Annotated in this window: 43 protein-coding genes, 1 other RNA gene and 1 pseudogene (1 of these 45 running past the window's edge); 29 read left to right on the top strand and 16 right to left on the bottom strand. The window is 32.7% G+C overall.

The window, feature by feature from the left end; translation table 11 throughout:
• Window positions 1–54, bottom strand: partial view of a tRNA (adenosine(37)-N6)-threonylcarbamoyltransferase complex transferase subunit TsaD gene (gene tsaD / locus B0A65_RS06660; RefSeq protein ID WP_074658471.1) — the 5' portion only. The gene continues 969 nt to the left of window position 1, outside the view; only the first 54 of its 1,023 coding nucleotides appear in the window; its start codon is at window positions 52–54; its stop codon lies beyond the left edge, outside the window.
• A gap of 206 nt (window positions 55–260) precedes the next feature.
• Here tsaD and B0A65_RS06655 point away from each other — a divergent pair, with 206 nt between their 5' ends.
• The 5 genes from B0A65_RS06655 to B0A65_RS06630 all read left to right on the top strand — a co-directional run bounded on the left by B0A65_RS06655 (window position 261) and on the right by B0A65_RS06630 (window position 8,508).
• On the top strand, window positions 261–4,748 hold the full coding sequence (locus B0A65_RS06655) for a translocation/assembly module TamB domain-containing protein (protein ID WP_242670248.1): 4,488 nt from the start codon (window positions 261–263) through the stop codon (window positions 4,746–4,748).
• A gap of 305 nt (window positions 4,749–5,053) precedes the next feature.
• Complete coding sequence (gene pfkA / locus B0A65_RS06645) at window positions 5,054–6,040, top strand: 6-phosphofructokinase (RefSeq protein ID WP_074658467.1); 987 nt, start codon at window positions 5,054–5,056, stop codon at window positions 6,038–6,040.
• A 96-nt stretch (window positions 6,041–6,136) separates the two neighbouring features.
• A complete protein-coding gene (gap, locus tag B0A65_RS06640) occupies window positions 6,137–7,141 on the top strand; it encodes a type I glyceraldehyde-3-phosphate dehydrogenase (RefSeq protein ID WP_026984486.1) in 1,005 nt (334 codons plus the stop codon).
• Window positions 7,142–7,271: 130 nt separating this feature from the next.
• Window positions 7,272–8,123 (top strand): N-acetylglucosamine kinase, encoded by an 852-nt coding sequence (locus B0A65_RS06635; protein ID WP_074658464.1) that lies wholly within the window; start codon window positions 7,272–7,274, stop codon window positions 8,121–8,123.
• Window positions 8,124–8,133: 10 nt separating this feature from the next.
• The gene (locus B0A65_RS06630; RefSeq protein ID WP_074659219.1) at window positions 8,134–8,508 is read left to right on the top strand and encodes a methylglyoxal synthase; all 375 of its coding nucleotides are present in this window, start codon (window positions 8,134–8,136) and stop codon (window positions 8,506–8,508) included.
• On the opposite strand, the pseudogene B0A65_RS23490 reads toward B0A65_RS06630, so the two are convergent.
• The 3 genes and pseudogenes from B0A65_RS23490 to B0A65_RS06615 all read right to left on the bottom strand — a co-directional run.
• A pseudogene (locus B0A65_RS23490) lies at window positions 8,489–8,590 on the bottom strand (Rid family hydrolase); the annotation flags it as partial. The gene B0A65_RS06630 and the pseudogene B0A65_RS23490 overlap by 20 nt on opposite strands.
• 77 nt (window positions 8,591–8,667) lie before the next feature.
• Window positions 8,668–9,258: a hypothetical protein gene (locus B0A65_RS06620; RefSeq protein WP_074658462.1), complete on the bottom strand. Its 591-nt coding sequence runs from the start codon at window positions 9,256–9,258 to the stop codon at window positions 8,668–8,670.
• A 10-nt stretch (window positions 9,259–9,268) separates the two neighbouring features.
• A complete protein-coding gene (locus tag B0A65_RS06615; protein ID WP_074658460.1) occupies window positions 9,269–10,885 on the bottom strand; it encodes a hypothetical protein in 1,617 nt (538 codons plus the stop codon).
• Window positions 10,886–11,484: 599 nt separating this feature from the next.
• Here B0A65_RS06615 and B0A65_RS06610 point away from each other — a divergent pair.
• Complete coding sequence (locus tag B0A65_RS06610) at window positions 11,485–11,724, top strand: helix-turn-helix domain-containing protein (protein ID WP_074658457.1); 240 nt, start codon at window positions 11,485–11,487, stop codon at window positions 11,722–11,724.
• Between the two features lie 250 nt (window positions 11,725–11,974).
• Here B0A65_RS06610 and B0A65_RS06605 read toward each other — a convergent pair whose 3' ends face one another.
• The gene (locus tag B0A65_RS06605; protein ID WP_074659218.1) at window positions 11,975–12,355 is read right to left on the bottom strand and encodes a RidA family protein; all 381 of its coding nucleotides are present in this window, start codon (window positions 12,353–12,355) and stop codon (window positions 11,975–11,977) included.
• A 25-nt stretch (window positions 12,356–12,380) separates the two neighbouring features.
• Window positions 12,381–15,077, bottom strand: coding sequence for a putative LPS assembly protein LptD (locus B0A65_RS06600; protein WP_074659217.1), 2,697 nt, complete (start codon window positions 15,075–15,077; stop codon window positions 12,381–12,383).
• Between the two features lie 82 nt (window positions 15,078–15,159).
• On the opposite strand from B0A65_RS06600, the gene B0A65_RS06595 reads away from it, so the two are divergent.
• From B0A65_RS06595 to B0A65_RS06565, 8 genes are all read left to right on the top strand, one after another.
• Window positions 15,160–16,281, top strand: a complete 1,122-nt coding sequence (locus B0A65_RS06595; RefSeq protein WP_074659216.1) for an N-acetylmuramoyl-L-alanine amidase family protein — start codon at window positions 15,160–15,162, stop codon at window positions 16,279–16,281.
• A gap of 50 nt (window positions 16,282–16,331) precedes the next feature.
• Complete coding sequence (locus B0A65_RS06590) at window positions 16,332–17,297, top strand: MlaD family protein (protein WP_074658455.1); 966 nt, start codon at window positions 16,332–16,334, stop codon at window positions 17,295–17,297.
• Between the two features lie 5 nt (window positions 17,298–17,302).
• Complete coding sequence (locus B0A65_RS06585) at window positions 17,303–18,640, top strand: (Fe-S)-binding protein (protein ID WP_074658453.1); 1,338 nt, start codon at window positions 17,303–17,305, stop codon at window positions 18,638–18,640.
• 129 nt (window positions 18,641–18,769) lie between these two features.
• A complete protein-coding gene (locus B0A65_RS06580; protein ID WP_056194314.1) occupies window positions 18,770–19,561 on the top strand; it encodes a (Fe-S)-binding protein in 792 nt (263 codons plus the stop codon).
• 95 nt (window positions 19,562–19,656) lie between these two features.
• Window positions 19,657–20,139, top strand: coding sequence for an ABC transporter ATPase (locus tag B0A65_RS06575; RefSeq protein ID WP_074658451.1), 483 nt, complete (start codon window positions 19,657–19,659; stop codon window positions 20,137–20,139).
• A gap of 230 nt (window positions 20,140–20,369) precedes the next feature.
• Window positions 20,370–20,498: a hypothetical protein gene (locus tag B0A65_RS23610; protein WP_262490019.1), complete on the top strand. Its 129-nt coding sequence runs from the start codon at window positions 20,370–20,372 to the stop codon at window positions 20,496–20,498.
• A gap of 192 nt (window positions 20,499–20,690) precedes the next feature.
• Window positions 20,691–21,827 (top strand): N-acetyl-alpha-D-glucosaminyl L-malate synthase BshA, encoded by a 1,137-nt coding sequence (bshA, locus tag B0A65_RS06570; RefSeq protein WP_074658449.1) that lies wholly within the window; start codon window positions 20,691–20,693, stop codon window positions 21,825–21,827.
• A gap of 26 nt (window positions 21,828–21,853) precedes the next feature.
• Complete coding sequence (locus B0A65_RS06565) at window positions 21,854–22,276, top strand: protease complex subunit PrcB family protein (protein WP_074658447.1); 423 nt, start codon at window positions 21,854–21,856, stop codon at window positions 22,274–22,276.
• Window positions 22,277–22,384: 108 nt separating this feature from the next.
• On the opposite strand, the gene B0A65_RS06560 is transcribed toward B0A65_RS06565, so the two are convergent.
• Both B0A65_RS06560 and B0A65_RS06555 read right to left on the bottom strand, forming a co-directional pair.
• Window positions 22,385–22,882 carry a hypothetical protein gene (locus B0A65_RS06560; protein ID WP_074658445.1) on the bottom strand — a complete coding sequence of 166 codons (498 nt, stop codon included), beginning with the start codon at window positions 22,880–22,882 and terminating at the stop codon, window positions 22,385–22,387.
• 162 nt (window positions 22,883–23,044) lie between these two features.
• A complete protein-coding gene (locus B0A65_RS06555) occupies window positions 23,045–23,872 on the bottom strand; it encodes a UDP-2,3-diacylglucosamine diphosphatase (RefSeq protein WP_074658443.1) in 828 nt (275 codons plus the stop codon).
• Between the two features lie 188 nt (window positions 23,873–24,060).
• On the opposite strand from B0A65_RS06555, the gene aroC reads away from it, so the two are divergent.
• The 3 genes from aroC to B0A65_RS06540 all read left to right on the top strand — a co-directional run bounded on the left by aroC (window position 24,061) and on the right by B0A65_RS06540 (window position 28,780).
• A complete protein-coding gene (aroC, locus tag B0A65_RS06550) occupies window positions 24,061–25,119 on the top strand; it encodes a chorismate synthase (RefSeq protein WP_074658441.1) in 1,059 nt (352 codons plus the stop codon).
• A gap of 53 nt (window positions 25,120–25,172) precedes the next feature.
• Window positions 25,173–26,456, top strand: coding sequence for a dicarboxylate/amino acid:cation symporter (locus B0A65_RS06545; RefSeq protein WP_074658439.1), 1,284 nt, complete (start codon window positions 25,173–25,175; stop codon window positions 26,454–26,456).
• A gap of 137 nt (window positions 26,457–26,593) precedes the next feature.
• The gene (locus B0A65_RS06540; RefSeq protein ID WP_074658437.1) at window positions 26,594–28,780 is read left to right on the top strand and encodes a response regulator; all 2,187 of its coding nucleotides are present in this window, start codon (window positions 26,594–26,596) and stop codon (window positions 28,778–28,780) included.
• On the opposite strand, the gene B0A65_RS06535 is transcribed toward B0A65_RS06540, so the two are convergent.
• Window positions 28,777–30,027, bottom strand: a complete 1,251-nt coding sequence (locus B0A65_RS06535; protein WP_074658435.1) for a DEAD/DEAH box helicase — start codon at window positions 30,025–30,027, stop codon at window positions 28,777–28,779. The two genes, B0A65_RS06540 and B0A65_RS06535, sit on opposite strands and share 4 nt — an antisense overlap.
• A gap of 135 nt (window positions 30,028–30,162) precedes the next feature.
• Window positions 30,163–31,200, bottom strand: coding sequence for a formimidoylglutamase (locus B0A65_RS06530; RefSeq protein WP_074658433.1), 1,038 nt, complete (start codon window positions 31,198–31,200; stop codon window positions 30,163–30,165).
• 98 nt (window positions 31,201–31,298) lie between these two features.
• Here B0A65_RS06530 and B0A65_RS06525 point away from each other — a divergent pair, with 98 nt between their 5' ends.
• The gene (locus tag B0A65_RS06525) at window positions 31,299–32,177 is read left to right on the top strand and encodes a hypothetical protein (protein ID WP_074658431.1); all 879 of its coding nucleotides are present in this window, start codon (window positions 31,299–31,301) and stop codon (window positions 32,175–32,177) included.
• Between the two features lie 86 nt (window positions 32,178–32,263).
• Here the strand turns inward: B0A65_RS06525 and hutI are convergent, their stop codons facing one another.
• Window positions 32,264–33,502 (bottom strand): imidazolonepropionase, encoded by a 1,239-nt coding sequence (gene hutI / locus B0A65_RS06520; protein ID WP_074658430.1) that lies wholly within the window; start codon window positions 33,500–33,502, stop codon window positions 32,264–32,266.
• A gap of 118 nt (window positions 33,503–33,620) precedes the next feature.
• Window positions 33,621–34,673: a glutaminyl-peptide cyclotransferase gene (locus B0A65_RS06515; protein WP_074658428.1), complete on the bottom strand. Its 1,053-nt coding sequence runs from the start codon at window positions 34,671–34,673 to the stop codon at window positions 33,621–33,623.
• A gap of 88 nt (window positions 34,674–34,761) precedes the next feature.
• Between B0A65_RS06515 and ffs the strand changes: the two genes are divergently transcribed.
• Window positions 34,762–34,859, top strand: an RNA gene (gene ffs / locus B0A65_RS06510) — signal recognition particle sRNA small type.
• Window positions 34,860–35,058: 199 nt separating this feature from the next.
• A complete protein-coding gene (locus B0A65_RS06505) occupies window positions 35,059–35,862 on the top strand; it encodes an SDR family oxidoreductase (RefSeq protein WP_074658426.1) in 804 nt (267 codons plus the stop codon).
• 26 nt (window positions 35,863–35,888) lie between these two features.
• Here the strand turns inward: B0A65_RS06505 and B0A65_RS23110 are convergent, their stop codons facing one another.
• The gene (locus B0A65_RS23110; RefSeq protein ID WP_123890287.1) at window positions 35,889–37,205 is read right to left on the bottom strand and encodes a GAF domain-containing sensor histidine kinase; all 1,317 of its coding nucleotides are present in this window, start codon (window positions 37,203–37,205) and stop codon (window positions 35,889–35,891) included.
• A 243-nt stretch (window positions 37,206–37,448) separates the two neighbouring features.
• Between B0A65_RS23110 and fsa the strand changes: the two genes are divergently transcribed.
• Together fsa and B0A65_RS06490 are read left to right on the top strand one after the other, a co-directional pair.
• Window positions 37,449–38,105, top strand: coding sequence for a fructose-6-phosphate aldolase (fsa, locus tag B0A65_RS06495; RefSeq protein WP_026984462.1), 657 nt, complete (start codon window positions 37,449–37,451; stop codon window positions 38,103–38,105).
• A gap of 88 nt (window positions 38,106–38,193) precedes the next feature.
• Complete coding sequence (locus tag B0A65_RS06490; protein ID WP_074659215.1) at window positions 38,194–38,688, top strand: hypothetical protein; 495 nt, start codon at window positions 38,194–38,196, stop codon at window positions 38,686–38,688.
• An 88-nt stretch (window positions 38,689–38,776) separates the two neighbouring features.
• Here B0A65_RS06490 and B0A65_RS06485 read toward each other — a convergent pair whose 3' ends face one another.
• The 3 genes from B0A65_RS06485 to B0A65_RS06475 all read right to left on the bottom strand — a co-directional run bounded on the left by B0A65_RS06485 (window position 38,777) and on the right by B0A65_RS06475 (window position 42,168).
• Window positions 38,777–40,246, bottom strand: coding sequence for an MFS transporter (locus B0A65_RS06485; protein WP_074658422.1), 1,470 nt, complete (start codon window positions 40,244–40,246; stop codon window positions 38,777–38,779).
• A gap of 178 nt (window positions 40,247–40,424) precedes the next feature.
• Window positions 40,425–41,126, bottom strand: coding sequence for a LytR/AlgR family response regulator transcription factor (locus tag B0A65_RS06480; RefSeq protein ID WP_074658420.1), 702 nt, complete (start codon window positions 41,124–41,126; stop codon window positions 40,425–40,427).
• Entirely contained in the window at window positions 41,116–42,168 is a 1,053-nt protein-coding gene (locus B0A65_RS06475; protein ID WP_074658418.1) for a sensor histidine kinase, read from the bottom strand. The genes B0A65_RS06480 and B0A65_RS06475 overlap by 11 nt, the downstream gene beginning before the upstream one ends.
• Window positions 42,169–42,439: 271 nt before the next feature.
• Here B0A65_RS06475 and B0A65_RS06470 point away from each other — a divergent pair, with 271 nt between their 5' ends.
• From B0A65_RS06470 to B0A65_RS06440, 7 genes are all read left to right on the top strand, one after another.
• A complete protein-coding gene (locus tag B0A65_RS06470; protein ID WP_074658416.1) occupies window positions 42,440–45,628 on the top strand; it encodes a SusC/RagA family TonB-linked outer membrane protein in 3,189 nt (1,062 codons plus the stop codon).
• A gap of 11 nt (window positions 45,629–45,639) precedes the next feature.
• Window positions 45,640–47,163 (top strand): SusD/RagB family nutrient-binding outer membrane lipoprotein, encoded by a 1,524-nt coding sequence (locus B0A65_RS06465; protein ID WP_074658414.1) that lies wholly within the window; start codon window positions 45,640–45,642, stop codon window positions 47,161–47,163.
• Window positions 47,164–47,251: 88 nt separating this feature from the next.
• Window positions 47,252–48,277: a glycosyl hydrolase family 18 protein gene (locus B0A65_RS06460; RefSeq protein ID WP_074658412.1), complete on the top strand. Its 1,026-nt coding sequence runs from the start codon at window positions 47,252–47,254 to the stop codon at window positions 48,275–48,277.
• A 353-nt stretch (window positions 48,278–48,630) separates the two neighbouring features.
• Window positions 48,631–51,666, top strand: coding sequence for a SusC/RagA family TonB-linked outer membrane protein (locus tag B0A65_RS06455; protein ID WP_074658410.1), 3,036 nt, complete (start codon window positions 48,631–48,633; stop codon window positions 51,664–51,666).
• 10 nt (window positions 51,667–51,676) lie between these two features.
• Window positions 51,677–53,257 carry a RagB/SusD family nutrient uptake outer membrane protein gene (locus B0A65_RS06450; protein ID WP_074658408.1) on the top strand — a complete coding sequence of 527 codons (1,581 nt, stop codon included), beginning with the start codon at window positions 51,677–51,679 and terminating at the stop codon, window positions 53,255–53,257.
• Window positions 53,258–53,367: 110 nt separating this feature from the next.
• Complete coding sequence (gene nagB, locus B0A65_RS06445) at window positions 53,368–55,305, top strand: glucosamine-6-phosphate deaminase (RefSeq protein ID WP_074658406.1); 1,938 nt, start codon at window positions 53,368–53,370, stop codon at window positions 55,303–55,305.
• Window positions 55,306–55,456: 151 nt separating this feature from the next.
• The gene (locus B0A65_RS06440) at window positions 55,457–57,523 is read left to right on the top strand and encodes a beta-N-acetylhexosaminidase (RefSeq protein WP_074658404.1); all 2,067 of its coding nucleotides are present in this window, start codon (window positions 55,457–55,459) and stop codon (window positions 57,521–57,523) included.
• Window positions 57,524–57,671 lie beyond the last annotated feature (148 nt).

Below are 57,671 nucleotides of genomic sequence, written 5' to 3'. Positions count from 1 at the left end.
AGTATCATCGCAGGAACTTTCGATGGCAAGAATAAAAACCTCTGAATTTTGCATATAAAGGCACGAATTTTGGATTATATTTGACAAATCAAATTTTTAATTTTCTTTGATTATAAGGAGAAGCCAAAATTAAAGAATTTTTATCAAAAACAGTCGTTCTTTGTCTGTTCAAAGTAAATTTAAAAGAAAACTAAAATTAAAAAGCTATCAAAAAAGTAAAGAAAATAATATCACGAACCCTAATTGGGTTAATCTTACTTTTGTTAGCACTTGCTATAACGCTGTCTTTACCTGTAGTCCAGACTAAAATTGCGCAATATGTAACCAATTCCCTGAACGAAGATTTTAAAACAGATATTCATGTTGACAAAGTTGCAATAAATATTTTTGGCGGCGTAAAACTTAAGAAAGTTTTGATTTATGACCATCATAAGAAAGTTTTAATCTACTCAGATATTATTTCGACAGATATTTTAAGCATCAAAAGATTATTAGACGGTGATTTGATTTTTGGTGATTTGCGTTTAACAGGTTTGATTTTTAATCTGAAAACGTATAAAAATGAAAATGAAAACAATATTAATAAGTTTATAAAACTTTTTGATTCTGATAAGCCATCAAAAACAAATAAGCATTTTTTGCTGACGGCTAAAAATGCTTATATCTCAAAAGGAATTTTTTCTGTAGTTGACGAAAATAAAAAGACGCCCAAATTTTTGTCGTTCACAAAACTTAATGCTTACATCAGTGATTTTAAATTATATGGTCCTGATGTCAATACTACTATTCATCGTTTTTCATTTTTGGATCATCGCGGCCTTTACGTTTCAAATTTTGCCGGAAAATTTAGTTATACCAAAAAGCAAATAAAAGTTGAAAATTTAGCTATAAAAACCAAAAGATCATCTATTTATGGTGAGGCAATCTTGAATTATAAAGTAGAAGATTTTTTAAATTTTACGGATAAAGTAAAGTTTAATGTTAGAATTGATTCGTCTTCAATTGCAACGAATGATATTCGTTATTTTTATGATGGATTAGGTAAAAACCAACATTTTAAACTTAAGACAAAATTAAACGGACCTCTTAATAATCTTAATTTAAAAGGCTTGAGACTTACAGATACTAATGGTTCGAGGATTATTGGTACAATCAACTTTAAGAATCTTTTAGGTTCTAAAGAACAAAAGTTTTCCATGGATGGTAAGTTTGACAAATTGGTTTCAAGTTATGATAATATGGTGGCTTTGCTTCCTGTTGTTTTGGGTAAAAAACTCCCTAAAGAGCTAAAAAGAATAGGTAAATTTACTATTGTAGGAAAGGCAAAGGTTTCAACAGTTGCATTAGAAGCCAACTTTAAAATGGTTACGGATATCGGTGGTGGTAAAGTTGATCTTCATTTAAATAACATGGATTTTATCGATAAGGCATCTTATTCAGGAAATATTGTTCTGGAGAATTTTGATGTTGGTGCTTTATTAAATCGAAAAGATATTGGAAGAACAACCTTAAATTTAGATGTTGATGGTGTAGGTTTTACGGAGAAATACCTTAATACCATTATAAAAGGTGATATTACCAAGTTAGATTACAATAAATACACTTATAATAACATTGTAGTAAATGGTAATTTTAAATTGCCATATTATAAAGGTCAAATTTCTATAAATGATCCTAATCTGTCGTTAACATTTGATGGTTTGGTAGATTTAAGTAAACGTGAAAGCAGATATGATTTTCATATTAATGTCGAGAATGCCGATTTGCGTAAACTTAAATTTATAAATGATACTGTTTCCCATTTTAGCGGAGATGCAGTTGTTCAGGTTTCCGGGAATTCAATTGAAAATCTTCAGGGTAATATTTATATAAAAGATGCTATTTATCAAAATCCAAAAGCAACTTACGAGTTTGATGAATTAACAATCAATTCAAGTTTTGATGCAGACAGATTACGAACAATAACTATTAACTCAACTGATATTGTTGATGGTAAAATTGTTGGAAAATTTCAATTTGCCCAATTAGATAAATTAGTAATGAATTCCGTTGGAAGTCTTTATACAAATTACAAACCATATAAAGTTAAAAAAGGTCAGTTTTTACGTTTCAATTTTCACGTTTATGACAAAGTTGTCGAAATGTTGTATCCTGAAATTAATGTTGATTCCTCAACAGTTGTACGAGGTAAGATTGACGCCGATTTAAATGAATTTAAGTTTAGATTTAAATCACAAAAAATTACGGCCGCAAAAAATACATTTGATAATATCAGGGTTAATATCGATAATAAAAATCCACTTTATAATGCGTTTATAGAGTTGGATAGTATTAAGACGCCTTATTATAAAATACGTGATTTTAATCTGATAAATGTAACTTCAAAAGATACTTTGTTTGTTCGTTCGGAATTTAAAGGTGGCGAAAAAGGCGAAGATTATTTTAATCTTGACTTGTTTCATACTATAGATAAAAATAAAAACAATGTAGTTGGAATTAAAAAATCTGAAATGAAATTTAAAGACTATTTATGGTATTTAAATGAACAGGATGGATCAGATAATCAGATTCTTTTTGATAAAAATTTTAAAAACTTTACTATTGATAACATAGTCCTCTCGCATGAAGATCAAAAAATAGATTTAAATGGCGTTTTAAAAGGTAAAGATTATAAAGATCTAGTTCTGAATTTTGAAGATGTCGATATTAATAAAATTACACCTTTAAATTCAAAATTTGTTTTTAATGGAAATTTAAACGGAAATGTCAATTTTAAACAAAATAAAGATGTTTATCAACCCACGGCTTCCATCGTTATTGATCATCTTAATTTAAATAATACAGAATTAGGAACTTTAGATTTTGATATTTCCGGCGATGAGAATCTGAGAAAATTCACTATAAACTCGTCGATACACAATGGTTTTACAGAATCGTTTAATGCCAGCGGAAATTTCGCAATTGAAAATAAAGAAACAATACTGGATTTAAAGCTTAAATTAGAAGGATTTAATTTAGCAACTCTAGGAAAGGTTGGTAAGGATGTTTTATCGAATGTTCGTGGATCTGTTTCTGGAAATGCAGCTGTGGTTGGAAATATTAAGAAACCAGAAATCAACGGAAGATTGTATGTTGAAAAAGCAGGAATGACTATTCCTTATCTTAATACAGATTATGAATTAAGTGACAGAACTGTAATTGATCTTACCGATGAAAAGTTTTTGTTTAGAAATAATCAATTGACAGATACAAAATACGGTACGAAAGGATTATTAAACGGAACTATAGAACACCATAATTTTGCCGATTGGAAATTAGATTTAACCATTACTTCAAAACGATTGCTAGCACTTGATACTAAAGATAGTGATGATGCGGCTTATTTTGGAACGGCATTTATTAATGGAACTGCAAGTATAAAAGGACCAACGGAAAGTTTATTTATAAAAGTTGCTGCCAAATCAGAGAAGGGTACAGAGGTCAAAATTCCGATCAATAATGTTCAAAGTGTAGGGGAGAGCAGTTGGATACATTTTGTAACTCCAAAAGAAAAGTACAACTTAGCGAATGGTATTGTTGAGAAAACCAAAAACTATGGCGGCCTGGAATTAGAGTTTGATTTTGATATTACACCAGATGCTGAAGTGGAAGTTATTCTGGATCGAAATTCCGGTCATGGAATGAAAGGAAAAGGATACGGATCATTATTGTTCAAAATTAATACACTTGGTAAATTTAATATGTGGGGAGATTTCCAGGCATATGAAGGAACTTATAATTTTAAATACGGAGGTTTAATTGATAAAAAGTTTGCGGTTAAAAAAGGAGGGTCGATTATTTGGGAAGGAAACCCAATGAAAGCCCAATTGAATTTAGAGGCTGTTTACAGAACATCAGCAAATCCTGCGGTGCTTTTGGAGAATTCTTCTTTCAATAAAAAAGTACCTGTAGAAGTTGTTATTGGTCTGAGAGGTGATTTAGCGAGTCCTGAACCTAATTTTGATATTCAGTTTCCGTCTGTAAGTAGTGTTTTGAAATCAGAGATACAATACAAGTTAGATGATAAGGATGTTCGCCAGACTCAGGCTTTGTATTTGCTGTCAACAGGTTCGTTTATGAGTCCGGATGGATTTAATCAAAGCGATTTGTCAGGAACATTTGCAGAAACGGCTGCAAGTTTATTAGGTGGAATTATAAAGTCTGACAATGATAAGTTTAATATTGACCTGAATTTTATATCTGCAGATAAACGAATTGGTCAGGAAGCAGATGGCCAGTTTGTGGCCAATATATCATCTCAGATTAATGAGAAAATTTCAATTAACGGAAAAGTCGGTGTTCCGGTTGGAGGAGTAAACGAATCGGCAATTGTAGGAGATATTGAAATACTATACAGGGTAAATGAAGATGGATCTATGAACCTTCGTTTGTTCAATAAAGAAAATGATATTAATTATATAGGACAAGGAATTGGTTACACGCAAGGTGTCGGTATTTCATATGAAGTCGATTTTGATACTTTTAGCGAATTGGTAAATAAACTGTTTAAAAGCCATAAGCTCGAAAGAACATTAAAAGGTTCTTCAGATGATCTGCAGGATTCTAATTTGAATCCCGATTATATTAATTTCTCTACTAAAAAAGACGCTGATAAAAACAAAAAGAAAACAGATAAAAAAGAGGAAGAGAAGCCACCACCGTCTCAAAATAACAATCAGGGACTAATTCCGGATAATGACGATTTTTAAGATTTTGTTAAAAAAGGACAATAAAAAACCATTCGCAGCAACGAATGGTTTTTTTATGCTAATTTTAGACGTTCCAATTTTTTTGCTAAATATTGAAACACACAATTTTATAACACTTCATTTATGTATTGTTAATTTTAAGGATTTAATTAAAATAGGGGTCTTTTATTATTTTAAATGAATTTTTTTATATCAAAAAACTTATTAACGAAAACGTTTGAATTTAACACATTTTATTAATTTATTACAATCATAACCTGAAAAGTGGTGAATGTTTGCTAATTTTACACTTTAATACTTAAATAATGCCAAAAACAATAAAAAAAGTTGGTGTTCTGACATCAGGAGGAGATTCACCTGGAATGAATGCCGCAATACGATCAGTTGTTCGAACATGTGCTTATCATAATATAGAATGCATAGGAATTTATAGAGGGTATCAAGGAATGATCGAAGGAGATTTCAAAGAAATGGGCCCTCGAAGTGTAAACAATATTGTAAACAAAGGCGGAACGATCTTAAAATCGGCTCGTTCTCTTGAGTTTAGAACTCCTGAAGGTAGAAAAAAAGCGCACGAAAATCTTGTAAAAGCTGGAGTTGATGCTTTAGTTGTTATTGGAGGAGACGGAAGTTTTACCGGAGGTTTGATTTTTAATTCAGAGTATGGTTTTCCTGTAATGGGAATTCCGGGTACAATTGATAATGATATTTTTGGTACGACTCATACTTTAGGTTATGATACTGCCTTAAATACCGTAGTAGATTGTATCGATAAAATTAGAGATACTGCAAGTTCACATAATCGTCTGTTTTTTGTAGAGGTTATGGGTAGAGATGCTGGGCATATTGCTCTTAATGCTGGTATTGGAGCTGGTGCCGAAGAAATCCTTATTCCTGAAGAAGATTTAGGTTTAGACAGATTACTAGATTCTCTTCAAAAAAGTAAAGCTTCAGGAAAATCATCAAGTATAGTGGTCATTGCTGAAGGTGATAAAATTGGTAAAAACGTATTCGAATTAAAAGATTATGTTGAAGCTAATTTGCCTGAGTATGACGTAAGAGTTTCTGTATTAGGACATATGCAACGTGGTGGGTCACCATCTTGTTTTGACCGTGTGCTGGCAAGCCGTTTAGGTGTAAAAGCAGTCGAATCCTTAATCGAAGGAAAATCAAATTATATGGTTGGACTTCGTGAGGATAAAGTAGCTTTAACTCCATTAGAACAGGCAATTAAAGGTAAATCTGAAATTGATAGAGAATTATTAAGAGTGTCTGACATCATGTCGACATAAAAATAAATAAAAAAGTTTAAAAAGGAAAGAAGTTTATTGTGAGGAAATTAGACTTTAAATTAGTGTAACAAAAACAAAAGCAAAAAATTTAGTAAAATGTCAAAAGTAAAATTAGGAATAAACGGATTTGGACGTATCGGAAGAATCGTTTTTAGAGAAACTTTCAATAGAGATAATGTAGAAGTAGTTGCAATCAACGATTTGTTAGATGTTGATCACTTAGCTTACTTACTAAAATATGATTCAGTTCACGGTCGTTTCAACGGAACTGTAGAAGTAAAAGAAGGAAAACTTTATGTAAACGGAAGAAATATCCGTATTACTGCTGAAAGAAATCCAGCTGACTTAAAATGGAATGAAGTTGATGTTGATGTAGTTGCTGAATGTACTGGTATTTTTACCACTATCGAAACTGCAAATGAGCACATTAAAGGTGGTGCTAAAAAAGTAATTATTTCTGCTCCTTCTGCAGATGCTCCAATGTTTGTAATGGGAGTAAACCACGAGACAGCAAAAGCGACTGATTTAGTAGTTTCTAATGCTTCTTGTACTACAAACTGTTTAGCTCCTTTAGCTAAAGTAATTCACGATAACTTTGGAATTGTAGAAGCTTTAATGACAACAGTTCACGCTACAACTTCAACTCAAATGACAGCTGATGGTCCTTCTAGAAAAGACTGGAGAGGTGGACGTGCTGCAAGCATAAACATCATCCCGTCATCTACAGGTGCTGCAAAAGCAGTTGGAAAAGTAATCCCTGAATTGAATGGAAAATTAACAGGTATGGCTTTCCGTGTTCCTACTGCTGACGTTTCTACAGTAGATTTAACTGTAAAAGTAGCTAAAGAAACTTCTTATGAAGAAATTATGGCTGTTTTGAAAAATGCTTCTGAAACTACAATGAAAGGTATTTTAGGATATACAGAAGATGCAGTTGTTTCTCAGGATTTCATTTCTGATAAAAGAACTTCTATCATTGATGCTACTGCAGGAATTGGATTAAATTCAACTTTCTTCAAATTAGTATCTTGGTATGATAATGAGTACGGATACTCTAGTAAATTGATTGATTTATCTGTACATATTGCAGGTTTAAAATAATAATATATAATTTTGCAAAATCCCGTTATTTCATAGTAACGGGATTTTCTTATTTTGTTATGTCTTTAATTAATGTAAAAAATACACTTTTTATTTATTGAAGAAAAACTAAATCCAAAAACAAAAAAAAATGAAATTAATAGTTGATAGTGGATCTACGAAAGCCGATTGGATTGCAATTGATGATAACGGAAAAGTATTATTCACGACACAAACTTTGGGATTAAACCCTGAAATTCTTGACGGTCCGGAAATTATTGAAAGACTAAATGATCGTTTTGATATTTTGCAAAATAAAAAAAATGCTTCACATTTGTTCTTTTACGGAGCTGGTTGTGGAACTGACAGAATGAAGCTGGCTTTGTCTCAAATCTTTCAGGAATATTTTTCTAATGCAATTGTGGAGGTTCACGAAGATACTTATGCAGCGGTTTATGCAACAACTCCAAAAGGAGAAGCTGCAATCGTTAGTATTCTTGGAACAGGTTCTAACTGCAGTTTTTTTGATGGAAAAGTATTGCATCAAAAAGTACAATCATTGGGTTATATTGCTATGGATGATTGTAGTGGAAATGTTTTTGGAAAAGAATTAATCAGAAAGTATTACTTTAATAAAATGCCTAAAGAACTGGCAGTTGAATTTGAAAAGGAATATGATCTCGATCCTGATTTTATTAAAAATAAACTCTATAAAGAACCAAATCCAAACGCTTATTTAGCGACTTTTGCTAAGTTCTTAATTAAACATAAAGACACTGATTTCTGCAGAAAAATCATTTTCAAAGGGATGAAATCTTTCGTTAAAAACTACATTAAACAATATGATAATTGTAAAGAAGTTCCTGTGCATTTCGTAGGTTCTATCGCTTTTTATTTAAAAGACGAATTACAAGAGACATTTGATAAATATGAACTTCAATTGGGGAATGTTTTAAGAAGACCAATTGACGGATTAATTGCGTACCATGTTGCTAATCAATAGTTCTGGTTTTATGGAGATTGCAATTATTGCTCACGATGGTAAAAAAGCGGACTTAATTAATTTTTTAATTAAAAATGCAGATATTTTGCATCATGAAAAAATAAAATTGATTGGTACAGGAACTACCGGCGGAAAAGCGGAAGCGGCGGGTTTTAAAACTCAAAGAATGCTTTCAGGACCCTTAGGTGGTGATGCGCAAATTGCTGGAAGAGTGGCGGAAGGAATAACTCAAATGGTATTCTTTTTTAAAGATCCTTTATCAAGCCATCCGCATGAGGCAGATATTAATATGTTAATTCGCGTTTGCGATGTACATAATGTGCCGCTGGCAACCAATGAAGCAACGGCACAATTATTATTAGATGCTATTGCACAGCAATTATAGAAATTTCAACATTTACATTTTTTGGCAGACATGCCAATTGAACCGTTTCACGAGCTGGAGCGGTTTTTTCGTTAAAATGATTTAATAGTAAAATAGGATATTTTACAATTTGTAAATTTATCCTCTTTTACTTTACTCAATTTTGTGAATTGCAAATAATTAAAATTTAATACCTGCACTCAAGCCATAAGATTTGTAAATAATATCAGATGGCTTTTCTTGGTAATAATTAAATATAGGTTTTGCGTCATCGAGCCTTAAAAATTGCTGTTCAGCAAACAAGTTGAGAGAAATAATAAATTCATCTCTTTTTATGATTGGCACTCCGAGGCCAATACGCGCATTGGTACCGCTTTTAAATTGTTTTTTGTCAAGACTAAATTCACTAGCTAGAGAGCCATATATATATACATTATTAGTGTCGACAAAAAAGAATTTTGCGATTCCTCCTAATTCTAGCATTGAAAAATCGGGTTCATTGTAACTTTTATATCCTCCCAAAACTCCTATGCTGAGTTTTCTCAAAAGCATATAATTGAAAGAGTAAGTGAGTCCAAATGCAGGATTTTTAACATTTAGTTCTTCGTCGCCGACATAATGCTTTTGACCGTCTGTATCGACGTAATTATAGCTATATGTTACCTTCTTATGCATAATTAGTTCTAAATCAGCATTAGAATACCATTTTTTAATTTGAGCATTCCCAAATGAACAAATGAATATGCATACAAATAATATTTTTTTTTCCATTTTTATATAGTTAGTTTGTAATCATTCTGGTGCCACTCCAAGTGCCTCCTCGACGACCTAGCGCATAAATATCTAATTCGTGATAGGTGTAGTTTCTAAAAGTACCTCCTTTTTCTATTTTGAAAGAATAGCTAGGTTTTGGAGCACCTGTTGGATTATCTAATGTAGGAGCTGTGTAACTGCCATAACTAACTCCGACTAGAAATTCAAAAATTTGACTGTCGAATTTTCTTTGTATTTGATTGTCATTGATTTTCTTATATTTTTCTCCAAAATAGACTACTTCGATTTCAGTAGCATTTTTTTGATACGTTATTATAAATTCATTTTTTGCACCACTATTAAAAGTACTTTTTAAAAACTTAATTCCTAGTTTGTATAATTCTTTAATATTTGATTCGCTATTTATTTGATAATTTGGTTTTGGTAGTTGGCGAATATAAATGTTTAAAGGGTTGTCGCTGCCGAAGCCAAAGAAGGGCAAGTTTGTTCCGGGAGATATATTAACGAGTCTAAAGTTCCCATCATCTGCCAAAAGTTTATATTCGTTATTATACATATATAATGGAGGTAAGGGATCTGAAGAAAAAGGATTGTTGGTATTAATTTTTGGATCAGGATAATTATATTTTAAATAAACTTTATTAATACCTAAGTATAATTCATCAGCATCAGATGCCCACCAAATTCCAGCTGTTTTTACCTGAACTCTGGTTTGTACGCCGATTGAGCTATAAACACCCCAACTTTGATTCCAGAATTCAGTTTTGATTCTGTGTCTGCTGTCAAAATAATTAATACAAGATTTGTTTGTTCCAAAAAGTGATTGAAACCAACTTGTATCTCTATTGCCATCGCATATGGGTAAATTGTCTATTTGATTTTGTAAAATTTGATCTTGTGATAATTGTTGTACAGCTACTACTGGAGTTTTAGGAATGTTTGATTGCCCTCCGTTGCCACAATCCATATCTGCAGGAACAATATATCTCGATATGCCTGGAGCTATTCTGGTGTAACCACCTTGTTGAAGACGAAGTTCACATGGGGTAAGTAGGTTTTGCACAGGTGGCATGTTTTCAAGATAGTTGTACAAAAGTAATGTGTCACTCTTGTGTACGGCAAGCACTCCTAAATCCTCTACTATTTTATAGATTGAATCTCCAACCATAACTTCATTGTTTTGGTTGACAATTGCAGCAAAATAGGGGTCAGCTATTATACTTTCTTTTATTTCATCAACTGGTACTGCAGGTCCCTCAGGGGTTTGGGGATCTTCAGGGGCTTCTACTACAAAAGAACTAGATTTCATTGTTTTTTTATCTTTTTTTTGAGAAAGTTGCAGTATCAATTTTTGGTTTTCTATGTTTACTATTGGTGAATTTGAAATAAAGCCTTCTGCATAAATTTGTTCAAATTTAGTTTCTAAATTAACTAGACTTTCTTTTTTAAGCTCTTCTATGTTTTTTTTTAAATCTTCTCTAGATGAGAAATAAAATCTGCCATTAATTACAGTGCCACTTTTAGAATTTTTTAAAGAAGTAGAGGAATTCTGTAGACTTGGTTCTTCATGACAAGAATAAAAAAGAATGGACAACAATGCAAAGGCAATTAGTTTTTTTAACATGGTTTTTGGTGTTTTAAGGTTGTTCGTAATATTTGGTCATAACTATCTGAAATTTTTATTGGATATTAAAAAGCTGTCTTATCTTCCTTAGTGAAGAAGAGGTAAGAGGTATTTAATATAAAATTTATGCTGAAAATTAGTCAGTGTGGAATTTAAATCTCTTTACGGTTAGTTCCTCGAAGCTCTTTCGTGAAATGAAAAAATAATTTTTATTGATACCTCGTTGTTTCTTAAAAAGGGTCAGCAAGAAGCTGAAAGTTAGGATCCAATAAAAAACACCCAAGAGTTGTTAATCTCCCAACTGTGCAATAAGACCTGCTACAATTATAAATATCATTCCGATAATCATTATTGGTGAAAGGTCTAATACTATTAAAATTTTCCATCTGTTTTTTAAATCTATTTTTTAATTGATTATAGTTTAATGATTTATAATTTAAAAACTCTAAATTAAGTACATTGTAGGAATTGCATTATTCGATTATAGGGTAATTTGAAATTTATTTGTTAAAATGTTTTTATTAAAAATAAATTGTTTTTTGGTGAGTATATATTTATAAAAGTGTCCTCTATTATTTTGTTGGTAAAACTATTTGCTTATGAATGTATTTGTTGGGGGTAAACTCAAAAAATTAAGAAAAAGTAAAAATATGACACAAGAGGAAGTGGCTGATTTTTTGCATTTGTCGCAATCAGCTTATGCTAGAATGGAAAGTGGTGAAACTCATTCGTGGGCCAATCATATTTCACAAATCTGTCAGCTTTTCGAAATAAATCCGGATGAACTATTGCGAAAAGATGATTTAACTGAAAATGTAAATCAAAAACAGTATTATTAAATTATCTCGCAAGGTGATATAGTAATATGAAGAACAAATAAAAGAATCAAAAGAGGTTATAGAAGATTTGAAAGGCAATAGCATACAAATAAAAAAGACTTCACGTTAATGAAGTCTTTTTGTTTAATCATCTGTCGAAAGTTGAGAATAAAAAGAGTCTAAAATCTCTTATTTTGAATTTGAAAAACAATAATATATTTTGTCTCTTTTCAGACGAATTAAGGGAATTAAATATCTCTGATTATTGTATTTATTCAATTGCAATTATAGAAATTTCAACATTTACATTTTTTGGCAAACATGCCACTTGAACCGTTTCACGAGCTGGAGCGGTTTTTTCGTTAAAATAAGATCCGTAAATAGTATTGATCGCGCCAAAATTATTCATATCCATAATGAAAATAGTCGCCTTAACAACATTTTCAAAAGTCATATTAGCTGCTTCAAGAATGGCTGCAATGTTTTCCATTACTTGTTTGGTTTCATCATTGATGTTCTCAGTAACAAGTTCTCCCGAAGCCGGATTTATTGCAATCTGACCAGAAGCATATAGTGTATTTCCTGATAATACAGCCTGATTGTAAGGCCCGATTGGAGCAGGAGCTTTTTCGGTAAAGATGATTTTTTTCATAATAATTATTTTAATCGAATGTGAATTATCGGTTTGAAGTACTTCGTTTATTCCATTTAATGTCACTAAGAACTCCGGATTTAATTCCGATAAAGAAGTTCCAGTTAGAATTAGGTCCAAGTGGAGTCCAGTTGAAAGCCATTCTCCAGCTTAATAAATCTCTTTCAAAACGAAATTGTGTAAAAGTAACCCCTTTTTGAACGAAATCGTAACCGGTAGAAACCCCGCCTTTCCATTTAGGTGTAATATCCATATTGATAGAAACCATGATAGAATTCCCTGTTATTTTGCTTTCTCTATTAACGTTCGAATAAGTTAATGAATAAGCCATTGTCATATCCCAAGGGATTTTCGAATTAAAAAATTCGGTTATAACATCTTCGCCATCATCTTTTTCTTTTGCAAACTGACTGTTACGACTATCATTTAAGTCTGTATTGGTACCAAATAAATCATCTTTACGACCACCATTCCGCTCGCTTTGTTTATTTTCTTCTTTTACTCCTTTATTTGAAAAAGAGTAGTTTAAGGTTAAATTAGCACTTGTCATTCTGAATAAACTACCTCCATTGTCAATATTGTAGACGTTCATTCTCTTTCCTGAATTGTCAATTGCATAAGGGTCTAAAGTGGCACCAAAATTAACATTCATTTTATTGTCAAGAAGTTGTGTTCCTCCACTTACAAGCACAGGTTGCCACGCCAGGATATCTTTACCGTCAGCATTAAAATTATAGCTGGTGCTAAAATTTAAGTTGTTTAACAGCATTATTTTTTTAGGTTCTGTTTTTGTGCTGTCACGATCTCTCACTTTAGCTTCAAAAGTATTACTTAAGGCAAGGCCTACTATGTTTGAATTTTCTTTGCTAGGAGCTCCATAAACACTTCCGTCGAAGCGCGAGTATGAGTTTGATACTCTTCCTGAAGCATCGACATAATAATTATCGTAATATTTTTCGAAACTAGGAGTGTAGGCATAGGTAATAGAGGGTCTCATGACGTGACGAATAGATTGAATCTTTTTATCATCACCAAAATTAAAAGTACCGTAAATTGTAGTTCCTAAATTAGTACTGAAATTATAAGTTCTATAAGTATCAAAACCATTTACTGTTTGTGTCACGACTTCATTTTTACTTGAATCGTAATTTTTTTCTATCGTTTTGGTAACCCAGGTTTCCTGATAATTTGTAGATGCTCCGGCACTAAAATATTTAAATATCTTAAAATTTGTACTAATTGGAATAGATTGTTGTAGTCCAATTTGTGCGTCTCTAAACATTTGAGGTTTAAAGAATAAAGAATCGGTTGTTACAAATTTATTTTGTCCGGTCACATTGTACTGTAAGTTGATGTTTTTGATAAAACCTTTTTTCACACCATCTTTACCAACAAAAGGATAAACGCGATCAATGCTACCTTGTAAAGATGGTAATGTCATTTGAATTTCTTCTGTTTGTGTATTTTGTGAGTGTGTCGCCGTAAGTGCAATACGCGCTCCCGGTATTGTATTAAAAGTTTTATTATAAGAAATAGAGGAACTTAAAGTATTGTTCAGATTTGAACCAACATTTGCCTGATTAATAGATTGTTTAAAGTATTTACTACTACCCATATTCACCGAAGCAGAAAAGCTGGAGTTGGGGTTTGATTTGGTGTCTTTAGAGTGTGACCACTGAATATTATAAATATTTTGCTTCGAATAATCAGGATAACCTCTTTCGCTATTGATTAAATTCTCAAAACGAACATTTAAATTTCCCCGATAGTTATATCTTTTGGCGTATGCAGATTCAAAACGCATGGCGTAACTTCCATTGGTATAATAATCTCCTAAAACGGTAAGGTCATAATTATCACTTAAAGCAAAATAATAACCACCATTTTGCAGAGAGAATCCTCTCGTATTGGAGTCGTTATAACTTGGTATAATGATTCCTGATACACTCTTTTCCTGACTCATTGGGAAATAAGCAAAAGGTAAGGCAAGAGGAGTAGGTACATCGGCAATAACCATGTTGGTCAGGCCTGTTACTACTTTTTTTCCCGGAATAAATTTTACTTTATTGGTCTGAAAATAATATTCAGGATTATCGATATCTGCTGAAGTGGTAAAGCGTGCGCCTTTCAGGAAATAAACAGAATCATTTTCTTTTTTAGTAACTGCAGCCTTAATTTTAAATTCGCCTTGTTCTGTTCTTGAATTGTATATTAAGGCTTTTTTTGTTTTGAAATTAAAACGGATAGAGTCTGGCTGAACTTCACTTCCACCTTGCTTAAAATTTGGAAATTGTGTTAAGACACCTGCCGAATCTTTTATTCTTCCGGCATACACTTCGTCTTTTTCATAATTTAAAACAATGATACCTGACTTTAGCTCAACATCTTTATAGTATAATTCAGCTTCGTTATAAAGGGTGATTGTTTTGTTTTTCTGATCGATTTTCGCATAATCTTTGGCCCTGTACTTTACTTTTCCGTCAAGAAAAGTCTTTTTAGGTTTAACAGTATCCAGTTTTATTGTATCAACTACAGTTTTTACAGGCTTATCTGTTTGTTTTACAGCAGGTAATGCGTTTTTTTTTGATTTTATCTCTTGCGAGTATAATTTACCACATCCTAGTGTTAGGAAAAATGATAATAAAACGATATTAAATAAGTTTGTATGCAAAGGTTTAAATGCTATTTTTGTAAAAGTATGGCTTGTTTTTTGACATGTCAAACTTACATATAATTTTTTGTCAAAAATAATCAATTGCAAAAATTATAGCAGTTGCATTTTATTAAAATTAACTTTTAGATTTATGAATATATTTAACAAAACTAGGCTAATATTTAGTTTTTTTCTAACTATAATTTCATTTTGCGCATATAGTCAGGCAAATGTTTTTAAGGTTACACTTGATGCCGGACACGGTGATCATGACTTTGGTGCCGTATATAGCGGAAGAATCGAAAAAAATATTGCATTGGCCATTGTGTTAAAAGTTGGGAAAATATTAGAAGATAGCCCAAACGTTAATGTTATTTATACCCGTAAAAGTGATGTTTTTATCGATTTGGTCGAAAGAGCGAACATTGCTAACAGAGCAAACTCAAATATTTTTGTTTCTATACACTGTAATGCGAACAAGAATACAGCCGCAGACGGAACAGAAACCTATGTAATGGGTTTAAGTAAAGTAGCATCGAATCTTGAAGCTGCGAAAAAAGAGAACTCGGTAATTACGTTAGAGAAAGATTATAAACGTAAATATGAAGGTTACGATCCAAATTCTCCTGAGTCAATGATTGGAATGACTTTAATGCAGGAAGAATATTTAGATAATAGTATTGCATTAGCCAGTAAAATTGAAGATAATTTTGATAGATTAGGAAAAAAACTTCGCCAGGGTGGAGTGAAACAGGCGCCTTTTATGGTACTTCATAAAGCGTATATGCCTAGAGTTTTGGTTGAAACCGGTTTTGTATCTAATCCAACAGAAGGTAATATTTTAAATTCGGAAGAAGGACAGAATGATATTGCCAAAGCAATTGCCGAAGCCATTTTGAGTTACAAAAGAGAGTATTTTGGCTCTGGCGCTCCTGAAATAATGGATGCCAGACCAGCAAAAGATACTGCTAAACCAAAAACGGTTATTGCTGCTCCTGCATCAAACAAAAATGCAACAAAAGGCACTTTTTTTAAAGTACAATTGATAGCAAGTATCAAGAAAACACCATTGGAGCCTAAAAATTTTAAAGGACTTAAAAATGTAACAATGCTGTACGAAAACAATATTTATAAATATTTCTATCAGGAAACTTCAGATTACGAAGCAGCACAAAAATATTTGCAAGAAGCTAAAAGTAAAGGATATGGAGCATCATTTTTAGTTGCTACTAAAGATGGAGAGAAAATCAGTATTCAGGACGCGACTAAATAATAGCCACAAGTTCGAATATTTATATTAATTTTGTACAAACACTTAGAATTTTGAAACTAACAAGAGAAATTAAAACGGCTATTTTAGTCATCGCGTCAATTTTATTATTTATTTGGGGCTACAGCTTTTTAAAAGGCAAAGACCTTTTTACAAATTATAAAACATTATATGTTGAATATGATAATGTGGAAGATCTGGCTCAGTCTGCACCCGTAACTTTAAACGGACTTGCAATTGGTAAGGTAACTAAGATTACAATCAACGACAATACTGGTAAATTATTAGTAGAACTACAGTTGAAAACTGATTTTCCAATTTCTAAAACAAGTAAGGCATCTTTATATTCGCCAAGTTTAATTGGTGGAAAACAGATTAAGATTATACCAAATCTTGCTGACAAAGAACTTGCAGTTGATGGTCAGACCCTGGCTCCAGCTGTTGAATTAGGTTTAACCGAGTCTTTAGGAGGTAAAATTGAGCCAATTCAGCAAAAGTTAAATCTGATGCTTGAAAATATTAATACTCTGGTTGCCGGATTAAATAATGTTCTGGACAAAAAGGGACAGGAAGATCTTAAAAAATCGCTGGCCGAATTAAGTCAGACGATGGAGCAATTTCATAAAGCGTCAGGAAGTATCAATTCTATATTAGATACCAATAAAGCACAGATTAACGGAGCAGTTACGAACTTCAATAAGATGTCGAGTAACTTTAATAAAATCTCAGATTCGTTACATAAAGCTGATTTAGGAAAAACAGTTAGAAACCTAAACCAAACTTTAGCAAAACTTGATGGTATTATGACAAACCTGAATTCAGGAAAAGGTACGGCGGGTAAATTGCTGAATGACGATGCTTTGTATAATAATCTGGCTAAAACTTCAAAAGAGCTTGAATTATTATTGCAGGATGTTCGCTTATATCCGACACGTTATGTGAATGTTTCTCTTTTTGGAAAGAAAAACAAACCATATGTTGCACCTACAGAAGATGCCAATACAACTGACAAAAAATAATTAGAATGAGTTATTTAGATAATATTTTATTCGCTATACTTCTGATAGCTGGTTTTGGTTTTTTTGCTTCAAGCATAAAGAAAATCATTAGAAACATAAATTTAGGAGTTGATGTAGATCGAAAAGACAATCCAAAAGCACGTTGGAAAAACATGGCTATGATTGCTCTTGGACAATCTAAAATGGTGAAACGACCTGTAGCAGGTGCATTGCATATTGTGGTATATGTTGGATTTATTATCATAAATATAGAATTACTTGAAATTATTATTGATGGATTATTTGGAACTCATAGAGTTTTTGCGCCTTATTTGGGTGTAGTTTATGATGTTTTAATTGCTTCATTTGAAATATTAGCAATATTGGTAATCTTTGCTGTTACCGTTTTCTGGATCAGAAGAAATGTGATCCGTTTAAAACGTTTTATTAATCCGGATTTAAATGGATTTCCTAAAAGTGATGCGAATTACATATTGTATTTCGAGACCGTTTTGATGTTTTTATTTTTATTCATGGATGCTGCTGATTTGCATTTGCAGAATGTTCCAGGAGGATTTTCGCATTTTCACAGAGCAGGAAGTTTTCCAATAAGTCAATTTATTGCGCCACTATTTAACGGAATGTCAAATGAGTTGGTTGCCCTATTGTTCGAAACTTTTTGGTGGTTACATATTGCGGGTATTTTGGTTTTTATGAACTATTTATATTTCTCAAAACATTTGCATATTCTTTTGGCTTTCCCAAATACCTATTTTGCCAACTTGAAACCAGAAGGGCAATTTGATAATTTAGAATCAGTTACAAAAGAAGTGAAGTTAATGATGGATCCAAATGCTGATCCGTTTGCTGCAGCTCCGGTTGATGAAAATGCAGCTCCGAGTAAATTTGGTGCGAGCGACGTTCAGGATTTAAACTGGGTTCAATTGTTAAACGCTTACACTTGTACAGAATGCGGACGTTGTACATCATCTTGTCCTGCCAATCAAACAGGTAAGAAATTGTCTCCTCGTAAAATTATGATGGATACAAGAGATCGTTTACAAGAAGTAGGAAAAAATATTGATGCCAATAAAGGGGTTTTTGTTCCGGACAATAAAACATTATTGAACGATTATATTACACCAGAAGAATTGTGGGCTTGTACCTCTTGCAACGCTTGTGTTGAAGAATGTCCGGTAAACATCAGTCCGTTGTCTATTATTATGGATATGCGTCGTTATTTGGTGATGGAACAAAGTGCTGCTCCAATGTCACTGAATGCTATGATGACGAATATTGAAAACAATGGAGCACCATGGCAATACAGTCAACAAGACAGATTGAACTGGAAAAACGAGAATTAAAATTAAGGTTTAATTGGTTATTGACTTAACCGCTTAAGCGAATAAAATATTTGAGGTTTTTAGTAGGGTTATAGTAGAGAGAGTGCGATTAACCAATGTAACGATTAACCGATTTAACAACAAAAGAAGATGTCAGAAAGTTTAGTAGTGCCAACAATGGCTGAAATGTTAGCCGAAGGAAAACAACCAGAAGTTTTATTTTGGGTAGGTTGCGCAGGAAGTTTTGATGATAGAGCAAAAAAAATTACCAAAGCATTTGTGCGTATTTTAAATCGTACTAATGTTTCATTTGCAGTTTTAGGTACAGAAGAGAGTTGTACCGGAGATCCTGCAAAACGTGCTGGAAATGAGTTTTTGTTTCAGATGCAGGCCATGATGAATATCGAGGTTTTAAATGCATATGAAGCTAAAAAGATAGTTACAGCTTGTCCGCATTGTTTTAATACTTTAAAAAATGAATATCCTGAATTAGGAGGTCAATATGATGTAATTCATCATACTGAGTTTTTGAAGTCATTAATTGATGAAGGAAGACTGACTGTGGAAGGTGGTCAGTTTAAAGGAAAAAAAATCACTTTTCACGATCCTTGTTATTTAGGAAGAGCAAATAAAGTATACGAAGCGCCAAGAGATTTAATTCAGAAACTGGATGTTGAATTGGTCGAAATGAAACGTTCTAAAGCAAACGGATTATGTTGTGGAGCTGGTGGAGCGCAAATGTTTAAAGATGCTGAGCCAGGAAACAAAGAAGTGAATGTTTTACGTACTGAAGACGCCTTAGAAGTACAACCGGATATCATTGCAGCGGGTTGTCCATTCTGTAACACTATGTTAACTGATGGTATTAAACATCAGGAGAAAGAAGGACAGGTTAAAGTTATGGATATTGCGGAGTTGATTGCTAATGCACAAGATTTATAACTAAGGTTCTGAGGTACTAAGATTCTAAGGTTCTAAGTTATCTAACTTGAAACTATCCAGTAATCTAAAATCAACAATCTAAAATCTAAAATTAAATGTATATACCTTTTGAAGATTTACCTGGTGAATCCCGAGTTTGGATTTATCAATCAAACAGAAAATTTTCTGAGGAAGAGTTTTCTGAAATTGAAACTGACCTAAAAGCTTTTGTAGAAGAATGGGCAGCGCATGGAACAAGCTTAGAAGCGTCATATTTATTGAAATACAACCGATTTATTATTTTGGCTGTAAATCAGGATGTACAGGCAGCTACAGGATGTTCAATTGATAGTTCTGTAGAATTTATACAGAGTTTGGAGAAAAAGTACAGCGTTGATTTGTTAGATAAAATGAACGTGACTTTTAAAAACGGCGAGCATATTGCTCACAAGACATTAATTGATTTCAAGAAAATGGTTAAAGATAAATCGGTTTCTGAGAATACGATTGTTTTTAATAATTTGGTAAACAATATCGAAGAATTTAATGAATCCTGGGAAGTTCCTGCGGCTGATAGCTGGCATAGCAGATTTTTCTAAGAGAAATTTATAATATATTTGAAAGGCATGAAATTTAGATTTTATGCCTTTTTTTGTTTAGTAAGTTCAATTGTTTCAAGTTTCAGGTTTCAGGTTTGCCAAAGTTTGTCGTTCCTCGGAATGTCAGGATTGCGGAAATCTTTGTCAAAGTTTTAACCTTTGACAAAGATGGATTACGATTAACCCGCCAGGTTTTTATCCCGTGACTTCGGGAAGAAAAAAAAGTTCTTATGAAAACTAAAACCTCTAATTTAGCCCCGATGGGAGCGGTATCTCCCGATTTAGAAAAACAAGGCTTTTTAGCCGTAGTTTTTGTTAATTGGGAATATAGCGGACAGCGGGACGAGTGGTTCTTTTGAAAATGAAATTTCTGCTCCTGATAAAAATTACAGCAGAAAATTTCTGTTCGTAATTCAGTATCTCTGTACATAAAATATCCTATAATCTAAAACACTAATAATCTGATGTTTCTAAGATTCACAAAAATGTAACATTTTAAATACGGGAATAAACGTGATTTTTGAGTACTTTCGTAGTACTAAATTTAATACATGAAAATAGCAATAGTTTGTTATCCGACATTTGGTGGTAGTGGGGTTGTAGCCACAGAATTAGGCCTCGAATTAGCCAGACGCGGACACGAAATCCACTTTATTACCTACAGTCAGCCGGTTAGACTGGCACTTTTAAATCCTAATGTTCATTATCACGAAGTAAACGTTCCTGAATATCCTCTTTTCCATTATCAGCCTTATGAATTGGCTTTATCAAGCAAATTGGTCGATATGGTGAAATTATATAAAATAGAAGTGCTTCATGTGCATTATGCAATTCCACACGCGTATGCGGGTTATATGGCAAAGCAAATGCTGAAAAATGAAGGAATTAATCTTCCGATGATTACAACGCTTCACGGAACAGATATTACGCTGGTAGGAAATCATCCTTTTTATAAACCTGCCGTAACTTTTAGTATCAATAAATCAGATTATGTGACTTCGGTTTCTCAGAGTTTGAAAGATGATACGTTGAAATTATTCAAGATCAAGAACAAAATAAGGGTAATTCCGAATTTTATTGAGCTGGATAAAGTAAAAACGGATCCAACAGCTCCTTGTCATCGTTATGTGATGGCGAAGGAAAATGAGCGTATTATTACTCATATTAGTAACTTTAGAAAGGTAAAACGTATTCCGGATATTATTAAGATTTTCTATAATATTCAGAAAGTGATGCCGGCTAAATTAATGATGGTTGGTGATGGTCCTGAAAAAGAAAAAGCGGAAGTTTTATGTATGGAATTGGGAATTTACGACAAAGTAATTTTCTTTGGGAATAGTAATGAGATTGATAAAATTTTATGTTTGACCGATTTGTTTTTACTTCCATCTGAAACAGAAAGTTTTGGCTTGGCAGCTTTAGAAGCAATGGCATGTGGTGTTCCGGTAATTTCAAGTAATTCAGGAGGTTTGCCTGAAGTTAATTTTGAAGGTGTTTCAGGATATTTGAGCAATGTAGGAAACGTGGAAGAAATGGCTGCGAATGCAATTAAAATTTTAGAAAGCGATGAAATTTTAAATCAATTTAAGGCGAATGCTTTAGAAGTAGCGAAGAAATTCGATATCAAAAATATATTGCCTAAATACGAAGCACTTTATCAGAGAGCAATTGATGATTATAAAGAGTAGAAACATTAATTTTAAAATAAACGTAAATGAAAAAAGTAATTTCGGTTGTAGCAGTTTTTGTTTTAATTTCTTGTGGAGCAAAAAAAACATCAGAGTCAAAAGCATTATATGAGGTTTTGACAACACAATCTGACGGTGGTGGAAATATCAAATTTTATGAGATCTTGACAGAACCAAATGAGATTAAAATGTTAGAAACTGATCCACTGTTGGCTGACAAAATGAAACAAACCGATATTAGTAATTCTAACTATGTTATTTTAAATATGGGAGAGAAAAACACTGGTGGTTATTCTATTGGAGTTGAAAAAGTGGAAGAAACGGATAAAAATGTCATTATCACTGTAAAAGAAAATAGTCCTGCTCCTGATGCTATGACAATGCAGGTAATTACCTATCCTTATACGGTTGTGAAAATACACTCCAAAAAAGAGATAATTATTAAATAAGTTATTAGGGCTTCGGCCTGATAAGCATTTTCTCAAAATGAAAGCAAAAAAAAACCTGTCGTAATTAAAGCGACAGGTTTTCTTTTACAATTATTTTTTAATTTTATTTTAGAATTTGAATTTGATTCCTAAACCAACATCAAATCCAAAGTTGTCATCATCATAATATCCTGAACCAATTTCTGGTCTTGCATCTAATGATAATAAAATTGGCACTTCTTTAAAGCCATATTCAATACCAATATCTCCTGCAGCAAAAACGTAAGTCCCGCTATCATTGTATTTAACATTGTTGTTGTAGTAATCGTGATCCCATGCTGCGATACCACCACCAACACCAGCGTACCAGTTAAAACCTCCGTCGATGTTCCAAACCCATTGGTAAAGAGCAACTCCTTTAATGGCGTCAACATCACTGCTGTTTCTCCATCCTAAATCGAACTCAAGTCTGTTTTTTTGATTTAATCCTCTTTGGTACGATACTTCTCCACCAAAACCATTATTATCTCCTAAACGTAATCCAAGAGCATTTTTTGCGATGTCTTGTGCTTGAGCCGTGAACGCTAAACCTAATAGCATAATGGCAGATAAAATAACTTTTTTCATAAAAATGTGAATATTAATTTTTTTCAAATGTATAATTACAGTTCACTATTGAACGTATAATATTCCTGAAAATTGTTATATAATTCACATTTTGACTGTTTCTAAATTATGGTTTTTGCAGTAAAATGCCAGAAAATTGGTAAGGTATTGATACTTACTGTTTTATTTTTTAATAATCATTGAAGTGATTAACTGAGAAGTTAAAATGTCTTCCATTTCGAATAAATTTTCTTCTTCTTCAGTCAAATTTGACTCTGAGTAAGAAAATAATTTCCATCGTTTTTTATGATATTCCAGTGCCGTTAAATTTTCTACCCAATCCCCGGAGTTCAGATATAAAGTTGATCCGTGTTTGTTTTCTATGGTAGTAATTTTAGGTTCATGAATGTGACCGCAAATTACATAATCGTAATTTTTTTCGATTGCGAGATCGGTTGCTGTAGTTTCAAAATCAGAAATGAATTTTACTGCTTTTTTTACGCTTGCCTTTATTCTTTTGGAAAACGAATAAGGTTCGCGGCCTAATTTAGCCAGACACCAGTTTGCAAATCGATTGCTCAGGATTAAATAATCGTATCCTAATCCTCCTAATTTTGCAATCCATTTGGAATGTTGTACAGAAGCATCAAATACATCTCCATGAAAAATCCAGGCTTTTTTACCATCCAAATCTAAAACTAATTTATCAAGAAGGGCAAAATTACCCATGTTCATGTCGCTGAATTTACGAAGAATTTCATCATGATTTCCAGTGATATAATACACTTTTGTACCTTTAGAAGCCATTCCGATGATGCGTTGAATGACTCTTAAATGTGTTTTTGGGAAATAAGATTTTCTAAATTGCCAGGCATCAATAATGTCTCCGTTTAAGACTAAAGTTTTTGGTTTAATGCTTGATAAATAGTTGTTTAATTCTTTGGCGTGGCTTCCGTACGTTCCTAAGTGAACATCTGAAAGCACAACTAACTCGACATTTCTTTTTTTCAATTTTTCTTGATTTGAAGTTTAGCAAATAAAAGAAACCTAAGTCGGTTTTATTTTATCAAATGGTTATCAATTTGGCTTCAATTTTAATAAATTATGATTTTTAATCAACTTAGTCTTTACTTAATAATACCAACTTTAAATTTTTTAATTTAATTCATAAAACTTACATTTGCTCAAAACAAATTACAATGGCAGGAAATAGCTACGGCACCCTATATAAAGTTACAACATTTGGAGAATCTCATGGTGAAGCTTTAGGCGGAATTATAGATGGATGTCCATCAGGAATTGAACTTGATTTAGAAGCAATTGAAGTTGAAATGTCCCGAAGAAAACCAGGACAATCAGCAATTGTAACCCAAAGAAAAGAACCAGATGCAGTTCAGTTTTTATCTGGAATTTTTGAAGGAAAAACAACAGGAACTCCAATTGGTTTTATTATCCCGAATACCAATCAAAAATCAGACGATTACTCCCATATAAAAGACAATTACAGACCAAGTCACGCTGATTATGTGTATGATCAAAAATATGGTTTTCGTGATTATCGCGGAGGCGGAAGAAGTTCTGCACGTGAGACTGCAAGTAGAGTAGTAGCTGGTGCCATTGCAAAACAAATGTTACCAGAGATTAAAATTAATGCTTACGTTTCTTCGGTAGGTCCAATTCATTTAGATACACCTTATCAGGATTTGGATTTTTCTAAAATTGAAAGCAATCCTGTTCGTTGTCCTGATGAAAAATCGGCTGCGATTATGGAAGAATATATTCGTGACATTCGTAAACAAGGTGATACTGTTGGAGGAATTGTTTCATGTGTAATTCAGAATGTTCCGGTTGGTTTAGGGGAGCCGGTTTTTGATAAATTGCATGCTGAACTTGGAAAAGCAATGCTTTCTATCAATGCTGTAAAAGGATTTGAATACGGAAGTGGTTTTTCAGGATCAGAAATGAAAGGAAGCGAACACAATGATTTATATAATTCTGACGGAACTACAAAAACAAATCTTTCTGGCGGAATTCAGGGCGGAATAAGTAACGGAATGGATATTTATTTCAGAGTAGCTTTCAAACCTGTTGCGACTATCATGCAAACACAAGACTCATTAGATAATAAAGGAAATATTACACCAATGACTGGTAAAGGTCGTCATGATCCTTGTGTAGTACCTCGCGCCGTGCCAATTGTTGAAGCAATGGCAGCGATTGTTTTGGCTGATTTTTACCTGATCAACAAAACATATTAATAAAAGGTAAGACAGTGAGGGTCTTACTATTTTAATTTTAAACAAACAGATTAATGCAACAAGTTACAGAAACCAAAAAAAAATCATTTCTTTCAGGATTAACAGGGCAGATTATAATTGCTATGGTTCTTGGAGCAACTTTAGGAATTATATTGCACAATTATATTTCACCTGAAGCTGCACAATCATTTAGTGATAAAATAAAAATGCTCGCCGCTATTTTTATCCGACTAGTACAAATGATAATTTCGCCTTTAGTGTTTACCACTTTAGTTGTTGGAATTGCCAAACTAGGAGATATAAAAACAGTTGGAAGAATTGGAGGTAAAGCGATTGCATGGTTTTTTACAGCTTCATTTATATCATTACTAATCGGGTTATTTTATGTAAATATTCTGGAACCGGGAGTAGGTTTGAAATTAGGTCATGTTGATATGGCAGCAGCTACAGAAGTAACTGCAAAAACCAAAACACTTTCTTTTGAAAATTTTGTAGAACATATTGTTCCAAAAAGTATTTTTGAAGCTATGGCAACCAATGAGATCTTGCAGATTGTAATTTTCTCTATCTTTTTTGGATTAGCTGCTGCATCATTAGGAAGTACTGTAAAACCAGTAATTAATGCTTTGGATAAAGCTTCGCATATCGTTTTAAAAATGGTAAATTATGTAATGAACTTTGCTCCAATTGGAGTTTTTGGTGCTATTGCAGGAGTATTTGCTATTAGAGATGCTGAAGAATTAATATTGACTTACTTTAAATTTTTCGGATCGTTTTTGATTGGAATAAGTACATTATGGATTATTTTAATTGCAGTGGGTTATATTTTCTTAAAAGGAAGAATGACGGAATTATTAAGACGTATAGTAGGACCATTAGCAATTGCTTTTGGAACAACAAGTAGTGAAGCTGTTTTTCCAAAATTAACAGAGGAGCTAGAAGAATTTGGCGTTAAAGATAAGATTGTGTCTTTTATGTTGCCACTCGGATATTCGTTTAATCTGGATGGGAGTATGATGTATATGACTTTTGCCAGCATTTTTATTGCGCAATTTTATGGTGTTCATTTATCTTTAGGAACTCAAATGGCAATGCTTTTGGTTTTAATGCTAACTAGTAAGGGTATTGCAGGTGTTCCAAGGGCTAGTCTGGTAGTAGTTGCGGCAACATGTGGTATGTTTGATATTCCGGTTGAAGGTATTGCATTAATTTTGCCTATTGACCACTTTTGTGATATGTTTAGAAGCGCTACAAATGTTCTGGGAAATGCGCTTGCGACTTCTGTTGTTGGACAATGGGAAAGCAATAAAGAATTAGCTGCTAATCAGGAAGAATAAGTTAAAGGTTTATTTATCCATTTCGTTGATTTAGATAAGATTAAAGAGATAAGAGAAAAATAAGGAAAGCTGTATTTTTAAGAGAAATACAGCTTTTTTTTATTTTTAAGTGTATATTTGAGAAAATTAGCCGACTTATGCCCCGTACGCGGATTTTTTTTCTTCTTTTATTGCTTCTGAATTGCTTCGTCAATTCAGCTAATGCGCAGTCGGAAGTCATTTCAGATGCCAAGATTAACAAGCTGGTTCAACAGGCTTGGGATGATTTTAAAGAATCAAACTTCGAAAAATCGCTAATCACTTCAAGAGTAGCTTTAAACTATGCTACAGCCTCAAAAAACAACTATTTAATTGCAAAGTCTTATAAGATTATTGCTGGTAATTACAGCGAATTGTCAGAGTTTGATAAAGCTATTTTCTTTTATAATAAAAGCTTAAACTATGCAAATAAAACGAATAACGATTCTATAAAATATAGTCTTCATAATAATCTTGGGAATATTTATTGTTTCGAAAAGAAACAATTTGATAAGGGAATAGCATTTTATAAAAAATCAATTGCTTATAGTTTAAAGATTAACGACATAAGTCAGGTGTATTTTACAAATGTTAATATTGCCTGGGCTTATTTTGATATTGGGAAATTTAAAGAGGGATATCCTTACTTGAAATTTGTTGGTAACAACATTGAAAAATATGGCGATGCATCTACAGAGATTGTCGTTAATATGCTTAATGGAATGTATTCAAGTTATTTTAATCATAATGATACAGCAAATGCTTATTTTTTATCGGCTATTGCCGCTGGCAAAAATAGTGATGAGAAGTCAGACTTGTCATATGCGCATCTTGAATATTCAAAGTTCTTAACTAAGATAAATAAATTTAAAGAAGCTTATGAAAACCTGACTAAATACAATCAAATTACAGAAGAATTATACAATCAGGAAAAACTAAAAAAAGCTTCAATCGCTGGTTTTAATCTCGAATTAGACGAATATAAAAGACAGATTGACAAAATTGAAAATGAAAAAATTTCGCAATACCAGAGTCTTAAAAAATCCAGGATTATCGTAATTCTTTTCGTTTTGATCTCTCTTATTCTGCTTTTTTTGATTATTACCCTTATTAAAAATATTAGATTTAAAAAACAGCATAATTTAGAGCTTCTAAAAGCCAAAGAAATTGCAGAAGAAGCTTCTTTGCTTAAGACACAGTTTATTTCAACTATAAGTCATGAATTGCGTACTCCTTTGTATGGTGTGGTTGGTATAACAAATATGTTATTAGAAGAACATAAAGAATTATCTCAAAGTCAGCATTTGAGTTCTTTAAAATTTTCTGCACGTTATTTATTGTCTTTAGTGAATGATATTTTGCAGATAAATAAAATCGAGGAAAATAAAGTGATACTTGAAAATCTGACATTTAATATTTCAGATGAAATAACAATGATTAAAAACTCATTATCGTTTCTTTCTCAAAAAAACAACAATAAAATCAAGGTTGATATTGATCCCTGTATTCCTGAATATCTGATTGGGGATAAATTACGATTGGCACAAATACTTATGAATTTAGTAAGTAATGCGCTTAAATTCACGAAAGATGGTGAGGTCGAAATTATTGTTAAGCTTAATAAAGTGGAGAATAAATTTAATTTTTTAGAGTTTCATATTATAGACAATGGAGTTGGAATTGCCATTGTAGATCAGGGGAAAATTTTTGAAAAATTTGTTCAGGTTGGAAGAAAAGAAGAGGATTATCAAGGCACGGGATTGGGTTTAAGTATTGTAAAAAGACTTTTAGGGCTCTTTGGAAGTACAATTACGCTGGAAAGTGATATTGGTGCCGGAACATCGTTTTCATTTGTAATTCCGTTTGAGCATGATCCTCAAAAAACAAAAAAGATTATTAATGAAATAGAGGTAGATTTAACCTCTAGTGAGGTTTATAAAATTTTAATTGTTGAAGATAATCTTATCAATCAATTGGTTACGAAAAAGATAATCGAAAAGAATAATTATGTATGCAAAGTAGTAGATGATGGTTTTGGTGCGCTCGACATTATTGAAAAAGAAGATTTTGACTTAATCTTAATGGATATTAATATGCCCTTGATGAACGGATTTGAAACCACAAAAAGAATTCGGTTAAAAGGTATAAAAACACCTATAGTGGCATTAACTGCTTTTGATAAGGATGAAATAACAGACGAGGCAATTTCGTCAGGAATAAACGATATTATAGTGAAGCCGTTTGAACCGATTAAGCTGTTTAAAATTATCAGTTACTTAATACAAGAAGCAAAAAACGCTGGTTAATACCAACGTTTTTTATTTTGCTTAGAAGCATTTGATTTTCTTGATTTATGAGCGCCTCCGCTTCGGTTTGAATTTTTAGGTTTTTCAGCCGTTGCTTCCGGGCTTCCTGAATGCCATGGATAAGGATGATCTGTAATTGTCTTTACATCTACTTTTATCAGTTTTTGAATGTCTTTCCAATAGGGTTCTTCATCTTTACCACAAAATGAGATCGCAATTCCGCCGTTTCCTGCACGTCCTGTTCTACCAATTCGGTGCACATACGTTTCAGGGATATTAGGTAAATCAAAGTTGATTACATAAGGTAATTGATCAATATCGATTCCTCTTGCTGCAATATCTGTGGCAACCAAAACACCAACTTCTTTATTTTTAAAGGCATCCAGAACACGTTGTCTTGCATTTTGTGATTTATCACCGTGAATCGCTTCAGCAGGAATATCTTTTTTACGAAGTGCTTTTACAACATTATCTGCTCCATGTTTGGTTCTTGAAAAAACCAATACATTGGATAGATTTTCGTTTTTTATTAAATGATATAATAAATTTCTTTTTTCTGTTTTTTCAACAAAATAAACACGTTGCTCTACTGTTTCGGCAGTTGATGAAACTGGAGAAACTTCTACTTTTGCAGGATCCTGCAAGAACATTTCGGCCAATTCACGAATCGCAATAGGCATTGTTGCAGAGAATAATAAAGTCTGACGATTTTTAGGCGTTAATTTTACGATTTTTTTTACATCGTTTATAAAACCCATATCTAACATCTGATCTGCTTCGTCTAAAACCAAAGTATGTAAATGGTCTAAATCAAGAAATCCTTGTTTTTGTAAATCTAACAATCTTCCTGGCGTCGCTACCAAAATATCAACACCTTGCTTTAAGGTATCGACTTGCGGGTTTTGTGAAACTCCACCAAAAATAGTCAACTGTGTTAAATTAGTGTACTTAGCATAAGTATCAAAACTTTGTCCAATCTGAACTGCTAATTCACGTGTTGGTGTAACTATAAGAGCACGAATTTGTTTGGCTTTTTTTGTTGAACCTACAATTCGATGTAACTGATGTATGATTGGAATCGCAAATGCCGCTGTTTTTCCTGTACCTGTTTGCGCACAACCAATTAAATCCCTTCCCGATAAAACGATCGGAATAGATTGTTCCTGAATAGGTGTGGGGTTTAGGTAGCCTTCTTCAAATACGGCTTTTTGTATACTTTTTGAAAGTGATAAATCTTCGAATAACATATCTTAGGTATTAAGATTTTAGTTTAAAGTACTAAAATTCTGTGCAAAGATAGGTTTATTCAGCCAATCGTTTATTTGAATTGGGGTTTATTTAGGAATTGAACTTATATTTAGGTAGTAAATTATTAGATAGGATTAAATTTTTTCGTTGTTTGCCTTAATGAAATCGGTTATTAAATAACCAATTAGTTTTCCTATTAAATTGTTATTTGGAGAATCGGCTAAGTCTGGTGCACCTTCACAAATATGCAAATAGGTAGCATTTTTATGTTGTCCGAAGAAAGATACAAACTGGCGTAATTCTTCTACAGAAAAACCACTTATGGTCATAGCACTACTGGCGATATTTGGAATGGCATCCAAATCAATTTCAATACCAAAAGAATCATTTTTGAGGAACTCTAAGGCCATAATCATTTCCTTGTTGAATTCTTTTTCTTTTCGAATATTTACACTGTCGTATGTGTTATAACGAACGCGATCTTCTAGTTTTTTAATTATGTCGAGAACACTTTTTGAAGTGTAATTTTCATGCAGCCCAAAAATGAAATATTTTTTAAGAAAACCTTCTTCATAAGCATAAGAAAACCCATTTCCGCTGTGACGTCCTTCCAGAATTCTAAAATCAGAATGCGCGTCAAAATTAATAGCATTAATAGGTTTGCCTTTGGCTAAAGCCGAACCTTTTATATTTCCGTAAGCATTATTGTGGCCTCCGCCAATGATAATGGGTATTTTTCCAGCTTTTACAATGGTGAAAATAATATGAGATACTTCTTTGTCAATTTTTTCAACTAACTGACTTAATTTAGACCGGTCGTCGATGTCATTAAAATCAAGATTTTCAACATCGCGCATTTCATCGGCAACATTTATTTGACCTAAAATGATGATTTGGCTGCCTTTGCAAAAACGATTATGCTGAATATTAGCAATACTTTTTATAGCAGATTGCCATGCCGATGCAGCTCCGGGTCTACCGTAATTTGCACGCACACCAATATCTTCAGGAATTCCCAAAAGCACGTATTTAGCCTCACTTTCTTTTAGGAAAGCAATCTTATCAGCACCTTTCGGAATGACAATCATCTTCTCTCCAAACTTTATTTCGCCACTTCGGTGATTTGTGACTTTTGCTAAATCATTAACAGTAAAAGGAATTAATTTCTCCATAAAAAAAAATTATTGTCCAAAAATAATATAATTGTATTAACTTACGTTATTAGGATATATTAATTCTTAAATTTGTTTTTAAAGAAAATTATTTAAATATGGAAAACCCAAAGAACAACAACTCAAGTCTAAAAGCGGTAATCGCAGTTTTAGCAGTCCTACTTATTGGTAGCTTAGTGTATATTTTTAAATTGTCTTCTGATACAGAGGTAGTTAAGACAGAGCTTACAACCACCATGACAGAGAAAGAATCTGTTATGAAAGATTTACAAGAATTGAAAGCAACTTATGATGCTGCTATTGCTGAAAACACATCAATGTCTGATGAGTTAATTCAGGAAAGAGATAAAGTAGTAGCATTGATGGACGATTTGAATAAATCTAAAGGAGATGTATCTAAATACAGATCTCAGGTTCAGGCAATGCAAGGTAAAATGAAAACTCTAGTAGCTGAAAACGACGAATTGAAAAAACAAAATGGTGTTTTGACAGTTCAGAGAGATAGCACTATTGTGGTTTTAGGTGAATCAAAAAAATATAATGAAGTATTAGTTGGTCAAAACGAAGAATTAGCTAAAACTGTTGAAAAAGGTTCTAAATTATCAGTTTTAAATACTAAAACTATTGCTTACAAAGTAAAAGGTTCTGGTAAACAAGTTGAAACAGATAAAGCAAGCCGTGCTGATGTTTTAAAAGTTAGTTTTACAATTGCTGAAAATTCTATCGCTAAATCGGGAGATAAAAGCTATTATGTACAAGTTATTGATAGTAAAAACAATGTTTTAGGAGACAAAAAAACAGAAACTTTTGGAGACAATACTTTAACTTACAGTTTTAAAACTGTTGTAAAATATGAAAATAAAACAGTACAGGTTTCTGAAGATTTAATTGGTAAAGATTTCGAAAAAGGAACTTATTTTATCAATGTTTTTGACAATGATGAATTAGTTTCTAAAACTAGTTTCTCTTTAAGATAAGACATCCAACGGGATAATAATGCCACTAAAATATTAAAGGTCTGTGAAGTTTTTCACAGACCTTTTTTTTTTGTGCTATTTTTTTCTTAGTTTAAAACTTGACCTTCCAGAAAAACGCTTTCAATAAGATTACTTCCAAATGCATATGGAATTTGATAATAGGATGAAATTGGCTTGGTTAAAATTAAGTTTGCCTTTTTTCCTTTTGTGATGCTTCCGTGCGTTTCTGAAAGTCCCATTGCATAAGCCCCGTTTATTGTTGCTGCATTTATAGCTTCTTCAGGAGTCATTTTCATTTTAATACAAGCTGTTGCAACGACAAAGTTCATATTTCCTGATGGAGTAGAGCCGGGGTTGAAATCTGTGGCTAATGCTAAAGGAAGTCCTGCTTTTATTATTTCACGGGCAGGAGTGTACGGAATGCTTAAAAAATAAGAACAGGATGGTAATGCTACAGGCATCGTTTCAGTGTCTTTCAAAGCTTCAATGTCTTCCGGGTTCATTATTTCGAGATGATCGACAGAAAGGGCTTTAAATTTGATTCCGGACTGAATTCCTCCAATTGAATTGAATTGATTTACGTGAATTTTTGGTTTTAAGCCGAATTGAATTCCGGCTTCCATAATTTTTTCCGTTTCTTCAACAGAAAAATAACCTGTTTCACAAAATACATCAATGTAATCGGCTAATTTATTTTGAGCAATTTCCGGAAGCATTTTTGTTATAATTTCATCAATATAACCTTGCTTATTTTCTTTAAAATGAATCGGAAAGGCGTGAGCTCCTAAAAAAGTAGCCTTAATGGCGATTGGATAATTTTCTGCCAGTTTTTTAATAACACGCAACATTTTTAATTCACCATCAACAGTGAGTCCATAACCTGACTTTATCTCAACAGCTCCGGTTCCTAAATGCATCACTTCTTCTAAGCGAACTTTAGATTGCTCGTAAATTTCTTCTTCAGAAGTTTCGTTGAGTTTTTTAGCCGAGTTTAAAATTCCACCACCACGATTCGCAATTTCTTCATAGGTAAAACCATTGATTCTGTCGACAAATTCCTGTTCGCGATTTCCCGCGTATACAATATGCGTATGACTGTCGCACCAGGAAGGTAAAACAATACGGCCAGTTGCATCAATAGTTTTTTCAGCTTTGATTGCAGGAAGATTATCCATCGATCCAAAATCTTCAATCAAATTGTCTTTTAAGATTAAAAAGGCATTTTTAATAGTGGGAAGAATTGCCATCTCGGCTCCTGAAACTTTAGAAATTGAAGTTTCACGAACCTGAAGCAATTCTTTTATGTTGGTTATTAGAGTAATCATGAGTTATTAGTATTAAAAATAAAAACACAAATTTCACCAATTGTCACTAATTAAATTCGTGAAATCTGTGAAATTTGTGTTTAATATTGGAATTTAAAATATTGAAGTTTATTTTAATTTATTCTGAAACTGTAATTTCAAACATTTTGCTCCAGTTTTTACCGGTTACAAAAATGGTTTTAGTTTTAGTATTGTAAGCGATTCCATTTAAAACATCATCTTTAGTTACGTCAGTCATAAATTTTCGTAAACCTGACATGTCCAGAATTCCTTCAACAGCTCCTGAAGTTGGATTTACAACCGCAATAGCGTCTTTAAACCATACGTTTGTATAAATCTTTCCATTAATCCATTCTAATTCATTAATGGCTTTAATTTTAGAAGTTCCGGAATATACATTTACATAATCGATCATTTTTTGAGTTGCAGGATCCATTTTCCAAATTTTCTCTGTTTTGTCAGTCTGGTAAATGTATTTTCCATCATTTGTCATTCCCCAACCTTCAATGTCTTTTTCGTATGTAAAGGTTTTTTCTAATTTTAATGTATTGGCATTATATATAAATCCCGTTTTATTTTGCCACGTTAATTGAAATAATTTACCATTGATAAAAGTGATTCCTTCTCCAAAATATTTTTTATCTAAATCTATTTGTTTGTAGATTTTACCTGTTTTATAATCGTATTTTCTTAAATAAGAAGCTCCTTCTTGGCCTGTACTTTCGTACAAAGTGTCTTTGTAAAACTCTAAACCTTCAGTAAAAGATTTTTTATCATGAGGATATGAATTGACAACTTTATATTTTAATAGTTTTGGTTCGATATTAGAAACTAACTCGATACGTTTTGTAGCATCAGAAGAATCAGATCCAAAATAAACCTTAGCTTTTAAATATTGGTAGCCTAATTTTTGATCTAGTAATTCAATTCTAAAATCTGTAGCACCTTTTGTACTTCCAACTCTTTGGTCGTTTATGAAGTAGGCAACGCTGTCGATTTCTTTCGATTTTGGGTTTAAAATTCCAATTGTAAGCGGTTCTTTTTGCGTAAAATGAGCCGGAAATGCAGAATCATCGATAGTAAATAAAGAATTTTCACCTTTATTTTTATCTCCACATCCAATTAATGTGATTCCTAATAAAATGACAGTTAGGAAGTTATATTTTTTCATAGTTTAAAATTTGAATAAGCCAATATACGACGATATTTTTATAGCAACAAAGCTCTTGCAAAAATATAAAAAGATTGTATATTTGCACCGGCAAGTCCTACACGACCAGCTCCTGCAGACTCCCCCAGGATGGGAACATAGCAAGGGTACGTGGTTGAGCGGTGCGATGTAGGTCGCTTGCCATTTTTTTTAATCTGAATTTATATTCAGATTTTTTTTTAGAATTAATTTAAATGTAGTCTTCCTTCCGGAGGATTTTTTTATTTTTGGACCTTTCGTAGAGTGAGAAGTTATATGTTGAAGGTAAAATGTTTTTAACTGCTACATTAGGTTCTATTTATGATACATAATATTTTACTTATAACATTTAACATCTAACCAGCAAATGAGCAAAGTCGTTTTAATTACCGGAGGATCCTCAGGGATTGGAAAATCTATTGGAGAATTTTTACAAAAAAAAGGTTTCATTGTTTATGGAACAAGTAGAAATCCTGAAAAAGTTCTCAATTCTATTTTTCCATTATTGACTTTAGATGTTCGTAATACAGAATCGATTCAGTCGGCTGTTGCAAAAATAATTGAGATTTCAGGACGTTTGGATGTTGTAATTAATAATGCCGGAGTTGGAATCACTGGTCCATTAGAGGAAATTCCGATGGAAGAAATTAAAAATAATTTTGAAACTAATTTCTTTGGTCCAATCGAAGTGATGAAAGCTGCTTTACCACAAATGCGTGAGCAAAAATCAGGTTTAATTATCAATATAACGTCAATTGCAGGTTATATGGGTTTGCCTTATAGAAGTGTTTATTCGGCTTCAAAAGGAGCTTTAGAATTGATTACTGAAGCTTTAAGAATGGAAGTGAAGTCTTTTGGGATTGAAATCACGAATGTAGCGCCAGGTGATTTTGCTACAAATATTGCTTCAGGGCGTTATCATGCACCGGTTATTAAGGGTTCTGCTTATGAAAAAGTTTATGGAGATACTCTTGCAACGATGAATGAACATGTTGATGCAGGTAGTAATCCGAATGAAATGGCAGAAGCGATTTTTAAAATTGTGCAACAGAAAAGTCCTAAAGTACATTACAAAGTTGGCGTTTTTATGCAGAAATTTTCAATCGTATTAAAACGTGCTCTCCCAGATAAGGTTTATGAAAAAATGTTAATGAATCATTATAAATTATAAATGATAGGTTGGAGCAAAATTTGAAGTTATTCTATCGGAATAAAAATTTCAAATTTTGCTCCTTCATTTAAAGCCCCTTCAGCTTTAATGAATCCATTATGATTTTCTACAATTCTTTTTACGATTGTTAAGCCAATTCCGGTACTTTTAAGAGGTTTTGTATGTAATGCCTGAAAAAGTCCAAAGATTTTTTCGCTATGTGCCTGGTCAAATCCAATTCCGTTATCAGAAAGTGTTATGTTATAATATTTTGTATTGGCAGAAAGATTATCAAGAAGCAATTCAGATCCATTAATAATTTTACCTGCAATTGAAATAATCAGATTTTTATCTGGAAGTGAAAATTTAAGAGAATTACTAATTAGGTTATAAAGCAGCTGTCTAAATTGAAATTCAATTATTGAAAGTGTACCTAAGTTTTGAATTTCAAAAGTTACATTTTTGCTCTCTATTTCCTCTGAAAGATCTTCAATAACTTCATCAACAATAGTGTTAAGATTTTTTACTTCAAATTTTCTTTCGTCAAATTTTGTCTTAGAATAAATGAGAAGATCATTTATTAAATTCTGCATCCTAAAAGCCGAAGATCTAATTTTATTAAAAGCGTTTAAACCTTTTTGGGATAAATTTTGAGTTTCTTCGAGTTCGATAATATCAGTAAATAATTGGATTTTCCGTAAAGGCTCCTGAAGATCGTGACTCGAAATATAATTGAAAGCTTCTAGCTCACTATTCATTTTTTCAAGTGAAATGTTTTTTTCAATAAGAGTTTGTTCGATGTTAGTTTTTATTTTTTCAACTTCTTGTTTCTCAACTACAGTTTTCTCAAGCAGGGTATTTTTTTCTTTTAAAATGATTTTATTTTCATTTGCTTCTTCAATACTCGTAATATGAAAAGAAATTAATTCAGAAAATAAATTAAACATTTCACGGGTTTTGAATGTTTTTAATTCATTCGGTTTAGGATCAATAGCGCATAATGTTCCGAAGAAACTTCCGTCTTTACGAATAATTGGCACCGAAATATAGCTCTGAAGTCCATACATCGCAGGAGTATGATGGTTTCGAAATTCATCATCTTCGCTAACATTATCAATTATAACGGCTTTATGGTTTTGTCTAATTTCGTCGCAAATCGTTGTTTTTACTTGTAATTCATCCCCTGGTTTTAAACCAAATGAGACATTATCCTGAACACTGCAAGTTATCCAGCGATCTTCAGTAACTCTTGCAACAGCAGCAAATCCCATTCCTGTTGTTTGGCATATTACATTGAGCAAGGTTGGAACAATTGAAATGTTTTGAATATTGAGTATGTCTTGTTTAAAATTTTCTTCTAACACGATTGAATTTATTTATTTTCTAAAATTACGCTTTTTAAATTTAATGTTTTAAAAAGCGATTGTATTACAAACTTAGAATTATTCTGTCAGATTTTATTTTTTGAGATTATAAGTTGTAATTTTGCACTGATTTTCGATGCAGCATTCTTCTGTTTTTTGTTTAAAGACAAGATTGGATTAAGATGTTGAATTTAGTAGCGTTTTATATGCTCAAGGAGTGAACACAATTAAATAGATATAATTATGAAATTTTTTATTGACACAGCTAATTTAGCGCAAATTAAAGAAGCACAAGCATTAGGTGTTTTAGATGGTGTAACAACAAATCCATCATTGATGGCAAAAGAAGGTATTACCGGAAAAAACAACATTTTAAAACATTATGTTGATATCTGTAATCTTGTTGAAGGTGATGTAAGTGCTGAAGTAAATGCGTTGGATTATGATGGAATGATCAAAGAAGGTGAAGAATTAGCTGAATTGCATGATCAAATCGTAGTGAAATTACCTATGACTAAAGAAGGTGTAATGGCTGCGAAATATTTTTCAGACAAAGGAATCAAGACAAATGTAACACTTGTGTTTTCTGCCGGGCAAGCTTTATTGGCAGCAAAAGCCGGCGCAACATATGTTTCTCCTTTCATTGGTCGTTTAGATGATGTTTCTACAGATGGTTTAAATTTAATCGAAGAGATTAGATTGATTTATGATAATTACGGATACGAAACTCAAATTTTAGCAGCTTCTGTGCGTCATACAATGCATATTGTAAACTGTGCTAAAATTGGTGCAGATGTTATGACAGGTCCTCTTTCTGCAATTTATGGTTTATTAAAACACCCTTTAACTGATATCGGACTGGCTCAGTTTGTTGCTGATTTCGAGAAAGGAAATAAGTAATAGTATTTAAACATTACATAAAATCGCCATCTTTCTTGTGAAAGATGGCGATTTTTTTTATATTTTTATTGTTAAAAATAACCTACATATGAAAAAAGTACTAGTAATGTTTTTGTTTTTAGTGGCTGGTTTGCAGGTAAATGCACAGGCAAGGGTTTTAAAATCAGTAAATGAAGCGGGTGATGTCGCTACTTTTGAATTAGACTGTACAGTAAAGTTTCAAACACTTGCGAAAGGTCTGCGATATAATATTACGCGCCATGAATTTAAAGGTCCGGAGATGAAAAACTCTTACCGGTTAATGTTGGTAATGGATGGTTTTTATTCTAAAACTTTGAATAAGGAAATGACCATTTCGGCTGTTTTAAGTGATGGAACCGTAATCGAGGCTAAAAAAATAATTGAAGACGATGGTTTTTTTGATGGGGCTTGTACGTTAAAAATAAAAGATCCTAAAGCACTTTTCGAAGCTAATATTGATAAGGTTATTGTTCATGCCGATAAAGAAGTTGTTTATACATTATCAGAGCAAAATAAGGCTATTTTCAAAAAGAATCTAAACAATATTATTACTGCAAAATAAAAAGTAAAAAACAATAAAAAAATTCCAAATTCCAATTATCTGTATAATTGGAATTTGGAATTTAAAATTTGGAATTTTTTATAATGATTTAGTGACCTCCGCCACCGCCTTCAACATGGTTAATTCCTTGTCTTTTTAATATTTTAGGACAATAGAATCCGTAGAATCCTAAGTATGCAAAACCAATTAAGGGAACGATATAAGAGAAATGTGTCCATGTGATTCCGAAAATTCCTTCAGGACTTGTTAAGTCGATATCACAGATACTTCCCTGAACTAAAGGAATAACTCCTCCACCAAGAATCATCATAATTAAGAATGAAGATGCTTTTCCTGTGTTTTTTCCTAAACCTGCAATTGCTAAATCGAAGATAGATGGCCACATGATAGATAAGAATAAACCTCCGGAAATAAAGAAGAACTTAGCAATTGACGGATCTGGACAAACCAACCCAATCAACATCATTAGTAAACCTGAGATTCCGAAAAGCATTAAAGTCTTTCCTGCATTTTTACCTCCTACAAAACTTACCGCTATAAATAGTAAGATCCAGATTGGATAAATATAAAAAGAAGAAACATCATGTCCTGCAAAAATGTTTGCTCCAATAATTACTCCAAATCCAACAGCTGGAACAATAAATTTTAAAGCTGTGTTTACTAGGTTTGATGTGTTGAAAACGTTTACTCCACCATTCCAACGACCAATCATTAAACTTCCCCAATAAAGAGCAATAAATGGCGCAATAGCGTCTTCTAATACATTTCCGAATTCGGCAGTTTTTAATAAGGCAGGCAGATTACTTATGATTGTAACTTCAGTTCCAACATAAATAAAGATACCTAACATTCCTAAATAGAGTTGTGGATAATCTAAAATGTTGAATTTTTCGTGTGCTACTTTAACTTCTTCTTCCTCTTCTTTTGCAGGATCTTCAATTTTAGAGAAGTTCATGAAAATAGCTACGGCAATAAAAGCAAGTCCAAGAATGATAAAAGGCAATTTGATATCTTCTAATGAAAGTGACGTTTTCTTGTTATCTCCCATTCCAAATAAAGCAATTCCTAATAAGATAGCTCCAATGGTTGTTCCGAAAGAGTTAATACCTCCCGCTAATGTTAAACGGTGCGCTCCTGTTTGTGGACTTCCCATTTTAATAGCTAATGGATTGGCTACAATTTGTTGGATTGAAAATCCTAAACCAACAGTAAACAAAGCTGTTAAGAAGAAAGGAAAACTTTCCATTGTAGCAGCTGGAATGAATAAGAATGACCCAACAGCCGAAAGAAGTAATCCGGCAGAAAGTGTTCTTTTATATCCAAATTTTTGTAAAACATCTACTTTTAAAGAAACTAAAAAGAAGATTATCGATCCTACAAAGTAAGAAACATAAAAAGCCCAAGCTACTAGTTGTGATTGTACCTGAGATAAAGTAAATACTTTTTTAAATACTGGAATTAAGATGTCGTTGGCAGATCCAACAAAACCCCAAAAGAAGAAGACGATTATCAATGAGATAAATTGCCCCCACTTGGTTTGCACATTTTCTGAACTCATAATTGTAATAAGGTTAATTTTTTAATTTATTGTTTTTTGAAGACCGTAAATATATTTGTTAACTATATCAAAAAAAAATAAAAAGACACAAATAATGTTAAATTTAAACCAACAACATCATTTTTTCAACAAAGTGTTAATTTTTACCGAGTTAGAAAATGAAAAATGAAATAGTATTTTATTCAAGAATTTTAGTTTTTACATCTTTACTGTAGTTTCTTCCAATCGGAATAGTGTAAGATTGTATTTGAATACGATTTCCTTCAATCGATTTAACTTTATTTAAGGCAATAACATAAGATTTGTGAATGCGAAGAAAACGATCTGAAGGTAATTCTTCAGATAATGACGTTAGTGATTTATGAGTAATATACGTTTTATCTGCAGTTACAACTTTAATATACTCTTTCATTCCTTCGATAAATAAAATCTCTTCAATATTAATTTTCATCATTTTTTTATCAACCTTAATAAAAATATGAGAATCACCTTTTGTGGTTTCGACTTTAATATTGTTTTTTAAATTAAATTCGGTTGTGATTTTATTGATACATTTTATAAAACGTGGAAGCGGAATAGGTTTTACTAAATAATCTAAAACATCAAGATCATAACTTTCGGCAGCAAATTCCCTAAAAGCAGTTGTAATAATGACCTTGGTTTTGTTTTCGATTAAGCTAATTAATTCAAATCCGGTCATCATTGGCATGTTAATATCCAAAAATACCGCATCGACAGTTGTACTGTTTATAAAATCAAGCGCTTCTAAAGAATTATTGAATGTAGCAATAACTTCAAAATCAGTAAAATTATTAAAATAATTTTGCAAGACTTTGATAGCTAATGGCTCATCATCAATCAACACGCATTTAATCTTCATTATGAATAGGTATTTGCAAACGGATTATATAATAATTCAATTTTGTCGTTTGTTTCAGGCTGAAATTGTTTTTGTAAATTAACTTCAATCTCTTTTTGGTATTGGTTAATCCAATTCCTCCTTTTGAGTTAAGATTTTGTGAAATTACAAAATTATTTAGGATTTCAAAATCTAACATTTTATTGTCGATAACTTTACAATTGATCTTAATTTTTAAGTTTACATTATTTAAACCTCCGTGTTTAAAGGCATTTTCGACCAGTGAAATAAATATTAAAGGAGGTACAACAATGTCTTCAATATTAGACTCTAAATTGATGGTAACTTCAACATTATCAAAGCGTAACTTTTCAATTTCAATATAATTTTGAATGTAATCAATTTCTTTAATCAGGGGGACAAATTTTGTTCCTTTTACATCATATAATACATATTCCATCAAATTTGATAATTTAAGGATTACATCCGGAACCTTGTCTGAAGATTCCAGGGATAGTGCATATAGATTATTTAAGGTATTGAAAAAAAAATGCGGTTGAATCTGGTTTTCAAGATATTTTAATTTGATCTTAAACTGATTTTCTCTTAATGATCTGTTTCTTTCGCGCTCTCGCAACCATGTAAGAGTCAGGTAAACAGATGAGGCCATTGCAAGCACATATAATTCTCCAATACAAACTGCAACAATGTGATTAATTTCAAAAGGATGATATTCTCTATTGGCTTCCGGCCAGATATTTTCGGATATAATATAATAGGTAAGAGCTGTTTTGAGTAAATAAATTCCAAATAAACTCACAAGCAGCCAAAATGTATACGTAATGTACTTCTGTTTTAAAACATAGCGCGGAACTAAAACAAAGAGATTAAAGTATACTAACGGAATATGGAGTGAGAACTCAACTAGATTTGATTTGAACGAGTAAGGATAATCATTAAAGTAAGCTCCCCATCTTAAAAAGTTTAAAGTAAAATAGCCTCCCCAAAACCATAGATGATTTTGAAGTTTTATGTCAAATTTTAATTTTTGAATTTCGTTCAAGTTGATTAATGTGGAATTAGCTGTCTTTTGTTAGTATGCTATAATATTCTGCAACTTTAAACAATTAGTTGTTAAAACGCAATTCTTTTAAAGAAAATTTTATAATAATTGTTATTTCGTCGATTATTTTTTTAAGACATCGTTTTCGGAAAACATAATGTTGAGTGTTTTGTGTCGTTTGTTTAAGGTTTAGTGCTGTTTGTATAAATTGTTTTATTTATGTTAATTTTAACAATAAATTTATCGCTTAACTAAAAAAAACCATGAAAAAATGAAACGAATTATGTTAATCTTTATGATTTTCTTAACTACGCAGGTTACGCTGGCGCAGGTAAAGACGATCAAAGGTTTAGTAAGCGATCAAAACGGATTGCCGTTGCCAGGAGTAACTGTTATTATTCAAGGCACAAAAACTGCAACTCAAAGTGATTATGACGGTATCTATACGATTCAGGCATCTCCAGGAGATGTTCTGGTTTTTTCGTATATAGGAATTAAAACTAAAGCTGTAACTGTTACTACAGCAACTACATTGAATGTTACGCTAACTGAGGATGCGCAAAATTTAGATGAAGTTGTAGTTACAGCATTAGGTATCAAAAGACAGAAGAAAGAACTGGGGTATGCAGTTCAGGATGTTAAAGGAGATCAATTAAATAAAGTTATTACAACAAACGTTACTACGGCACTTTCTGGTAGAGTAGCCGGTGTTGATGTTTCGATTCCTGCAACGGGAGTTGCCGGAAGTACAAGAGTAATTATTAGAGGTATTTCTAGTATTGGCGAGAGTAATCAACCGCTTTATATTGTAGATGGTGTTCCTATTGATAATGGAGGTTTATCAAATGATACTGCTGCAAACAGTATGTGGTTTGATGGAAGAGATAACGGAGATGGTATTTCGGGTATTAATCCGAATAATATTGAAAGCTTAACGGTATTGAAAGGTGCAGCTGCTGCAGCTTTATATGGTTCAAGAGCGTTAAACGGAGTAATTTTAATTACAACTAAAAAAGGTACGAAAGGAAAACTTCAGGTTGAATTAACCAGCGGCGTGAGTTTTGACAGAGTAAATGCCAAGTATTCAGATTTTCAAAGTGATTATGGAACAGGATCAAATGGTGTACTGCCAGATCCTTTAAAATCGCCTACAGAAATTTATGGTTATACTACAAATGCATGGGGACCTAAATTTTCTGAAACAATTGGACAACAAGTAAAAATATTTGATGGTTCGATGAAACCATATGCAAAAGTTGATAATAATATTCAGGACTTTTTTGGAACAGGATTTACTACTACAAATGGAATAGCAGTATCTGGAGGAAATGATAATGCATTTGTGCGTTTTGGTTTCAATAATTTGAAAAATGATGATGTTATTCCAAATTCCGGACTGGAAAGAAATGATGCCAGTTTAAATGCAACTTTAAGATCAGAGAAATTTACTTTGGATGCCAATGTAAATTATATTGCAGAGAATACTAATAACAGACCAGGTTTAGGAGATTCTCCTAATAATGTTGGATACTCATTAAGTGGATTGGCTCCCAACATTGATCAGGCCTGGTTGAAAAATTATAAAAATGAGGAAACTGGTGAAATTTATAAATGGAACAGTAATGTTTATCAATTGAATCCTTATTTTACAACACAAGAAAATCATAACTCTTCTGTGAAAAACCGTTTTATTGGAAATGTTACAGGAACATATCAATTAAAAAAATGGGTTGCCTTAACTTTTAGAACAGGTTTAGATACTTATACTTTTGGCGCTAAAGATTTTATGGCTGCCGGAAGTACATGGCCGGGAAGAGACGAAGGATATCTTGGTTTAAATAATATAAATGTCTCAGAAATGAATACTGATTTCATTAGTACCTTCAGTAATATAAAATTAGCAACAGATTTTACTTTTTCAGGAATTTTAGGAGCAAGTAGAAGAGATTTTAGAAGAGAACAGAATTCAAGATTTGGAACTAAAATTATAGAGCCGGGAACAGAGTATATCAGTAATTTTGTAAATCAAACTGAAAATGCTCCGGTAGAAACAAAAACACGAACAAATTCAGTTTATGGTTCTGCAAAATTTGATTACAAAGGCTATTTATATGCTGAGTTTACGGGTAGAAATGACTGGTTTAGTGTAATCAATAAAGATGCTTTTTATCCTGCAGCTTCCTTAGGTTTTGTGTTTTCTGATGCCTTTGGTATTCAAAGCGACGCTTTTAGCTATGGAAAATTTAGAGCGTCCTGGGCACAAGTTTCAAATGCGCCAGGAGCTTACAAAAATGCTCTTAACTACACCACTTTCGCATCTTATAATGGTCAGAGTGTTGTAAATATTAAAAATACTGCGGCGCCAAATCCAGATTTAACTTACCAATCTAAAACTGGAGTTGAATTTGGACTTGAATTGGCTTTCTTTAAAAACAGATTAAAAACGGATATTACAGTATATCGTGAAGATACTTCTGATCAGACATTAGATTTACCATCATCTTCAACTTCTGGATATGAATTTATTTCTGTAAATGCCGGAGAATTAAGAAATGAGGGTATTGAAGTATTTTTATCAGGCACGCCAATTAAAACTAAAGATTTTGAATGGGGAATTGATTTGAACTTCTCAAAAAACAAAAACTCAATACTTTCTTTACACCCAGATATTAATACTTATACCATTTCTGATGCTCGTTGGGCAGGAGCTTCTATCGTAGCAAAAGTTGGTGGTCAGTACGGTACTATTATGGGTAGAGATTTTTTAAGAAACGAGGCTGGAGAAAAAGTAGTTGCGTCAAATGGTATGCCTTTGTTTACTGATGATAAAGTAGCATTAGGAAAAGGACTTCCGGATTGGGCTGCTGGTTTAACTAACAGATTTAGTTATAAAGGCATTACACTTCAATTTTTAATAGATATGAAATTTGGTATGGATGTATATTCTATGACCAATTCAGTTGCGGCAACAAAAGGACTTTTAGATGTAACTACTGAAGGTAGAGATGAATACAATCATGCTAGAGCAGCTGCGGTTGCCAGCGATCCTAATTTTAGTCAGTCTACGTGGGTGCCTACAGCAGGTTATGTTGCAGAAGGTGTTGTTAACACGGGAACAGCTGCTAATCCGGTTTATGTAAAAAATACAACTCCTGTTAATCCTCAGGATTATTGGAATACAGTATTTAATAATACTCCTGCACCATTTATCTATGATGCTTCTTATGTGAAATTAAGAGAGGTTAGTTTGGGTTATAGTATCCCAAAAAGTGTTTATAGTGGAGCAAAAATTAATTCAATCTACATTTCAGCATTTGCAAGAAATTTATTGACTTTCAATAAAGATCTTCCAAACGTTGATCCTGAATCAATGTATACTTCTGGAAACGGACAAGGATTTGAATATGGTTCGTTACCATTTAGAAGATCGTATGGTTTTAATATTAAAGTTGCATTCTAAAAAAAGAAATTATGAAATTTAAACATATAACAATAGCGATACTCATATTGTTTACTGCAGTAGGCTGTACCGAAAATTTTGATGAACTGGAAAAAGATCCAGTAGCATTGTCTGCAAACCCAGCCGGACAACTTACATTTACTCAATTGTGTATGTCAGGCGATGGATTTTATCAATGGAGAACCAACCTGATTTATTCTGGTGGTTTTGTACAGCATTATGCAGGAGCATGGAATGTAACTGAATTTGGAAGCAAATTTAAGAAGAATGATGGTTATGCCACTGCATTATGGAGAAATGGTTATCAAAACGAATTAAAAAATGTTATTGATATCCTTGAAAAAACAAGTGGAGAACCATCAATGGTAAATATGAATGCTGTTGCCAAGATTATGAAAGTAATGGTAGCGCAACGTATTACGGATATTTATGGTGATATTCCATATTCTGAGGCTGGATTAGGTTTTTCACAAGGAATTGTAACGCCTAAATATGATAAGCAGGAAGATATTTACACTTCATTTTTTAAAGATTTGGACGAAGCAAACAGCCAGTTAAATGCTGGTGGTGGGGCAATAAAAGGTGATTTGTTTTATAATGGAGATATTGCTAAATGGAAAAAATTGGCAAATACATTAAGATTGCGTTTGGGAATGAGAATTTCTGAAGTAAAACCTGCAGAAGCTGAAAAGCAGGTTAAAGCAGCTTTACAAGCTGGCGTTTTTGAAAGTAATCTTGACAACTGTATTATGAAGCATTTAGATGCTACATTTAATGATGATCCTGCTTCAATAGATTTTAGAGGTAATGGATTAGCATATGCCCTTGTTGGTAACGAAAATGGAGATCATTTTAGTACTTTAGTTATTGACTACCTAAGAGATAACGGAGATCCAAGATTATCTATGTATGCAACTCCTAAAACAACTAGTAGTCTTGCATGGGGAGCGCCGGTACAACCAGGTGAGTCATTGTATGAAGGTGTTAAGCCAGGACTTTTTCAATGGGAAGTTCCAATGGGAGCAAGTTCAACTTCAGGAATACAAGATTATTTCAAGAAAAAAACAACTCCATTTTTACACGTAAGTTATTCAGAAACACAATTATTGCTTGCTGAAGCAGCTTTTAGAGGATGGGTTGCTGGTTCTGCAGCAGATTACTATAAAAAAGGTGTTGAAGCAGGTATTAAGCAATTAGAAATTTATGGTGCTACACCGGCAAGTCAGGCAAGCATCAACACGTATTTAACTGCTAAGCCTTTAGTAGCGGGAAAAGAAAAAGAACAAATTGCAACACAACTTTGGATTACTTATATATTTAATAGTATCGAGGCATATTCAAACTGGAGAAGAACAGGATTTCCAAAATTAATTCCAATAACCAACTCAGATTCTGAAACAGGAGGAGTTACACCGACACGTTTGTATTATCCAAATGATGAAGCGCAGAAAAATGAAGTAAATTATGCAGAAGCTTTATCAAGAATGGGCGGAACTAACGATTGGTTAAATAAAGTTTGGTGGGATAAAAATTAAAAAATAATTCCTAAAAATAAAGTTATGCCTGGTGAGGTATTATTTTCATTCTAATTAAAATTAAAAACAAAAGTTTAAATTAAAAATTATGATTAAAAATAAGGCCTTACTAGGCATCCTTTTTTTTACGTGTTCTCTTTTTTCAGCCTATAGCTGTTCAATCCAAAAGGAGAATGATAGTGAAATTTCAAAAATTAAAACGGCGCGAGTTGTTGGTTATTTATCTTCGGATAATTTTAATAAAATGAATTCGATTCAGTTTTGCAAATTGACACATTTAAATATTGCCTTTGCAAATCCGGATAAAAATGGAAATTTAATTTTTGATGGAGATATTGATGCTGTTACTAAATATGCTAAATCAGTCAATCCTAATATTAAAATAAATATTTCGCTTGCAGGTGGTGTTTTATCAGTAGAACAGGCTGCTAACTGGTCTTTCTTAATTGATAAATCTGAAAATCGTCCTAAATTAATTCAAAACATTATAAAATTTGTAACACTTCATAATTTAGATGGAGTGGACGTTGATCTCGAATGGGATGCGGTAACAATTGGTTATAGTGATTTTGTCATCGAATTAAGAAAAATTTTGACAGAACAGAAGAAGTTAATGACTGCGGCACTACCCAATAATTCTCGTTTTGATAATATAAATTCTGCAGCATTAAATGCCTTCGATTTTATAAATATTATGTCATATGATAGTACAGGACCGTGGACTCCAAACAATCCCGGACAGCACAGTTCATTTAATAATGCTCAGGATGGAATCAATTTTTGGCATAAACTTCAGAATGTTCCAAGTGAAAATTTGACGCTTGGAGTACCTTTTTATGGTTATAATTTTACTTATGCAAATGTCACTAGTTCTACTTTTAGTCAAATAGTAGAAGCAGGAACTCAATTTGCAGATCAGGATGAAATAGGGAAAATATATTATAACGGAAGACCAACAATTGCTCAAAAAGTAGAATTTGCTTCAAAAAATACCGGGGGAATTATGATTTGGGAAATTGCACAAGATTCTTTTGGTGAATATTCTTTGTTAGATGTAATTCATAAAAAGTACAGTAGTTTAAAATTTAAAACAACAGGACTTTGTGGCAATTGACATAAGTGAGGCAACTCTTCAACAAAATCAATGACAACTAAAAGTAATGTCACTACGATTTTACAAGACTGCGAATAAATAGTGTTAAATAAATCTTAATTTTTATTTTAAATAGCAGATTTATAAGGTGTTGTGATGTGTTTGTGATTTTTTATTAAAAAAGTTAATTTAATGAAAAAAATCTTCATTAGTAGCAAAAAGAGTGCTGTATATTTATATGAAAACGTTTTCGAAAAACGCATTATTGATTGTTTTATGTCGTTTGTTTAAAATTTATTGCTGTTTGTATAATATATTTTTTTTAACAATACCTTAAGAATAATTTTACACCATAACTAACAAAATAAATAAACATGAAAAAAATTTTCTTAATCTTTATGATTGTTTTTACGGCGCAGGTTTCGCTTGCTCAGGTAAGAAATGTTAAAGGTGTGATTACGGATTCTGAAGGGGTGCCATTGCCAGGGGCATCTGTTGCAGTGCAAGGAGGTCAAAAAGGTGCTACTACTGATTTTGATGGTCTCTACACAATCGAAGCGCAAAAAGGACAGACATTGGTTTTTAGCTATGTAGGTCTGGAAACACAAAGTATAGTTGTAGGAGATGCTGCTACAATTAATGTAAAAATGGGTGCAGCAGCTACAAATGCATTAAGCGAAGTAGTTGTAACTTCTTTAGGTATTAAGAAAACGAGAAAATCTTTGACTTATTCAGCTCAAGAGCTTAAAGGAGAAGAGTTGACACGTGTAAAGGATGCTAACCTTATAAATACGATCGCGGGTAAAATTGCCGGTGTTGCCGTAACAAAAAGCTCAGGAGGTACTGGTGGATCTACTAAAGTAGTTATTCGTGGAAACTCTTCAGTTGTTAATAGCCAACCTTTATATGTTATCGATGGTATTCCTATGTTGAATGCTGGTTCAGGTCAGCCAAATGATACTTTTGGTAGTTTATCTGGAGGTAACCGTGATGGTGGAGATGCTGTTTCTTTGATTAATCCTGATGATTATGAGGGAATGACAGTATTAAAAGGTGCAGCTGCTTCTGTATTATACGGTAGCCAGGGAGCAAATGGAGTAATTTTACTTTCTTCTAAAAAAGCTAAAAACGGAAAAGCAAACATTACAGCTTCTTCTGTAACTACTTTTGAAAGTGCTGCTTACATGCCTAAATTTCAATCAGACTACGTTGCTGTTAAAGGTGCTGATGAAACTTGGGGAGCAAAACAAAAAACAGATGATTATGTTAAGGATTTCTTCGAAACAGGAGTTACTCAAATAACTTCGTTAGGTTATTCTACAGCAAATGATTACTCTTCTACAACATTTTCTTACGCTAATACTTCTGCTTCAGGAATTATTCCAGGAAATACTTTAAAGAAAAATAACTTTGGAGTTCGTCAGACAGCTAAATTTTTTCAGGATAAACTGACTTTTGCTGCTAATGCAAACTACACATCTCAATCAGTTGATAATAAACCTGTTAATGGTCTTTATTTTAATCCACTTACAGGGGTTTATTTAATGCCACGTGGAAATGACTTTAATTATTATAAAAATAATTACGAAGTATTTGATCCAACAAGAAACTTAATGGCTCAAAACTGGATGACAAACAGAGATATTATGCAAAACCCATACTGGGGAATTAACAGAAATAAATCTGAAGATACAAATGACTTTTTTAACGGAGCTTTGGCTTTAAATTATAAAGCTACTACTTGGTTAAGTATTGCTGCGAGATATAACTACAATAGAATATCAAGCGGATATGACAAATATATCTACGCAACAACGCAAGGAGCTTTGTCTCACATAAATGGTAGATATTATCATGAAGATGCTTTAAGCACACAACGTTATGCAGATTTAATTGCTACAATTAATACAAAAATTGGATCTGATTTCTCTTTTAACGCTAACGTAGGTACAAGTGTTAGAAATACAATGATTAATCAAAAAACAATTTTAGACTCTGGTGTTGGTGGAGGTTTGAAATATGCAAACTGGTTTACATTGCATAACTTCAATAACAATGCTGAAAACTACCAAACAATTGATTCTAACAAAGAAATTCAATCAATCTTTGCAGCAACTACTTTTGGATACAAAGATATGTTGTTCTTAGATCTTACAGGTAGAAAAGACTGGTCATCTACATTAGTAAACACAGAAGAAGGTGGATATTTTTACCCATCTGTTGGTTTGACTGCTTTGATCAGCGAAATGGCTACTTTGCCTGAATTTATTAACTATGGTAAAGTTCGTGTAGCTTATGCTCAGGCTGGTAATGACGTTGCTCCTTTTATTACAACTCCTACAAACTATTACCCACAAGGAAGCGGAACAAAATACAACCCATTAGTAGCTCCAAAAATAGGTACAAGTTTGAAACCTGAATTGAAATCAGAATATGAAATTGGTACAGAATGGAGAATGTTTAACAGCAGATTAGGATTTGAGGTTTCTTACTATCATTCAGAAACTAAAAATCAATATTTACAAGTTGTTGCTCCGGTTGGAAACGTTCAGGGTGTTGATTTTTACGGAATTAACGCTGGTAGTATAGAAAATAAAGGTATAGAGCTTGTTTTAAATGCAGGAATCGTAAGAGGAGATAAATTTTCTTGGGATGCAGCTGTGAACTATTCTCAAAACAAAAATAAAGTAAAAGAAATTCCTGAAGAATTAGGAGGTAGAATTAACTTAACAAATCCTGGAGTAAACAGTTACAGATACTCTTTGATTGAAGGAAGACCATTTGGAGTTATCGAAGGAATCAACATTAAAAAAGATGCACAAGGTAGATCATTATTAAATGATGACGGAACATTCCAAAAAACAGATTTTGAAGAAGTTGGTAATTCAAACCCTGACTTTATGTTGAGCCTTTCTAACTCATTCAAATTCGGACCTTTCTTTGCAAATATATTAATTGATGGACGTTTTGGAGGTGATGTAATGAGTTTGACAGAAGCACAAAACGATAGTTTTGGAGTTTCTAAAGCAACAGGTGATGCCAGAAATGCAGGAGGAGTTAACATTAATGCTGTAAGAGCAAGCGATGGTGTTGCGGTTACTAAAATGGATGCTGAATCTTATTACAAACAAGTTGGAGGTAGAGCAGGTATTAGTGGAGAATATGTTTATGATGCAACAAATGTAAGTGTGAGAGAAGTTTCAGTTGGTTATACTTTCAATCCTAAAGCAATACCATTTATTCAAACTGCTAGTATTTCATTAATTGCGAGAAACTTATTCTTTATTTATAAAGATGCTCCTTTTGATCCAAACGTTGCTTTAAGTACAGGTCAAGGTTTACAAGGTGTTGATATTTATGGTTTGCCTTCTACTAGAAGTATCGGTCTTAATTTAAATGTAACTTTCTAAAATTAAAAAAATGGAACTAAATAAAATAATAAAAACAGCTATCTGTGTTTCTTTGCTGACAGTAGTTGGTTGTACAGATAATTTTGATGATATTAATACCAATAAAAACGGTATTACTCCAGTAGATTTTGAGCAGGATTTTAATCATATTAAAGGTGGATTTTCTCCAATGTTTAATAATATCCAGATTTTAAATCCACCAGATTTATATCAATTGCAACAAGGACTAAATAGTGATGTTTGGTCTGGTTACATGGCAAGCCCGACTCCTTTTGCAGGAGGAATTAATAATACAACTTATTCATTAGTTGATAACTGGAATGGTGTTAGCTGGGAAACAGCCTATAAAACTATCATGTATAATGCTAATGATATTGCAAACAAAAGTAAAGGTAAATACGATCAGTTTTATGCTTTGTCATTGATTCTAAAAGTAGAAGGAATGCATAGACTTACTGATATTTTTGGACCAATTATTTATTCTAAGTTTGGTACTTTAGATACTACAATTGCTTACGATTCGCAAGAAGAAGTTTATACTCAGATGTTTAGTGAGTTAGATATCGCAGTTGCTGAATTAACAAAAAGAGTTGACGCAGGAGATGTTAGTGTTTTCGCTTCAACTGATGAATCAGGCTACAAAGGAGATTATAAAGCTTGGGTAAAATTTGCTAATACATTACGTTTAAGATTAGCAATGCGTATAGTAAAAATTCGCCCGGCTATCGCTAAAGTACAAGCTGAAAAAGCGATTGCACATAAATTTGGAGTTTTCACTACAAATGCTGATTTATTTAAAGTTGTATCTGCTGTTTATACAAACCCTATTGCAACTATTAGTGGTGGATGGTTAGATATTCGTATGTCTGCAGATATGGAATCTATCTTAAGAGGATATGATGATCCTAGATTACCAGTTTACTTTGACTCATCAGTTCAATTTCCTGGACAATATAAAGGTGTTCGTACAGGTATAGCTATTGCTGCAAAAGCAGATCACCAGGATTTTTCTGGAGTTGGTTCAGTTATAAGATCTAAAGAAGTTGTTTTAATGACTACTGCTGAAGCTTATTTCTTAAGAGCAGAAGGAGCATTGAGAGGATGGAATATGGGAGGTGACGCTGAAACACTATACAAAGCAGGTATTCAGGCTTCATTTGATCAAAGAGGAGTTTCAGGAGCTTCTGCATACTACGGTGATAATGTAAAGAAACCTATCGATTATGTAGATCCTAATTTCTCTGAAAATAATTCACCTGCTGTAAATAATGTAACTATCGCTTGGGATGCTGCAGCAACTAATGAAGTGAAATTACAAAAAATTATCACTCAAAAATGGATTGCAGGCTTCCCTGAAGGGCAAGAAGCATGGTCTGAGTACAGAAGAACAGGATATCCTAAACTTTTCCCGGTAATTAAAAATTATAGTGGAGGTACTATTTCGTCTACATTAGGTATTAGAAGAATCAACTTTGTATCGGCTGAAAAAACTGGAAACAAAGGAGGTTATGAAACAGGACTTGCAAAATTAGGCGGACCTGATAATGGTGGAACCAGACTTTGGTGGGATACCGCTGCTGGTAACTTCTAAGAAAAAGATAAAGATTAAAAGAATTTTAGTTTGGTTAGTAGATGGTATAAGCGATGCAAGTTGCTTATACCATTTCAAAACCAACTTAATAATTACCAAAAAAGAAAAAAATGAAAAGTGCTTTAGAAATAAAACCTGATATTAGCTATAAAAGTGCAGGGAAATTTGAAGAGACAAGGTTTGAAAAAATCCACAATGAAATCTTCAAAAGTTCTGCAGAAGCTTCAGTAATTGTAGCGCAGGAAATCGCTCAGTTAATTAGATCTAAACAAGAAAAGAATAAGTCTTGTGTATTAGGTTTAGCAACAGGTTCTTCTCCTATAAAAGTTTATGAGGAATTAGTGAGAATGCACAGAGAAGAAGGACTAAGTTTTAGCAATGTGATCACTTTTAATCTGGATGAATATTATCCAATGACAAAAGAAAACAATCAGAGCTACCACTATTTCATGCATCAGCATCTTTTTAATCATATTGATATTAAGCCTGAAAATGTAAATATTCCTGACGGTACAGTCGCTATTGATGAATTAAATCAATATTGTATCGATTATGAAATGAATATTAAAAGCGCCGGAGGTCTTGACTTTCAATTATTAGGTATCGGGCGTACAGGTCACGTAGGTTTCAATGAGCCAGGATCACACATTAACTCAGGTACAAGAATTATTACACTGGATCACATAACACGAGTAGATGCTTCATCTGACTTTAATGGTATTGATAACGTTCCCAAAAGAGCGATCACCATGGGAGTTTCTACGATTATGAGATCTAAAAGAATCGTATTAATGGCCTGGGGACAAAACAAGGCCGATATTATCAAAAGAACAATTCAGGGTGATATCAGTTCAGAAGTTCCTGCTACATTTTTACAAAATCATCCAAATGCAACTTTCGTATTAGACCAGTCTGCAGCTTCAGAATTAACCCGTTTCAAAACACCTTGGTTAGTTGGAGAATGCATCTGGACACAAGAATTAAAAAGCAAAGCGATTGTTTGGTTATGCCAAAAAACAAAACAATCTATTTTAAAATTAACAGACAGAGATTACAACAATAACGGAATGTCTGATCTTTTGGCACAGGAAGGTTCTGCTTATGATTTGAACATTAATATGTTTAACGTTTTGCAGCATACCATCACGGGATGGCCAGGTGGAAAACCAAATACAGACGATTCTCATCGTCCGGAAAGAGCCAATCCTGCAAAAAAACGAGTAATTCTTTTTAGTCCGCATCCAGACGATGATGTGATTTCTATGGGAGGAACTTTTTCAAAATTGATAAAACAAGGACATGATGTACATGTAGTATATCAAACCTCTGGAAATATTGCAGTTACTGATGACGAAGCATTAAAATTTGCCGAAGTTGCCAAAGATTTTGTTGGTGAAGCTGGTAGTGGAATAAATTTTAAATCAGTAATTGAATTCTTAAATAGTAAATCTGAAAACCAAATTGATTCTTTAGAGGTTCGAAAATTAAAAGGACTTATTAGAAGAAGAGAATCTTATGCAGCAACAAGATACATTGGCCTAAAAGATGAAAACACGCATTTCCTGGATCTTCCATTTTATGAAACAGGACAAGTAAAGAAAAATCCGTTAGGTCCTGAAGATATTGCTATCGTAAAAGAGATTATAGCCAAAATAAAACCACATCAGGTATTTGCTGCAGGTGATTTAGCAGATCCACACGGAACGCATGAAGTTTGTCTGAACGCTATTTTTGCTGCAATGAAAGAACTGAAACCAGAAAAATATATGGATGACTGCTGGTTGTGGTTGTACAGAGGAGCATGGCACGAATGGGATATTCATGAAATTGACATGGCCGTCCCGCTTTCTCCATCTGAAGTTTTATTAAAACGTCACGCCATTTTATACCACCAATCTCAAAAGGACAGAGTTATGTTTCAAGGAAACGATTCGCGAGAGTTTTGGGTTAGGGCAGAAGACCGTAATAAAAACACTGCGATCTTATATGATGAATTAGGTCTGGCAGAATACGAAGCAATTGAAGCTTTTAAACGCTTTGATTACTAAATTAATTTAAGATTCGGCTAGAGCGAATCAAATTTCAAAATTCAGATTGATTTTATAATGAAAGTGAGGTTCAATAGAAGTCATTCTGAGTTTTGTTTCTTTTATCTATTATTAATGTTATTTCCGGATAGCATCTTTCAAACACAAAAAAATGAAATATTTATTAGTCCTACTATTAGCGGGTTTAACTTCTAGTGCTCAAATTCAAAAAGAGCAACTAAATTTAATGCCGTGGCCTCAAAGTATTGCTTTAAACGATGGTAACTTTGCTTTAACTAAAAATTTTAAAGTAAATGTTACAGGTAATCCTAATCCGAGAATATTTGGAGGCGTTACTCGTTTTTTACGACGACTAGATGGTAGAGCTGGTATTTTTTTCGAACAGGGTTTTATTACAAAGTTAAATGAAGTTCCATCAGCAGAACTTCAGATAAACTGTACTAAAAGCGGAAAAATTGGTTTGTATGAAGATGAAAGTTATCATTTAGATATCAAACAAAATAAAATTACAATCAATGCAACAAGCGACTTAGGAGCTTTACATGGGCTTGAAACGTTATTACAAATGTTGCAAAACAATAATACGTCCTTTTATTTTCCAAATGCACAAATTTCAGATTTTCCAAGATTTACATGGAGAGGTTTGATGATTGACGCGGCAAGACATTTTCAACCGATAGATGTTATCAAAAGAAATATAGATGGATTGGCAGCTATGAAAATGAATGTTTTTCACTGGCATTTGGTTGACGATCAAGGTTGGAGGATTGAAATGAAAAAACATCCAAAACTAATTGAATTGGCTTCGGATGGAATGTATTACACACAAGAGGAAATTAAAAATATCGTAAAATATGCTGACGAACGCGGTATTTTAATTGTTCCGGAAATAGATGTTCCTGGTCACGGATCTGCAATACTTACAGCGTATCCTGAAATAGGTAGCAAAGTGATTACGCTGACAGGTGGAACTTCGGAAAAAAATATACAAGGTACAGCAATCGCTACCTATGGAATTGAAAGAAATGCTGGTATTTTTTCACCAACATTAGATCCTTCAAATCCTAAAACATATCAGTTATTAAGTGAACTTTTTGATGAGGTTTGCCCTTTGTTTCCCGGAGCTTATTTTCATATTGGAGGAGATGAAAATGAAGGAAAAGATTGGGATGCCAATCCTAAAATTCAAGAATTCAAGAAGAAAAACAACTTAGCTACAAATCACGAATTGCAAACCTATTTTACCATGCAATTAGTACCAATGCTTAAAAAACATGGTAAGCAATTAATGGGTTGGGAAGAAATTTTGACAAAAAACATGTCAAAAGAAGCTATTATACATTCATGGAGAGGACCTAATGAAGGCGTTGTTGCCGGTCAATCATTAGTTGATGCGGTAAAAAAAGGATATAAAACAGTATTGTCAAACGGATTTTATATTGATTTGATGTATCCGGTTGCGAGTCATTATTTAAATGATCCAATGCCAAAAGGAGCAGATTTATCAACAGAAGAAAAAGCAAGAATTTTAGGTGGAGAAGCAACAATGTGGACAGAGCTTGCATCTCCAACCACAATAGATTCAAGAGTTTGGCCAAGAACGGCTGCAATTGCAGAAAGACTTTGGTCAGCAGAAAATATTACAGATGTTGAAAATATGCGTAAACGTCTTGATGTAGTTTCATTTAGATTGGAGGAATTAGGACTAACACATATTCGAAATAAAGAGGTAATCTTAAGAAATGTGGCAAACAATCAAAACACAAATGCGTTAGATGAATTTACAAATGTTTGCGAACCTTTAAAAGGATATAAACGTAATAAAGGCGGAACTGAATATCAAATGTATTCTCCATTAACATTGTTTGCAGATGCTTGTACCCCAGATTCGAAAGACTCTTTAGCTTTTGATGAAGCAGTTAATCAATATTTAGCAAATAAAACGCCTGAAAATAAAGCAAAAGTGGCAGCCTTTTTTACAAAATGGATTGCCATAAATAAAGGATTAAATGAGTTGAGCAAAAATGCCCCTTTAGTACAGCCAGTTCTTCCATTAGCACAAAAATTAAATGACGCTTCACAAGAATTGTTACTTGTTTTAGATAACAAATCAACTCTAAAAGCAGATGATTTAAAAAGCCTGATAGAGCAATGTGATTCAAAAGATCACGCAGATGTTGAACTTGGAGTTTACACAAGTTTAAAGAAATTATTATAAAAATTTGGTTTGAATTAGTATAGTGTTTAGTAAGTTTTGTTACCATGATTATTTAGTAATTTATTATCTCTACCAGAATTTCTGGTAGAGATAATTATGGTAAACTTCTAAATATTTTAAACCTTATTTAAAGAACAAAGAGTAAAGA

The organism is Flavobacterium frigidimaris, from assembly GCF_002217275.1.
GTDB lineage: Bacteria > Bacteroidota > Bacteroidia > Flavobacteriales > Flavobacteriaceae > Flavobacterium > Flavobacterium aquidurense.
The sequence above is the reverse complement of the archived record's forward strand: the minus strand, read 5'-3'. Positions and strand labels throughout refer to the sequence as shown.

Bases quoted from the DNA above. Each gene is read 5' to 3' on its own strand.
- hutI (WP_074658430.1), bottom strand. From the start codon at position 33,502: ATGATTACTCTAATAACCAACATAAAAGAATTGCTTCAGGTTCGTGAA.
- B0A65_RS06575 (WP_074658451.1), top strand. From the start codon at position 19,657: ATGTATATACCTTTTGAAGATTTACCTGGTGAATCCCGAGTTTGGATT.
- B0A65_RS06440 (WP_074658404.1), top strand. From the start codon at position 55,457: ATGAAATATTTATTAGTCCTACTATTAGCGGGTTTAACTTCTAGTGCT.
- B0A65_RS06450 (WP_074658408.1), top strand. From the start codon at position 51,677: ATGGAACTAAATAAAATAATAAAAACAGCTATCTGTGTTTCTTTGCTG.
- bshA (WP_074658449.1), top strand. From the start codon at position 20,691: ATGAAAATAGCAATAGTTTGTTATCCGACATTTGGTGGTAGTGGGGTT.
- B0A65_RS06490 (WP_074659215.1), top strand. From the start codon at position 38,194: ATGAAAAAAGTACTAGTAATGTTTTTGTTTTTAGTGGCTGGTTTGCAG.
- aroC (WP_074658441.1), top strand. From the start codon at position 24,061: ATGGCAGGAAATAGCTACGGCACCCTATATAAAGTTACAACATTTGGA.
- B0A65_RS06545 (WP_074658439.1), top strand. From the start codon at position 25,173: ATGCAACAAGTTACAGAAACCAAAAAAAAATCATTTCTTTCAGGATTA.
- B0A65_RS06585 (WP_074658453.1), top strand. From the start codon at position 17,303: ATGAGTTATTTAGATAATATTTTATTCGCTATACTTCTGATAGCTGGT.
- B0A65_RS06540 (WP_074658437.1), top strand. From the start codon at position 26,594: ATGCCCCGTACGCGGATTTTTTTTCTTCTTTTATTGCTTCTGAATTGC.
- pfkA (WP_074658467.1), top strand. From the start codon at position 5,054: ATGCCAAAAACAATAAAAAAAGTTGGTGTTCTGACATCAGGAGGAGAT.
- B0A65_RS23610 (WP_262490019.1), top strand. From the start codon at position 20,370: ATGAAAACTAAAACCTCTAATTTAGCCCCGATGGGAGCGGTATCTCCC.
- B0A65_RS06560 (WP_074658445.1), bottom strand. From the start codon at position 22,882: ATGAAAAAAGTTATTTTATCTGCCATTATGCTATTAGGTTTAGCGTTC.
- B0A65_RS06460 (WP_074658412.1), top strand. From the start codon at position 47,252: ATGATTAAAAATAAGGCCTTACTAGGCATCCTTTTTTTTACGTGTTCT.
- B0A65_RS06535 (WP_074658435.1), bottom strand. From the start codon at position 30,027: ATGTTATTCGAAGATTTATCACTTTCAAAAAGTATACAAAAAGCCGTA.
- B0A65_RS06610 (WP_074658457.1), top strand. From the start codon at position 11,485: ATGAATGTATTTGTTGGGGGTAAACTCAAAAAATTAAGAAAAAGTAAA.
- B0A65_RS06530 (WP_074658433.1), bottom strand. From the start codon at position 31,200: ATGGAGAAATTAATTCCTTTTACTGTTAATGATTTAGCAAAAGTCACA.
- B0A65_RS06580 (WP_056194314.1), top strand. From the start codon at position 18,770: ATGTCAGAAAGTTTAGTAGTGCCAACAATGGCTGAAATGTTAGCCGAA.
- B0A65_RS06515 (WP_074658428.1), bottom strand. From the start codon at position 34,673: ATGAAAAAATATAACTTCCTAACTGTCATTTTATTAGGAATCACATTA.
- B0A65_RS06605 (WP_074659218.1), bottom strand. From the start codon at position 12,355: ATGAAAAAAATCATCTTTACCGAAAAAGCTCCTGCTCCAATCGGGCCT.
- fsa (WP_026984462.1), top strand. From the start codon at position 37,449: ATGAAATTTTTTATTGACACAGCTAATTTAGCGCAAATTAAAGAAGCA.
- B0A65_RS06485 (WP_074658422.1), bottom strand. From the start codon at position 40,246: ATGAGTTCAGAAAATGTGCAAACCAAGTGGGGGCAATTTATCTCATTG.
- B0A65_RS06565 (WP_074658447.1), top strand. From the start codon at position 21,854: ATGAAAAAAGTAATTTCGGTTGTAGCAGTTTTTGTTTTAATTTCTTGT.
- B0A65_RS06480 (WP_074658420.1), bottom strand. From the start codon at position 41,126: ATGAAGATTAAATGCGTGTTGATTGATGATGAGCCATTAGCTATCAAA.
- nagB (WP_074658406.1), top strand. From the start codon at position 53,368: ATGAAAAGTGCTTTAGAAATAAAACCTGATATTAGCTATAAAAGTGCA.
- B0A65_RS06615 (WP_074658460.1), bottom strand. From the start codon at position 10,885: ATGTTAAAAAAACTAATTGCCTTTGCATTGTTGTCCATTCTTTTTTAT.
- B0A65_RS06595 (WP_074659216.1), top strand. From the start codon at position 15,160: ATGAATATATTTAACAAAACTAGGCTAATATTTAGTTTTTTTCTAACT.
- gap (WP_026984486.1), top strand. From the start codon at position 6,137: ATGTCAAAAGTAAAATTAGGAATAAACGGATTTGGACGTATCGGAAGA.
- B0A65_RS06470 (WP_074658416.1), top strand. From the start codon at position 42,440: ATGAAACGAATTATGTTAATCTTTATGATTTTCTTAACTACGCAGGTT.
- B0A65_RS06465 (WP_074658414.1), top strand. From the start codon at position 45,640: ATGAAATTTAAACATATAACAATAGCGATACTCATATTGTTTACTGCA.
- B0A65_RS06525 (WP_074658431.1), top strand. From the start codon at position 31,299: ATGGAAAACCCAAAGAACAACAACTCAAGTCTAAAAGCGGTAATCGCA.
- B0A65_RS06630 (WP_074659219.1), top strand. From the start codon at position 8,134: ATGGAGATTGCAATTATTGCTCACGATGGTAAAAAAGCGGACTTAATT.
- B0A65_RS06635 (WP_074658464.1), top strand. From the start codon at position 7,272: ATGAAATTAATAGTTGATAGTGGATCTACGAAAGCCGATTGGATTGCA.
- B0A65_RS06455 (WP_074658410.1), top strand. From the start codon at position 48,631: ATGAAAAAAATTTTCTTAATCTTTATGATTGTTTTTACGGCGCAGGTT.
- B0A65_RS06620 (WP_074658462.1), bottom strand. From the start codon at position 9,258: ATGGAAAAAAAAATATTATTTGTATGCATATTCATTTGTTCATTTGGG.
- B0A65_RS06505 (WP_074658426.1), top strand. From the start codon at position 35,059: ATGAGCAAAGTCGTTTTAATTACCGGAGGATCCTCAGGGATTGGAAAA.